The organism is Lichenicola cladoniae (assembly GCF_013201075.1).
GTDB lineage: Bacteria > Pseudomonadota > Alphaproteobacteria > Acetobacterales > Acetobacteraceae > Lichenicola > Lichenicola cladoniae.
In genome coordinates, this window is record NZ_CP053708.1 from 2410515 (window position 1) to 2468185 (window position 57671).

General features: G+C 65.1%; 42 protein-coding genes and 1 tRNA gene (2 of these 43 cut by a window edge). 14 read left to right on the forward strand and 29 right to left on the reverse strand.

Annotation, left to right across the window (positions count from 1 at the left end):
• From lon to HN018_RS11215, 6 genes are all read right to left on the reverse strand, one after another.
• Positions 1–40, reverse strand: the beginning of a protein-coding gene (gene lon / locus HN018_RS11190) for an endopeptidase La (protein ID WP_171835473.1). The gene continues 2519 nt to the left of window position 1, outside the view; only the first 40 of its 2559 coding nucleotides appear in the window; the start codon lies at positions 38–40; the stop codon falls past the left edge of the window.
• A 159-nt stretch (positions 41–199) separates the two neighbouring features.
• A complete protein-coding gene (gene clpX, locus HN018_RS11195; RefSeq protein ID WP_171835474.1) occupies positions 200–1456 on the reverse strand; it encodes an ATP-dependent Clp protease ATP-binding subunit ClpX in 1257 nt (418 codons plus the stop codon).
• 270 nt (positions 1457–1726) lie between these two features.
• The gene (clpP, locus tag HN018_RS11200) at positions 1727–2374 is read right to left on the reverse strand and encodes an ATP-dependent Clp endopeptidase proteolytic subunit ClpP (protein WP_171835475.1); all 648 of its coding nucleotides are present in this window, start codon (positions 2372–2374) and stop codon (positions 1727–1729) included.
• A 204-nt stretch (positions 2375–2578) separates the two neighbouring features.
• Positions 2579–3916, reverse strand: a complete 1338-nt coding sequence (tig, locus tag HN018_RS11205) for a trigger factor (protein WP_171835476.1) — start codon at positions 3914–3916, stop codon at positions 2579–2581.
• Positions 3917–4015: 99 nt separating this feature from the next.
• Positions 4016–4100, reverse strand: a tRNA-Leu gene (locus HN018_RS11210).
• Between the two features lie 98 nt (positions 4101–4198).
• Positions 4199–5638 carry an NAD(P)H-hydrate dehydratase gene (locus HN018_RS11215; protein ID WP_171835477.1) on the reverse strand — a complete coding sequence of 480 codons (1440 nt, stop codon included), beginning with the start codon at positions 5636–5638 and terminating at the stop codon, positions 4199–4201.
• 116 nt (positions 5639–5754) lie between these two features.
• Between HN018_RS11215 and HN018_RS11220 the strand changes: the two genes are divergently transcribed.
• Positions 5755–6258: a CopD family protein gene (locus HN018_RS11220; RefSeq protein ID WP_239478600.1), complete on the forward strand. Its 504-nt coding sequence runs from the start codon at positions 5755–5757 to the stop codon at positions 6256–6258.
• Positions 6259–6287: 29 nt separating this feature from the next.
• On the opposite strand, the gene HN018_RS11225 is transcribed toward HN018_RS11220, so the two are convergent.
• On the reverse strand, positions 6288–8096 hold the full coding sequence (locus HN018_RS11225; RefSeq protein WP_204259511.1) for a glycoside hydrolase family 15 protein: 1809 nt from the start codon (positions 8094–8096) through the stop codon (positions 6288–6290).
• 917 nt (positions 8097–9013) lie between these two features.
• On the opposite strand from HN018_RS11225, the gene HN018_RS11230 reads away from it, so the two are divergent.
• Together HN018_RS11230 and HN018_RS11235 are read left to right on the forward strand one after the other, a co-directional pair.
• Positions 9014–10555 (forward strand): DEAD/DEAH box helicase, encoded by a 1542-nt coding sequence (locus HN018_RS11230; RefSeq protein ID WP_408886796.1) that lies wholly within the window; start codon positions 9014–9016, stop codon positions 10553–10555.
• A 16-nt stretch (positions 10556–10571) separates the two neighbouring features.
• Positions 10572–11897, forward strand: a complete 1326-nt coding sequence (locus HN018_RS11235; protein ID WP_239478603.1) for a class I SAM-dependent RNA methyltransferase — start codon at positions 10572–10574, stop codon at positions 11895–11897.
• Positions 11898–11950: 53 nt separating this feature from the next.
• On the opposite strand, the gene HN018_RS11240 is transcribed toward HN018_RS11235, so the two are convergent.
• From HN018_RS11240 to HN018_RS11285, 10 genes are all read right to left on the reverse strand, one after another.
• Positions 11951–13045, reverse strand: coding sequence for a winged helix-turn-helix domain-containing protein (locus HN018_RS11240; RefSeq protein ID WP_239479285.1), 1095 nt, complete (start codon positions 13043–13045; stop codon positions 11951–11953).
• A 147-nt stretch (positions 13046–13192) separates the two neighbouring features.
• The gene (locus HN018_RS11245) at positions 13193–13576 is read right to left on the reverse strand and encodes a HesB/IscA family protein (RefSeq protein ID WP_171835478.1); all 384 of its coding nucleotides are present in this window, start codon (positions 13574–13576) and stop codon (positions 13193–13195) included.
• 18 nt (positions 13577–13594) lie between these two features.
• Positions 13595–14047, reverse strand: a complete 453-nt coding sequence (locus HN018_RS11250; protein ID WP_408886712.1) for an SUF system Fe-S cluster assembly protein — start codon at positions 14045–14047, stop codon at positions 13595–13597.
• Positions 14044–14514, reverse strand: coding sequence for a Fe-S cluster assembly sulfur transfer protein SufU (sufU, locus tag HN018_RS11255; protein WP_171835479.1), 471 nt, complete (start codon positions 14512–14514; stop codon positions 14044–14046). The genes HN018_RS11250 and sufU overlap by 4 nt, the downstream gene beginning before the upstream one ends.
• A complete protein-coding gene (locus HN018_RS11260) occupies positions 14507–15766 on the reverse strand; it encodes a cysteine desulfurase (RefSeq protein ID WP_171835480.1) in 1260 nt (419 codons plus the stop codon). Before HN018_RS11260 ends, sufU begins: the two co-directional genes overlap by 8 nt.
• Positions 15763–17049, reverse strand: a complete 1287-nt coding sequence (gene sufD, locus HN018_RS11265) for a Fe-S cluster assembly protein SufD (protein WP_171835481.1) — start codon at positions 17047–17049, stop codon at positions 15763–15765. The genes HN018_RS11260 and sufD overlap by 4 nt, the downstream gene beginning before the upstream one ends.
• Positions 17046–17816, reverse strand: a complete 771-nt coding sequence (gene sufC, locus HN018_RS11270) for a Fe-S cluster assembly ATPase SufC (protein WP_171835482.1) — start codon at positions 17814–17816, stop codon at positions 17046–17048. The genes sufD and sufC overlap by 4 nt, the downstream gene beginning before the upstream one ends.
• Positions 17813–19306: a Fe-S cluster assembly protein SufB gene (sufB, locus tag HN018_RS11275; protein WP_171835483.1), complete on the reverse strand. Its 1494-nt coding sequence runs from the start codon at positions 19304–19306 to the stop codon at positions 17813–17815. The genes sufC and sufB overlap by 4 nt, the downstream gene beginning before the upstream one ends.
• Positions 19307–19313: 7 nt before the next feature.
• A complete protein-coding gene (locus HN018_RS11280) occupies positions 19314–19793 on the reverse strand; it encodes an SUF system Fe-S cluster assembly regulator (protein ID WP_171835484.1) in 480 nt (159 codons plus the stop codon).
• A 100-nt stretch (positions 19794–19893) separates the two neighbouring features.
• Positions 19894–21204 carry a DUF445 domain-containing protein gene (locus HN018_RS11285; RefSeq protein WP_171835485.1) on the reverse strand — a complete coding sequence of 437 codons (1311 nt, stop codon included), beginning with the start codon at positions 21202–21204 and terminating at the stop codon, positions 19894–19896.
• A 192-nt stretch (positions 21205–21396) separates the two neighbouring features.
• Between HN018_RS11285 and HN018_RS11290 the strand changes: the two genes are divergently transcribed.
• The 3 genes from HN018_RS11290 to HN018_RS11300 are packed head-to-tail and all read left to right on the forward strand — an operon-like array spanning position 21397 to position 26771.
• Positions 21397–24219: a phosphoenolpyruvate carboxylase gene (locus HN018_RS11290; protein ID WP_171835486.1), complete on the forward strand. Its 2823-nt coding sequence runs from the start codon at positions 21397–21399 to the stop codon at positions 24217–24219.
• Between the two features lie 14 nt (positions 24220–24233).
• Positions 24234–25073, forward strand: coding sequence for an MBL fold metallo-hydrolase (locus HN018_RS11295; RefSeq protein ID WP_171835487.1), 840 nt, complete (start codon positions 24234–24236; stop codon positions 25071–25073).
• Between the two features lie 30 nt (positions 25074–25103).
• Complete coding sequence (locus HN018_RS11300) at positions 25104–26771, forward strand: S10 family peptidase (protein ID WP_408886713.1); 1668 nt, start codon at positions 25104–25106, stop codon at positions 26769–26771.
• 88 nt (positions 26772–26859) lie between these two features.
• On the opposite strand, the gene fusA is transcribed toward HN018_RS11300, so the two are convergent.
• The 4 genes from fusA to HN018_RS11320 form a co-directional block, all read right to left on the reverse strand.
• On the reverse strand, positions 26860–28941 hold the full coding sequence (fusA, locus tag HN018_RS11305) for an elongation factor G (RefSeq protein ID WP_171835488.1): 2082 nt from the start codon (positions 28939–28941) through the stop codon (positions 26860–26862).
• Positions 28942–29123: 182 nt separating this feature from the next.
• Positions 29124–29429 carry a 50S ribosomal protein L28 gene (gene rpmB / locus HN018_RS11310; protein ID WP_171835489.1) on the reverse strand — a complete coding sequence of 102 codons (306 nt, stop codon included), beginning with the start codon at positions 29427–29429 and terminating at the stop codon, positions 29124–29126.
• A 159-nt stretch (positions 29430–29588) separates the two neighbouring features.
• The gene (locus tag HN018_RS11315) at positions 29589–29897 is read right to left on the reverse strand and encodes a hypothetical protein (protein WP_171835490.1); all 309 of its coding nucleotides are present in this window, start codon (positions 29895–29897) and stop codon (positions 29589–29591) included.
• 79 nt (positions 29898–29976) lie between these two features.
• A complete protein-coding gene (locus tag HN018_RS11320) occupies positions 29977–31869 on the reverse strand; it encodes an ABCB family ABC transporter ATP-binding protein/permease (RefSeq protein ID WP_171835491.1) in 1893 nt (630 codons plus the stop codon).
• Between the two features lie 80 nt (positions 31870–31949).
• On the opposite strand from HN018_RS11320, the gene HN018_RS11325 reads away from it, so the two are divergent.
• Entirely contained in the window at positions 31950–32795 is an 846-nt protein-coding gene (locus HN018_RS11325) for an NUDIX hydrolase (protein ID WP_171835492.1), read from the forward strand.
• 21 nt (positions 32796–32816) lie between these two features.
• Here HN018_RS11325 and HN018_RS11330 read toward each other — a convergent pair whose 3' ends face one another.
• Positions 32817–33713, reverse strand: a complete 897-nt coding sequence (locus HN018_RS11330) for an AraC family transcriptional regulator (protein ID WP_239479288.1) — start codon at positions 33711–33713, stop codon at positions 32817–32819.
• A 109-nt stretch (positions 33714–33822) separates the two neighbouring features.
• Here HN018_RS11330 and melA point away from each other — a divergent pair, with 109 nt between their 5' ends.
• The 4 genes from melA to HN018_RS11350 all read left to right on the forward strand — a co-directional run bounded on the left by melA (position 33823) and on the right by HN018_RS11350 (position 38470).
• Positions 33823–35310, forward strand: coding sequence for an alpha-glucosidase/alpha-galactosidase (melA, locus tag HN018_RS11335; protein ID WP_171835494.1), 1488 nt, complete (start codon positions 33823–33825; stop codon positions 35308–35310).
• 62 nt (positions 35311–35372) lie between these two features.
• Positions 35373–36629, forward strand: coding sequence for an ABC transporter substrate-binding protein (locus tag HN018_RS11340; RefSeq protein ID WP_171835495.1), 1257 nt, complete (start codon positions 35373–35375; stop codon positions 36627–36629).
• A gap of 18 nt (positions 36630–36647) precedes the next feature.
• Entirely contained in the window at positions 36648–37625 is a 978-nt protein-coding gene (locus HN018_RS11345; protein WP_171835496.1) for a carbohydrate ABC transporter permease, read from the forward strand.
• The gene (locus HN018_RS11350) at positions 37625–38470 is read left to right on the forward strand and encodes a carbohydrate ABC transporter permease (protein WP_171835497.1); all 846 of its coding nucleotides are present in this window, start codon (positions 37625–37627) and stop codon (positions 38468–38470) included. The genes HN018_RS11345 and HN018_RS11350 overlap by 1 nt, the downstream gene beginning before the upstream one ends.
• A gap of 185 nt (positions 38471–38655) precedes the next feature.
• Here HN018_RS11350 and HN018_RS11355 read toward each other — a convergent pair whose 3' ends face one another.
• The 3 genes from HN018_RS11355 to HN018_RS11365 all read right to left on the reverse strand — a co-directional run bounded on the left by HN018_RS11355 (position 38656) and on the right by HN018_RS11365 (position 44764).
• Positions 38656–39360: an aspartate/glutamate racemase family protein gene (locus tag HN018_RS11355; protein WP_239478604.1), complete on the reverse strand. Its 705-nt coding sequence runs from the start codon at positions 39358–39360 to the stop codon at positions 38656–38658.
• Positions 39361–39782: 422 nt separating this feature from the next.
• Entirely contained in the window at positions 39783–42878 is a 3096-nt protein-coding gene (locus HN018_RS11360) for a TonB-dependent receptor plug domain-containing protein (protein ID WP_171835499.1), read from the reverse strand.
• Between the two features lie 653 nt (positions 42879–43531).
• Positions 43532–44764 (reverse strand): MFS transporter, encoded by a 1233-nt coding sequence (locus HN018_RS11365; RefSeq protein ID WP_171835500.1) that lies wholly within the window; start codon positions 44762–44764, stop codon positions 43532–43534.
• Positions 44765–44924: 160 nt separating this feature from the next.
• On the opposite strand from HN018_RS11365, the gene HN018_RS11370 reads away from it, so the two are divergent.
• Together HN018_RS11370 and HN018_RS11375 are read left to right on the forward strand one after the other, a co-directional pair.
• Positions 44925–45440 carry a DUF488 domain-containing protein gene (locus HN018_RS11370; protein ID WP_171835501.1) on the forward strand — a complete coding sequence of 172 codons (516 nt, stop codon included), beginning with the start codon at positions 44925–44927 and terminating at the stop codon, positions 45438–45440.
• Complete coding sequence (locus tag HN018_RS11375; RefSeq protein ID WP_171835502.1) at positions 45437–47563, forward strand: S9 family peptidase; 2127 nt, start codon at positions 45437–45439, stop codon at positions 47561–47563. The genes HN018_RS11370 and HN018_RS11375 overlap by 4 nt, the downstream gene beginning before the upstream one ends.
• On the opposite strand, the gene HN018_RS11380 is transcribed toward HN018_RS11375, so the two are convergent.
• The 4 genes from HN018_RS11380 to HN018_RS11395 all read right to left on the reverse strand — a co-directional run bounded on the left by HN018_RS11380 (position 47556) and on the right by HN018_RS11395 (position 55593).
• A complete protein-coding gene (locus tag HN018_RS11380) occupies positions 47556–49886 on the reverse strand; it encodes an AsmA family protein (protein ID WP_171835503.1) in 2331 nt (776 codons plus the stop codon). The genes HN018_RS11375 and HN018_RS11380 overlap by 8 nt on opposite strands.
• 415 nt (positions 49887–50301) lie before the next feature.
• A complete protein-coding gene (locus HN018_RS11385) occupies positions 50302–52944 on the reverse strand; it encodes a M1 family metallopeptidase (RefSeq protein ID WP_171835504.1) in 2643 nt (880 codons plus the stop codon).
• A 316-nt stretch (positions 52945–53260) separates the two neighbouring features.
• A complete protein-coding gene (locus tag HN018_RS11390) occupies positions 53261–54217 on the reverse strand; it encodes an acetamidase/formamidase family protein (protein ID WP_171835505.1) in 957 nt (318 codons plus the stop codon).
• Complete coding sequence (locus HN018_RS11395) at positions 54214–55593, reverse strand: FAD-binding oxidoreductase (RefSeq protein ID WP_171835506.1); 1380 nt, start codon at positions 55591–55593, stop codon at positions 54214–54216. Before HN018_RS11395 ends, HN018_RS11390 begins: the two co-directional genes overlap by 4 nt.
• Positions 55594–56701: 1108 nt before the next feature.
• On the opposite strand from HN018_RS11395, the gene HN018_RS11400 reads away from it, so the two are divergent.
• A protein-coding gene (locus HN018_RS11400; RefSeq protein WP_171835507.1) for an AI-2E family transporter crosses the window boundary here: on the forward strand, positions 56702–57671 show its 5' portion. 137 nt of this gene lie beyond the right edge of the window; the window shows 970 of its 1107 coding nt (coding positions 1–970); it begins with the start codon at positions 56702–56704; its stop codon lies off the right edge, out of view.

Consider the following 57671-nt stretch of genomic DNA (forward strand, 5'->3'; position numbering starts at 1 on the left):
TATCGAAGCCTTCCGGCTTGCCGTCGGTGTCTTTCACCATCTTGACCTCCTGAAGGACAGTCCGTGGCATGACGCCCGAAACGGCGCGTCAGGCCACTGAAGAACCATGATGTTGCATCATGGCATTTCCATGAAGCATGTCGTCATGGCCACCCGACCCGACAAGAGGTGGCCATGATCGTGACAGCCGGCCTGCAGATCAGGCCGACTGCTCGGCTGGACGCTCCTGTCCATAGACGAACACCGGGTTCGCCTTGCTCTCGGCAACGTCCCGGTTGATCACCACCTCGTCGACGTTCTCCAGTCCAGGCAGGTCGAACATGGTGGTGAGCAGGATCGCCTCCATGATCGAACGGAGCCCTCGCGCGCCGGTTTTTCGGGCGATCGCCCGGATTGCGATGTGCTTGAGCGCGTCCTCGGTGAAGCTGAGTTTCACTCCCTCCATCTGGAACAGGCGGGCATACTGCTTGACCAGGGCGTTCTTCGGCTTGGTCAGGATCTCGATCAGCGCCTGCTCGTCCAGGTCCTCGAGTGTCGCCACCACCGGCAGACGGCCGATGAACTCAGGGATCAGCCCGAACTTCAGCAGATCCTCGGGCTCGACCTCGCGCAGGATCTGTCCTGTACGGCGCTCCTCGGGAGCCTGCACGTGCGCGCCGAAACCGACCCCGGCACCTCGGCCGCGTGCCCCGATGATCTTTTCCAGGCCGGCGAATGCGCCGCCGCAGATGAACAGCATGTTGGTCGTATCGACCTGCAGGAACTCCTGCTGCGGATGCTTGCGCCCGCCCTGCGGCGGTACGGACGCCACGGTGCCTTCCATGATCTTCAGCAAGGCCTGCTGCACGCCCTCGCCACTCACGTCGCGGGTGATCGACGGATTGTCAGACTTGCGGCTGATCTTGTCGATCTCGTCGATATAGACGATGCCACGCTGGGCCCGCTCGACGTTGTAGTCAGCCGACTGCAGCAGCTTCAGGATGATGTTCTCGACATCCTCGCCGACATAGCCGGCCTCGGTGAGCGTCGTCGCATCCGCCATGGTGAATGGCACGTCGAGGATGCGGGCAAGGGTCTGCGCGAGCAGGGTCTTGCCCGAGCCGGTCGGACCGACCAGCAGGATGTTCGACTTGGCGATCTCGACGTCGTTGTTTTTGGCGCCATGAGCCAAGCGCTTGTAATGGTTATGAACCGCGACCGAGAGCACCTTCTTGGCGTGGAACTGGCCGATCACGTAGTCGTCCAGGACCTTGCAGATCTCCTTCGGCGTCGGAACCCCGTCCCTCGACTTCACGAGGTGGGTCTTATGCTCCTCGCGAATGATATCCATGCAGAGCTCGACGCACTCGTCGCAGATAAAGACGGTCGGCCCGGCGATGAGCTTTCGGACCTCGTGCTGCGACTTGCCGCAGAACGAGCAGTATAACGTATTCTTCGAGTCGCTCGACTTGCTCATGGCCACTCCTACCCCGGGCGGCGGTCGGTTGCCGCTTCGCCCTTGGGTCCAGCTGGGAAGACTAGACCTGCCCCAGAAAATTCATCAAGTACGGAGGATCAGCCGGATCATCCGATCGTGCAACCACAGGGTGCGTAGCGCTATCGGAGCGCAGCCAGATCCGCAGTGCCCGACCCGATGGACCAGCTTATCTACCGCGTCTTTGAGATGGGATGCGGGTGGCCATCCTGCCACCTTCATCCCAACCCGATCGCGTTAACCCCGGCTTCGTCAGCTGCGGGTCATATCCTCGGCCACCGGCACCGGGCGATTCTGCAGGACCTCGTCGACGATGCCGAACTGGCGCGCCTCGTCGGCCGACATGTAGCTGTCGCGCTCGAGCTTGCGCTCGATCTCCTCCAGCGTCTGGCCGGTATGGACCTCGTAGATCTCGTTCAGCCGCTGGCGGAGATAGAGGATCTCCTTGGCCTGGATCTCGATGTCGCTGGCCTGGCCCTGGGCGCCGCCGGACGGCTGATGCACCATGACCCTGGCATTCGGAAGCGCGAGGCGCTTGCCCTTGGCACCGGCCGCGAGCAGCAACGATCCCATCGACGCCGCCTGGCCGATGCAGAGGGTGTTCACCGGGCTGCGGATGTATTGCATCGTGTCGTAGATCGCGAGCCCGGCCGACACGACGCCGCCTGGGCTGTTGATGTAGAAGGAGATTTCCTTCGTCGGGTTGACGCTTTCCAGGTGAAGCAGCTGGGCGCAGATCACCGCGGCAACCTGGTCGTAGACCGGCCCGGTCAGGAAGATGATCCGGTCCTGCAGCAGCCGCGAATAGATATCGAAGGCCCGCTCGCCGCGTGAGGTCTGCTCGACCACCATCGGCACCAGGCCGCTATTGTAGATTTCGAGGGGAGAACGGTCCCACATCTGCTCGTATCCTGACCTGAGGTCGCCGACGCCAGGGGCGTAACACCCCGGACGATCCGGCTTCGATTGCTGACGCCTATGGGCTCCCGCCTGCCCGGTCGACGCCAATCTCCATTCAGAACAAGATAGAGATTAAACGCGCCTGTGCCAGCCCGGGAGCCTCCGCACCGTCTAGATGGTGCGGAGGCATGACCGTTGGAAGCCTCAGAGTTCCGCGGGCGGGACTTCGGCGAGTTCTTCAGGCGTCACGATCTTCTCTTCGACCTTGGCGAGCTCGAGCACGTAGTCGACGACCTTGTTCTCGAAGATCGGCCCACGCAGCGTCTCGGCTGCCTGCGGGTTCTGGCGGAAGAAGTCGATCACCTGCGCTTCCTGGCCCGGATAGCGGCCGGCTTCGGCCCGCATCGCCCGCACCATCTCGTCCGACGTCACCGTCACGCCGTTGGCACGGCCGATCTCGGCCAGCAACAGCCCCAGCTTCACCCGACGCTCGGCGATCTTGCGATAGTCCGAGCGAAGCGTGGCTTCGTCCTTGTCCTTGTCCTCGTCGTCCAGCCGCCCTGCCTTGAGGTCCTGCTCGACGCGCGACCAGATCGACGCGAACTCGCCCTCGACCATGCCCTCGGGCGCCTCGAAGTCGGTCTGCGTGGCAAGCTGGTCCAGCAGGTCGCGCTTGATGCGCATCCGCGACATCTGCTCGTATTCCTGCCTCACCTGGCCGGACAGCGCCTCGCGGACCTGCTCCAGCCCCTCGAAACCGATCTGCTTTGCGAGATCGTCGTCGAGCGCCGGCTCGATCGGGCGCTTCAGCGCCTTGGCGGTCACGTCGAAGGTCGCGGCCTTCCCGGCCAGCTCGGTCGCCTGGTAATCCTCGGGGAAGGTCACCTCGATCGTGCGGCTCTCACCGGGCACCAGCCCGTCGAGCTGCTCGGCGAAACCGGGAATGAAGCCCTGGCCGCCGATCTCGACATTCACGTCCTCGGCGGTGCCGCCATCGAAGGCGACGCCGTCCACCTTGCCGAGGAAGTCGACCGTCAGCATCTCGCCCACTGCGGCGGCGCGCACTTCATCGATCGTCTCGAAGCTGCGCTGGCGCTTGGCGATGTCGGCCAGCGCCTTGTCCACGGTTGCCTGGTCCGGCTCGGCCTTCAGGCGGGTGAGCGTCAGCTGCGTCAGGTCGGGCTGCGTGATCTCGGGCAGCAGTTCCAGCTCGACCGTGAATTCGAGATCGACGACGCCGGCTTGCTCGAGGTTGCTCACCAGCTCGACCTTCGGCTGCGAGGCCTGGCGCAGGCCGCGCTCGGTCATCAGGTCGCGCGTGGCGTCGTTGACCGTCTGCTCGAGCAGTTCGCCGGTCACGGCTGTTCCGTAGCGCTGCTTGACGATCGCCATCGGCACCTTGCCCGGCCGGAAACCGGCCAGCTTCATGGTGCGACCGAGCTCGGTCAGCTTCGCATGACGCTTGATCTCCAGCTCGCTTGCCGGCACCACCACGGTGAAGCCGCGCTTCAGACCCTGGTTAAGGGTTTCAGTGACCTGCATGAGCCAGGCAATCCTCTCGTGTTCAGACGAAGTGCCCGACGAGACCCTGCTGGGGCTGGTCGCCGGACGTTGGGCAGGGGCGGAGGCCAAGGCAGGGTCTGGTGCGGGCGGAGGGACTTGAACCCCCATGACTTGCGCCACCAGAACCTAAATCTGGCGTGTCTACCAATTTCACCACGCCCGCTCTGGATCCCAGACCCGCTTCCGCGAGCGCGGGCCTTTAGCTTACGCCTCGAAACGAGGCAAGTCCGCAGCGCTACGCGTTCCTGTGTGCAGGCCCGATCAAGCCAGCCCGCGCACTGCTTCCCGTGCCAGTCGGCAGGCTTGCGGCAGATGTCGTGGAAGATCCTCCGCAAGCAGCCCTTCCCCCGCCAGCGTCCCGGCCTGCCCATGCAGCCATACCGCCGCGGACGCCGCCTCGAACGGCGCCATCCCCGAGGCGAGGCAGGCTGCCGTGATCCCGGACAGCACATCGCCCGACCCCGCCGTTCCCAGCCAGGCGGTCGCATTGTCGTTGACCGAGATCCGGCCATCCGGGGCCGCCACGATGGTATCCGGGCCCTTCAGCACCAGAACTCCGCCGAACAGCGCAGCTGCCCGTCTCGCCGCGCCGGCCCGGTCCTGTCCCGGATCGCCGAACACCAGCCGGAACTCGCCGGCATGCGGCGTCGCGATGCTCACACCACGAAGCCGATCCTGCTCACCGGCCGCCCCGGTCAGTGCCCCTGCATCGGCCACCACCTGCCTGCCCGCGGCCAGCAAAGCCGGCAGGGCATTGCGCACCTCGTCCATCCCGAGGCCAGGACCGCAGACCCAAACCTTCCTTCGCTGATCCTCGAGCAGCCGCTCCAGCTTCTCCTCGTCCACGATCAGCCCCGGTTCGCCGACGCGATAGATGTCTGCGCCATGTTCGGCGGCGATCCGCACCAGCCCGGCCCCGGCCCCACGTGCTCCGGCCGCGGACAGCCGTGCGGCACCGGTCATCTGTGCACCGCCGCACACGCTCACCACGCCGCGCGTGTATTTATGGGCTTCCACCCCAAGCTCCGGCAGCCGCCACAGCCCAGGTGCATTGAGCCAGGCATTCACCTCGACACCGGCGTGCGGCCCCCGGATGCCGATGTCGCAGATCTCGAGCCGGCCCATCCGTTCGCGTCCGGGCAGCAGGAAATGTCCCGGCTTGGCCCGGTGGAACGTTACCGTCAGCCACGCCGCCGGTGCAAAGCCGAGGACGGCCCCGGTCTCGCCATCGACTCCGCTCGGCATATCCACTGCGAGGACGCGCCGGGCCGCCGCCAGGGTTTCGGCAACGACGCCCTCGACCGGTCGCGTCAGGCCGGCGCCGAACACTGCATCGATCACCAGGCCGGCCCGCGCCGCCTCCAGCGGCTCGAACGGCACCAACGGACCTTGCCAGAGGCTTGCGGCCCGCTCGGCGGCGCTACCGGCCCGTGGCGATGCCAGGCTGGCGACAGCGACGGGCCATCCTTCCTGCGCCAGCAACCGCGCGGCCACATAGCCGTCGCCGCCATTATTCCCCGGCCCGCACAGCACCAGCGTGCGACAGCGAGGACCCGCCCGCATCGCCGCCCGTGCGACCGCCCGGCCTGCATTCTCCATCAGACGGTAGAGTCCGTCCGGCGACGCGGCGGCCGCGGCGCGGTCCACCAGGGCCATCTGGCCTGGCGTCAGCAGCTCCAGCCGATCCGGAATCACGTACATGAACCATCTCCCTGGTGCCTGTCCGATCTCGTACAGGCCTCGCGTCCCGGCTTGCATCAACGCGTCGGAAACGCGATCAGCACGCGACGCATTGCAAAGCAACGAGGCCGACCGGCATGACCCCGACCGTGAACACCGAGATGATGACCGACGGTTCCGTCTCTTCAGGAGGCACGGCTCTATGGGGCCTCGTGCTCGCCATCCATCTGCTCGGCATGGCGATCTGGCTAGGCGGCTCCGCCTACACCCTGCTGGTGCTGCGCCCCAGCCTCAGCCTGCTCGACCAGAACCAGCGGAACTCGGTCAGCCTGCAGACCCTCAAGCGCTTCTTTCTCATGGTCTGGCACGCCATGCCGCTGATGCTGATTACCGGCTGGGCCATGTACGTCGGCCGGCTCGGCGGCTTCGCCAATCCGGACTGGCACATCCAGGCGATGCAGGGCATCGGCGTCGTGATGGCGCTGATCTTTGTCTACACGTTCTTCGGGCCGTTCCGGAAAGCGCGTCGGGCACTCCGTCCCCAGCCTGCAACCTTCGACAAGATCAGGTCCATGGTCAGCATGAACCTGCTGCTCGGCATCGTGGTCGTCGTGATCGCATCGCTGGGACACAACTTCTAGGTACTGCCCCCGGGGGGAGCCGCCGTCCGTCAGGCGGCCTCCTCCATTTCTCCACGGACTGGCACCTTGCGGTTGCGTAGATGCACGGCGGCACTGACCAGGGCCACGTGCGAGAATGCCTGCGGGAAGTTGCCGACCTGGCGTCGCAGATGCGGATCGTATTCCTCGGCCAGCAGGCCGAGGTCGTTCGACAACCCGACCAGGCGGTCGAACAGTGCCTCCGCCTCGGCATAGCGTCCGAGCACGACGTAGCTGTCCACCAGCCAGAAGCTGCAGGCGAGGAACGCGCCTTCGCCCCCGCTGAGCCCGTCCGCTGTCTCGTCGGTGCGGTAGCGCAGCACAAACCCGTCGACCAGCAGCTCGCGCTCCACCGCCTCGACCGTGCCCAGAATACGTGGGTCGTCGCCCGGGAGGAACCCGATCACCGGTAGCAGCAGCAGCCCTGCATCGAGCGCATCGGTGCCGAACGACTGGGTGAAGCTGTTCTTCTCCTTGTTGAACCCCTCGCTGCAGATCATCGCGTGGATCTCGTCGCGAACCGCGCGCCATCGCTCGACCGGCCCGGGCAGGTCGTAGTCCTCGATGTCCTTGATCGAGCGATCGAACGCCATCCAGCAGAACGCCTTGGACACGGTGAACTGCTTGCGTCCGCCGCGGACCTCCCACATCCCCTCGTCCGGCTCCTTCCAGATCGTCTCCAGGTGCTCCAGCAACCCGAGCTGCAACGACCAGCCATAATTTGCCTGGCGGAGATTCTCGCGCCGCGCCAGATGCAGCGCGCTGATGACTTCTCCATACACGTCGAGCTGCAGCTGGCCTGCCGCCGCGTTACCGACCCGGACCGGAACCGAGCCCTCGTAGCCGACAAGCCACGGCACTTCCCACTCCATGAGCTGCCGCTCGCCGGCGATGCCGTACATGATCTGCAGCTGTTCCGGACTGCCGGCGACGCTGCGGTGCAGCCAATCACGCCAGCGTCGCGCCTCGTCGTAGTAACCACCGGCCATCATCGCGACCAGGGTCAGGGTCGCGTCGCGAAGCCAGCAGAACCGGTAGTCCCAGTTCCGGCCGCCACCGATCTGCTCCGGCAGCGAGGTCGTGGGAGCGGCGACGATGCCCCCGGTCTCCGCGAAGGTCAGGGCCTTGAGCGTCACCAGGGACCGCTTCACCGCATGGCTATGCGGACCGTCATAGGCACACCGGCCGGCCCATTCCTCCCAGTACGTCAGCGTGTGGCTCAGTGCCTGGTCGACATCGATCGCCGCCGGTGCCGGCAAATGCGACGGACCGTAGCTCATGACGAAGGTGAAACGCTCGCCCTCCTTGACGGTGAAGTTCGAGACCGTCCGCATATCCTCGCCCTCGAGCGGCACCTCGGTCCGCAGTACCACGAGCGCCGGACCGGCGATGGCGGTGATCCCCGCCTCATCCGGCAGGCGCGTTACCCAAGGTATGGATGTCCCGTAGTCGAACCGCAGCTTGAGCTTGTTGGTCATCTCGACCTGGCCGCCACGGCCCTCAACGATCCGGACGATCGTAGGCGCCGCCGCGTCGATCGGCATGAAGTCGATCAGGGCGACGCGCCCGGTCCGGGTCTCGAAGATCGTCTCCAGGACCATTCCGCTATCGCGATAGGCCCGCTTGCTGGTGACGAACTCGACCGGCGCCACGAGCCAGCGACCGTTCTCTTCGGTTCCGACCAGGGCGGCGATGCACGCCGCGCTGTCGAAGCGCGGCCAGCACAGCCAGTCGATCGACCCGTTGCGGCCTACCAGGGCACAACTGGCACAGTCGCCGATGAGGCCATAATCCTCGATCGGAAGTGGGGAATACGGCAAATTCAACCCCTTGGTCTAATAGGCGTCCGTTGAACGGAACCCATAATCAGGGGTTCCCACGGGGACGCCAATGAGCACCGGATCGAAACGACCCGGCTGTTGTGGCGACGGCTGGAAGCTTGACTTTACGAGGCCATATAGGGATACGCAGCACGGCCCAACCTGCAGACGAGCGAGTCTTCGGGTTCATGATGCTGGCGGTCGTTGTAACAACGGCAACTCAGCCGGGCCGTCAAGAGACCCGCCGACCTGTCCGCCGCATCCGCGGCCGGCTCCAAGCGGCAACATCCCTTGTTCCGCAAACTGACAGGTTCGAGAAAGTTTTGAGCGACACCATAACCGGCACGACTGAAGGTCAGACCGCTGACCCGACCCTGGACGACGCTGCTCCCAAGCGGAAGGCACCGCGGAAGCGGGCTCCTTCCAAGCGCGTGAAAGCGGCAGATCGTCCTGTCGAGACCTCGCCAGAGCTCGTGACGGAGGCAATCCCGGACGCGCCGGAGGTCCCGTCGCCAGTCCTCGGCGACACGCCGGCCGCCGAGCCGGAACAGCTGGCTATACCCGAGCTGACCGAAGCCCCTGCAGCACCGACTACGGACACTCCCGTCGAAGCCGAGTCGCTCGACCTCACGTCCGCACCGCTGCACGTCGCCGGCGCAGGTTTTGTCGCGCCGCCGGCTGACGTTGCTGACGAGGCGCCCGCTGTCGTTCCGGAAGATGCCGCCACGGTTCCTCCGGGCGATGCCGGTGACCACCGCGCCCCCGATGCGATCATCGTCGTTCCTCCGGTGACCGAAGCCGAGGCACTGCCGTTGTTCTCTTCGCTCGGCCTGTCTGAGCCGATCCAGCGTGCGATCGAGGAGATGGGGTACCGCCACCCGACCCCGATCCAGGCACAGGCGATCCCCTACGTGCTGATGGGTCGCGACGTCCTCGGCGTTGCCCAGACCGGAACCGGCAAGACCGCCAGCTTCACCTTGCCACTGCTCGACATCCTGTCCGGGTCCCGCGCCCGCGCCCGGATGCCGCGCTCGCTGATCCTCGAGCCGACCCGCGAACTCGCGCTGCAGGTTGCCGAGAACTTCGTGATGTACGGCAAGTATACCAAGCTCACCCACGCCCTCCTGATCGGCGGCGAGAGCATGCAGGACCAGAAGGCCGCCCTCAACGCCGGCGTCGATGTCCTGATCGCCACCCCCGGACGGCTGCTCGACCTGTTCGAGCGCGGCGGCCTGCTGATGACCCAGACCAAGACGCTGGTCATCGACGAGGCCGACCGCATGCTGGACATGGGCTTCATTCCCGACGTCGAGCGCATCGTCACGCTGCTGTCGCCGAACCGCCAGACGCTGTTCTTCTCGGCAACGATGGCGCCGGAGATTCGTCGCCTCGCCGATGCCTTCCTGCAGAATCCCAAGGAAATCACCGTCAGCCGGCCCTCCACGGTCGCCGCCCTGATCGTTGCCGGCCTGGCCATCGTCGAGGACGTCGACAAGCGCAAGGCGCTCCGCAAGCTGATCCGCGCCGAGAACGTCTCGAACGCGCTGATCTTCTGCAACCGCAAGCGCGACGTCGACATCCTCTACAAATCGCTCGTCAAGCACGGCTTCTCCGCCGGCGCGCTGCACGGCGACCTGCCGCAAAGCGTCCGCACTTCCACGCTCGAGAAGTTTAAGCTCGGCGAGATCAAGCTGCTGGTCTGCAGCGATGTGGCGGCCCGTGGCATCGACATCGGCGGGTTGAGCCACGTCTTCAACTTCGACGTGCCGATCCATGCCGAGGATTATGTCCATCGCACCGGCCGCACCGGCCGCGCCGGCCGGTCCGGGCATGCCTACACTCTGGCAACCCCGCACGACCGCGGTTTCGTCGCCGCGATCGAGAAGCTGACCGGCCAGTCGATCCCGCCTCTCGAGGTCGAGGGGATCAACACCGCCGCATGGTCGGAGGACGATGGCCGCCGTGGCGGTCGCGGGGGCAGAGGCCGTACGCCGGAGAGGCGCCCGGACAATCGCCATACCGAGAAACGCGCCGAAGACCAGCCGAAGGTCGCCCCCGAGGCAAAAGAGCATCGCCGCGAACCCGACCGCGCGCGCACGCGTCCCGCCGAGACCGATCGTCCGGTCGAGCGCCAGCCCGCCCGTCAGGCGCAGCCGCAGGCGGCCGAAGCCCGCAGCGACCGCCGGCCCCAAAACGATCGGCCCCAGAACGAGCGGCAAGCCAGCGATCGGCCGTCCAACGACCGGCAGTCGGCAGAACGTCGTCCCGATCGTGGCCACGATGCCAAGCCGCAGGACGGCCGTCGCGATCAGCGTCATCGTCCGGACGATCTCGGCCCGGCCGTGACCGGCTTCGGAGACGAAGTCCCCGCCTTCATGCTGCTGCCGACCCGGGCCCGCAGACCCGATCCGGTGGACATGGAGCAGGATTACCCAGCACCGGCGCTTGGCCGGGACTGATCACGTGCCGGACGCCATGAGGTCGCCCCCCGATCCCATGGCGAACCCGTCCTTCACCGCCCGGATCGACAGCCTCGGCATCGAAGGTGACGGCGTCTCCCGCGAGCGCGGCGCACCCGTCCATGTCCGCTACGCGCTCGGCGGCGAGACGGTGTCCGCACGCACCATCGGCCGCGGTCGCGCGACCGCAACCGAGATCCTGTCGCCAAGCCCCGACCGTGTGGTGCCTCCCTGCAGCCTGTTCTTCGAATGCGGCGGCTGCGTGCTGCAGCACCTCGACCGGGCCGCATTGCTATCCTGGAAGACCGGCCTGGTCGGCGACGCACTGCGCAATGCAGGCTTCACCGTCCCCGCCGGTATCAAGGCCACGCAGAGCCCGCCGCGCACCCGGCGCCGGATGGATATGGCTGTGCGTCGTGGTCCGGACGGCGTCATTGTCGGCCTGCACGTGCGAGGCAGCGACGAGGTCATCGCACTGACCGAGTGCCACGTCCTGATCCCGCAACTGTTTACGCTGATCGCCCCGCTCCAGGCCGTGCTCACCCGCCTGCAGGGGCTCCGCCGCATCGGATCGGCCAGTGTGAACCTGCTCGATAGCGGCCCGGACATCCTGCTGTCGTCCGATGCGCCGCTGGTGCCGCGCGACCGCACCATCCTGGCCGAGTTCGCGTTGACGAACGGCGTGCCGCGTATCGCCTGGCAACTCGAAGGCGGCCGCGCCGTCCCCGAAACGATCTGCAGCATCGCTCCGGCAACCCACAGCTTCAGCGGCGCCACCCTCTCCCCACCGACCGGTACATTTCTGCAGGCGACCATCGAAGGGGAGCATGCGATCACCGATGCGGTGCTGGCTGCACTCCCCGCACGCCTCCCACGCAGCGCGCGCGTGGTCGAACTCTATGCCGGCTGCGGCACCATCAGCTTCCCGCTATCGGAAAGGGCCCGGGTAATCGCCTACGAGGGCAATCCCCTGTCGGTCGGTTGCCTTCGTACCGCCGGAGCCGGGCGGCGGGTCGAGGTGCATCTGCGCGATCTCAACCGCCAGCCGGTTATGGCGCGCGACTTCGCCGGTGCCACCGCAATCGTACTCGACCCACCGCATTCAGGCGCCGGCGCCCAGGCGCGCGAACTTGCGACCTCCGGCGTGCCGAACATCATTTACGTGAGCTGCAACCCGACCGCCCTCGCGCAGGACGCCAAGCTCCTCGCCGACGCCGGATACAAGCTGCAGCAGGTTACGGTGATCGATCAGTTTCTATGGTCGGCCCGGGCGGAGAGCGTCAGCCTGTTCACCAAGACCATCGCGACCCGACGTGGGCCGCTGGTGAGACCGCCGCGGTAAGGTCAGGGCGCTGCCCTGGACCCGTTGGAGCCGTAGGCCCCAAACCCCGAATTCTATAAGATCAGCACATTACGGAGCGATTTGCAGAGGTCGCCTGAGCCGATGATCGCGACGTGATCTAGTCCAAGCCACCGTGCCGCCAGCACCAGTTCGGCCATCAGACGCTCGGCCACGCCGGCAGGACCATCCGGTTCTGCATGCGCGCTCTGGACCAGCAGCACCCGGTTCTGCCGGTCCGCCTTCAGATCCACACGCGCCACGATCCGCCCGTCCATCAGGAACGGCAGCACGTAGTAGCCGTGAACGCGCTTCGCCGCGGGCGTGTAGATCTCAATCCGGTAACGAACCCCGAACAGCCGTTCCGCCCGCGATCGTTCCCAGATCAGCGGATCGAATGGTGCCAGCAACGCCTGCCCAACGATGCTGCGGGGCATGCGTGCGTCGGCATGAAGATAGGCCTGCTGCGCCCACCCCTGCACCCGAACCGGCAACAGCCGGCCCGCATCGACCAGTTCGCGAATACGGGGATACGCGTCGTCGGGCTTGAGCCGGAAGTAATCCCGCAGATCGCTCGCCGTCGCGACGCCGAGCGCCCGGGCAGACCGCTCCATCAGCATGCGCTGCGCATCCACCTCGTCCGGTGTCGGCGCGTCGACAACGGCACGTGGCAGTGCCCTCTCGGTCAGGTCGTACACACGCTCGAAACTGCCGCGCCGCATGGTCGTGGTGATCCGACCGGCCCAGAACAGCCACTCGAGCGCATGCTTGGCATCGCTCCACTCCCACCAGCCGCTCTTGGCCCGAGTTTCCGCGACATCCGAGGCAGCGACCGGGCCGTCGGCCGCGATCCGCGCCAGCAGCACGTCAGCCTCGCCACGACGCTCGCCGGCAAAGGGCATGAGCCGCCCCCACATGCCCTGCCCACGCTCGGCACGTACCATACGCCACCGCAGCAGCGGCTGCAGATTGAGCGGCAACAGCGACGCTTCGTGCGCCCAGTATTCAAATAATCTGGGTGTCCGGCCCCAGGCAGCCGTGTCGAGCAGCTCGCGTGGATAATCGCCGAGTCGCGAGAACAGCGGCAGGTAGTGCGCCCGCACCACCACGTTGACGCTGTCGATCTGGTGCAGTCCCAGCCGCTCGATCACGCGTCGCAAATGGCCCTGGTCGACCGGACCGGCCGGCCGGGGTTGGGCGAACCCCTGCGCTGCCAGAGCAATCCGCCTCGCCTCCGACGAGGAGAGCGTGTCCTTCAGGAAGCGCCCGCCATATCGGCCGAATTCACCGGAAAAGGATCAGATGTGGAAGCTCTCGCCGCAGCCGCAGCGGCCCTTCTCGTTCGGATTGACGAACACGAACCCGGCGGAAAGGTCCTTGACCTCGTAATCCATGATCGTGCCGATCAGGAACAGCGATGCCTTGCGATCGACCAGCACAGTCTGGCCACGGTCGGTCACCACCTCGTCGCTTGGTCCGGCGGCCGGGACCCAGTTCATGTCATAGGACAGGCCCGAGCAACCCTTGGTCCCGACGCTGATGCGCAGAAGCTCCCCGGCATGCCCGGTTTCATAAAGGTTCTGCAGCCGCTCCGCGGCGCGATCCGACAGGGACATCAATGGCGGCAATGCGCGCCGCTTCGGCGCGGCGGTTGCGGCCTGGTCGATCTGGATGCTGTTCATGGCTCTAACCTTTTCCGCTCAGAACATGTTCAGCGACAGGCGAGCGTCGTCGCTCATCCGGCTCGGATCCCACGGCGGATCCCACACGGTCTCGACATCACATGCCGTCACGCCGGGAATGGTCATGACCGCTTCGCGAACCTGCACCGGGAGTTCCTGCGCGCTCGGACATCCCGGCGCGGTCAGGGTCATCTCGACCTTGATGCGCCCGTCCTCGTGCAGGTCGATCGCATAGATCAGGCCGAGCTCGTAGATGTTCACCGGGATTTCCGGATCATAGACCGTCGCGATTGCGCTGATCACGTCATCCTCGCTCACCGCCCCGGCGACTTCGCCATCCGGCGTCCAGGCCGAGACGACACTCTTCGTCTCGACATCGTCCGCCGGACGCGACGCCAGATTGAAGTTCGGCAGCTTCCGTTCGACCGACTCGTCCCCGTCAGGGTTCTGGTTGACCATCATGTCCATCATGGTTCCTCCGCCGACTTGAACGCCGCGCGTAGCGCGGACCACGGCAACGTCGCGCACTTCCTGCGTGACCTGTAGTCATGTAGGTCGGAGAACGCGAGAAGCAAACCAAGCTGCTCCCGCCCGTCCGCTCCGACCGCATCCGCGCCCTGCTGCATGAGATGATCGAGCCGTCCGTACAGTGCTTCGACCCGAAGCTCGTCCAGGCCCACGACGCTATCCGCCATCAGGTCCGCCGAAGCCGCGCAGATCGCGCAACCCCTCGTTCGATGCGCGATCTCGGCAACCTGGCGATGGGCGTCGAGCCGCACCGACACGCGCACCTTGTCGCCGCAGAGCGGGTTGCTGCCGTCACCGGCGCCGTCGGCCGGGTCGAGGTCGCCCGCATGCAGCGGCCGCCTTGCCCGCTCGACGACGAGCTCCTGGTAAAGCGATGCTGCCGTCCGGAACGAGGTCGCTGCCTCAGACAAGGAAGCGCCTCACCCGGTCCAGCGTGTCCGCCAGGACGTCGATCTCGCCCATGGTGGTGTAGATCCCGAAGCTTGCCCGCGCGGTGCTGCTGACGCCCATCCGGCGCATCAGCGGCTCCGCGCAATGATTTCCGGCCCGCACCGCGATGCCGTTCTGGTCCAGCAACGTCGCAATGTCATGCGCATGCGCACCCTGCATGGTGAACGAGATAACCCCGCCGCGCTCGGGCGCCTGCCCGATCACCCGGAGACCCTCGATCCCCGCCAGCCGTGCCAGCGCATGCCGGGTCAGTGCCGCCTCGTGCGCCTGCATGACATCGAGCCCGATCGCTTCGACATAGTCGATCGCCGCACCGAGCCCGATCCCCTCGATAATCGCCGGGGTGCCGGCCTCGAACTTGTGCGGCACCTCCGCCCAGGTGGTGTGCTCGAAACTGACCGAGCCGATCATGTCGCCGCCACCCAGGAATGGCGGCATCGCCTCCAGCAACTCGCGCCGGGCCCAAAGCACGCCGATCCCGGTCGGGCCATACAGCTTGTGGCCGGTGAACAAATAGAAATCGGCGCCGAGTGCCTGCACGTCGACCGGGCGATGAACCACCGCCTGCGATCCATCCAGCAACAGCTTCGCGCCGGCCGCATGGGTCATCTCGGCGATCCGTGCCGCCGGCGTGACCGTGCCAAGCACGTTCGACATGTGCGTGACGGCAACCAGCCCGACCTTGCGGTCCGCCAGCAACGCCTCGAACGCCACGAGATCGAGTTCGCCCGCATCGGTCACCGGGATCACCCGCAGCTCGATCCCGGACCGGTCACGCAGCATCTGCCAGGGCACGATGTTGGCATGGTGTTCCATTTCCGAAATCACCACCGCCTGCCCCGGCCGCAATAGCGATCCGTAGCTGTGCGCGACCAGGTTGATCGCGTTGGTGGAGCTTCCGGTGAACACGATCTCTTCGCGGGACGCGGCGTTCAGCAGCCGTGCCACCTTGTCGCGCGTGCCCTCGTAGGCGTCCGTCGTACGCTCGCTCATCCAGTGCAGGCCACGATGCACGTTCGCATACTGGGTCCGCATGGCATGCGACATCGCATCGATGACCACGTTCGGCTTCTGTGCCGATGCAGCGCTGTCGAGGAACACGAACGGCTTCCCCCGGATCGTCTCGGACAGGATCGGGAAATCCGCACGCAGATAGGAGAGGTCCGGCCCCTCGGCGTGCAAGATCGGGATCGTGCGCGACAGCTCGTTCATGTAATCCTCCCGACCCACCAGTGCTCGACCGCACGGTCCAGCACGCCACGAACCAGCTCGTCCTCGACCAGTGCCAGCGCATCGTCGAGGAATGCACGCACCAGGATCGACCGCGCTTCCGTTTCCGGAACGCCACGGCTGCGCATGTAGAAAAGCTGCTCCTCGTCGAGCGCGCCGGCGGTGGCGCCGTGGCTGCACTTCACGTCGTCGGCGTAGATCTCGAGTTCAGGCTTGCAGTCGATCTCGGCATTCTCCGAGAGCAGCAGCGCCTGGTTCATCTGGTAGCCATCGGTCTTCTGGGCGATCCGGGCGACGAAGATCTTGCCCTGGAACACGCCGCGCGAGCGCTCGGTCAGGACGTTCTTGACGGTCTGGCGCGAGATGCAGTCCGGCGCCTCGTGGGAAATGACGCTGGTCAGGTCGGCCACCTGCTGCCCACCCAGCAGCTGCGCGCCATTCACATGAACCGCACCGTGCGGACCGCTCAGCGTCGCATGCACTTCATGCCGCGCCAGCGAAGCGCCCAGGGCCAGGTTGAACCCGTCATAGGCGCCCCGTTCGGCCACGGCCGCACGAATGGTCGAGAATGAGAATGCATCCGGTGCATCCTGCTGCAGTCGGACATGTCGCGCATGGGCGCCGAGCGCCACGCTGAAATCGGAAACGGTCTCGTGCAGGTAAGTGCCTTCGCCCGATGCGATCTCGAACAATGAAAGCGATGCGCCCTGCTCGAGCACAATGCGGTGCCGCAGATGGAAGGCGGCCGCTCCGCCCGTGCCGAGTCCGAGCGTCACGATCAGCAGGCGCCCGCCATCGACCCCGGCAGGGACATGGATCGTCGCCCCGTCCGTGGCCAGCATCGTGTTCAGGGCCACCATCGGATGCCGCAGCGGCTCACCAAGCTCGGGACCCGTGAACAGCGCGCGCGATGCCGTTGTCAATGCAGTCGACAGGACGCCATTGACGAACACCAGGCGCTTCAAGGCCGCCTCGCCATCGACGTCGAGCCCGGCGTTCGTCATCACCGCGCGGAACAACCGCTCGGCCGCCGCGCCGTCGACGGACTGCTGCTCGAATGCAGTGTCCCAGACCGGACGCAGGCTGGTGTAGCGCCACGCCTCTTCACGCCGGCTGGGGAAGCCATGACGGCGCAGCCAGTTCGCCGCCTCGTCCCGCGCCGAGACATCACCGGCAAGCCGGTCGCGTGTTGCTTCGTAATGCGCCAGGAACCCGACCGCATTGGCAGCCGGCTCGGCTGACCCCAGGGGCAGGATCGCGTTCATGCGGCCTCTGCGAGGAAGCCGGCGTAACCCTGCGCCTCGAGCTGATGGGCGAGCTCGGGTCCGCCGCTGCGGATGATGCGGCCGTTCGCCATCACGTGCACACGATCCGGCACCAGATAGTCCAGCAGGCGCTGGTGATGCGTGATGACCAGTGCCGAGAAATCCGGCGCGCGCAGCGCCTTCACGCCCTCGGCCACGATCCGCAACGCATCGATGTCGAGGCCGCTATCGGTCTCGTCGAGGATCGCGAAGCTGGGCTTCAGCATCGCCATCTGCAGCACCTCGTTGCGCTTCTTCTCGCCGCCGGAAAATCCGACATTGACGTTCCGCTTGAGCAGGTCCTCGGGCATCGACAGCAGCTTCGCCTGTGCCCGTGCCGCCTTCAGGAACTGCATCGAGTCCAGCTCGGGCTCGCCACGTGCGCGCCTGACCGCATTGACCGCGGTACGCAGGAAGTTGGCGTTGTTGACGCCCGGGAGCTCGACCGGCGCCTGGAACGCCAGGAACACACCGGCCGCCGCACGCTCCTCCGGCTCCATCGCCAGCAGATCCTGCCCGCGAAAGGAGACCGAACCGCCGGTCACGGTGTAATCCTCGCGGCCGGCCAGCACGTACGACAGCGTCGACTTGCCCGAGCCGTTCGGCCCCATGATCGCGTGGATCTCGCCGGTCGGGATCTCGAGATCGAGGCCGTTCAGGATATGCTTCGGCGTACCCTGGTCGTCGATGGTCGCGGACAGGCCTTCGATCTTGACGAACGCACTCATCCGACGCTTCCCTCGAGGCTGATCTGCAGCAGCTTCTGTGCTTCCACGGCAAATTCCATGGGCAACTCCTTCAACACGTCCTTGCAGAAGCCGTTCACGATCAGGCCCACCGCATCCTCTTCCGCCAGGCCGCGACTGCGGCAATAGAACAGCTGGTCCTCAGAGATCTTCGAGGTCGTAGCCTCATGTTCGATCTTCGCGGTCATGTTGCGATTCTCGATGTAGGGCACCGTGTGCGCCCCGCAGCGATCGCCGATCAGCAGGCTGTCGCACTGGGTGAAATTGCGAGCGCCCGACGCTTTCGGCATCACCTTGACCAGGCCGCGATACGTGCTGTCGGACTGGCCCGCGCTGATCGTCTTGGCGACGATGGTCGAACGCGTGTTCTTGCCGATATGGATCATCTTGGTGCCGGTGTCGGCCTGCTGGTGATTGTTGGTCACCGCGACCGAATAGAACTCGCCGACCGAACCCTCGCCCTGCAGGATGCAGGACGGATACTTCCAGGTGATCGCCGAACCGGTCTCGACCTGGGTCCAGGAAATCTTGGAACGCGCACCGCGGCACGCGCCACGCTTGGTGACGAAGTTATAGATGCCACCCAGGCCTTCCGAGTTTCCCGGATACCAGTTCTGCACCGTCGAGTACTTGATCGACGCGTCGTCGAACGCGACCAGCTCGACGACCGCAGCATGCAGCTGGTTCTCGTCGCGCATCGGCGCGGTGCAGCCTTCGAGATACGAGACGGACGCACCTTCCTCGGCGATGATCAGTGTGCGCTCGAACTGACCGGTATTGCGCGCATTGATCCGGAAATAGGTCGACAGCTCCATGGGGCAGCGCACACCCTTCGGGATGTAGACGAACGAGCCATCGGTGAAGACCGCCGAGTTCAATGCCGCATAGAAGTTATCCGCTGCCGGCACGACGCTGCCCAGATACTGGCGCACCAGCTCGGGATGCTCGCGCACCGCCTCGCTGATCGGACAGAAGATCACCCCCACCTTGGCCAGCGCCGTACGGAACGTGGTCGCCACGGAAACGCTGTCGAACACCGCGTCGACCGCAACCTGCGGACGCTCGGCATCCTCGCCCTCGGCCGGCTCGACGCCGGCCAGGATGGCACGCTCCTTAAGCGGGATTCCGAGCTTCTCGTAGACGGCAAGCAATTCCGGATCGACCTCGTCGAGCGACTTGGGTCCCGGCTTCTTCTTCGGTGCCGCGTAGTAGTGGGCATCCTGGTAGTCGATCGGCGGATGCACCGGCTTCGCCCAGGTCGGCTCCTGCATGGTGTTCCATGCGGCGAAAGCCTTCAGGCGCCACTCCAGCAGCCACTCGGGCTCCTGCTTGCGGGCGGAGATCAACCGGATGGTATCCTCGTTCAGCCCCTTGGGCGCGAAGTCCATCTCGATCGCGGACTCGAATCCCCATTTGTAGCTGGACTGGGTAAGAGCCTCGACGGCAGTCAGTGTATCGGCAACAGCAGGCATCAGGGCCTCACTCGGCAGCATTCATGGCAGGACCGGATGCAACATCCGGATAGCGTCTCGAAAAATCAGGCATGGACTTGGCGCAGCAGGACACGTCCATCTGTGCCAGCGTAATATTGGTCAGAGCCGATCGTATGGCGTCGTTGACCGGGTCCCATCGACCTTGGATCGGACAGGTTCCCTGCGCCTCGCACCCACCGGTCGCGCCATCAACGCATGCGGTCAGCGAGATCGGGCCATCTATCGCGGTGATGACAGACGCGACCGGGATCGACGCCAGCGGTTTCGCAAGGCGGTATCCGCCACGCGCCCCTCGCTGCGATGCGACCAGCCCGGAGGCGCAGAGCGCTTTCAGCACCTTCGCCACCGTCGGCTCGGGAACACCGGTCGAGAGCGCCAACGCAGGTGATGTGGCGACCCCGTCATGATGCGACAGGCGCACCAATACGACGACCGCGTAATCCGTCAGCTTTGACAACCTCAACATGGCACCATGACCCGAATTCAACTCATCCAGGACCGGTGTTGTCCTGTATCGAGGAGATGAGCCCGATCCATCTCATCGTCAAGGAGCAACTGCCTGTTATTTAACCTGTCTGGCCGCCGAACAGTGCATGCAGCAAGACATACAGCAGCCCTCCGACAAGCGATCCGACCAGCGTGCCGTTGATCCGGACGAATTGGAGATCCGGCCCGACCCGCAGCTCCAGCTTCTCGGTGATCGACCGCGTATCCCAGTTTCCGACCACCTGCGCGATAAAACCGGACATCCGGTCACGCACCGTCGGCAGCATCTGCGTCGTGATCGCCAGCACGGCCCGGTCGATCCCGGCCCGCACCGCCTGGTCCGTCTCGAGCGCCTGCCCGAGCCGGGCCACGGCGTCCGACACCAGGCGTCGGACCCAGCTCTCGTCCTGGTCGAGATCGCCCTCGATCACGCCGCGGGTCCGCGCCCATACATCGAGCACCCACAGGCGGATGCTCTCATGCGTCACCAGGCCGCGCAGCATCTCGCCGAGATCCCGGCCCCGCTGCGGATCGGTCTCGATCAGGTCGATCTCGTCGCGGATCCAGGCCGTCACCGCCTCGCGCAGCTCTGAGTCCCGTGGATCGGTTCGCTCCAGTTCGGTGTTGATGGCGGACAGCACCCGGCTGGCGATCGAGCCGCCGATCGCCCAGCCCATCAGCCGGCCACCCTGTTCGCGCACCCTGTCCTCGATCAGCTGGTGCAGGTGCGCCTCGCGGCTCTTCAGCAGCAGCCTGATCTGGTCGAGCAGGAACGACAGCACCTCCTGATGGCGGTCACCGTCCACCAGTGCCCGCAGCGCACGCGCCACCACCGGCGCCAGCGCGCCGCCGCTCAGCAGTCTCGGCACCAGGCGCGCGATCAGTTCCTGGGCGCGCCCAGCCTCGAGCCCATCCAGCAGATGCGGCAGGATCTTGGTGGACGCTCCCGAAATGAGGCTCGCCGTGCGCGGGTCCATCAGCATCCCACGCAGCAGCAGCGGCATGTCCAGCCGGCCCAAGGCGCGCTCGATTTCCGCTTCGGTGAAGACGTGGCTGGCGATGAAGCTCCCGAGCGCCCGCCCCAACCGTTCCTTCTGGGCCGGCACGATGGCGGTGTGCGGGATCGGCAGCCCGAGCGGATGGCGGAACAAGGCGGTCACCGCGAACCAGTCGGCCAGACCGCCGACCAGCCCGGCCTTGGCGCTCGCCTGGAGCAGGCCGATCCAGTAGCCATGCCCGAACGCGTAGCTGCCCAGGGTGAAACCCGCCATGACCACGAGCAGCCCGGTCGCATGCCGCTTCTGCCGGGCAAGCCCGCGCCTTGCCGCAATATCGGCGTCGCCGGTGATGTTCGGGGAGATTTCCGGAACCGTGTCCGGCCGTGCAGTCATGACGTTTCGATATCACCAACCTGCCGTCGTACCCAACCAGGACCTCGTAACACACTTGCCACGACCGCGACCAAGCCGTGCCGATATTGCCGTTCCGTGTCAGACATGGAACGGTGGAACGGGTCGTCTCACACGGCTATCGCCCTCCCACCCCCCTTCATCAGGCCTGCCGCACGGAGCGTGACACGCATCATGAACGATCTGCAGCCGCCTCCGGCCGATCCCGTCCACATCCGGCCGCCCGACCAGCGGCTGGACCAGTTGATCGCTCTCGCCGGGCAACTCGTGGAGCGCCAGGAGGAAGACCCGTTCGGTAATCCGGTGCTGGCGATCGCGCTGCAGCTGTCGCGCCGCCTGGACGAAGGCAGCCTGAGCATCGAGGACATCACCAACCTGGTCTGCCGGCTGCGCGACGATGCCTTCGAGGAGCGCGCTGCCCGCCTCGCCCGCTATGTCGGCCTGGGCGAAGAGCAGGACATGGCCAACCGCCTTCGCCAGATCGCCGCCCGCCTGATCCGCCCGGACCCGAACGACAGCCCGATCCCGCTCGCCCAGTTCCGGGCCGCGATCCACCGGACCCGGTTTTCGGCGGTGTTCACCGCACATCCCACATTCGCACTGGCAACCCCGGTCTATGCAGCGTTGGCCGAGACCGCGAGTGGTACCCGCACCCTGCCGGAGGTGGCTTCTCAGCGCCCCACCACGCCGACCCTGACCGACGAGTTCGATCTTGCCGTCGAGGCGATCCTGCGTGGCCGCAATGCCATCGACAAGCTGAACGCCGCCCTGCTCGAGGAAGCCGCCGGCTATTGGCCGCAAGCCTGGACCAGCTTGGTGCCACGCCCGCTGACCCTGGCCAGCTGGGTCGGCTACGACACCGACGGCCGCACCGATATCGGCTGGTGGGACACGCTGCGGCTGCGGCTGCGCATGAAGCTGCTCCAGCTGCAGCGCCTGCACGATCAGCTCGGACAGGCCGATCAGCCGCCGGCTCCGATACTCGACCGGGTCGCCGCTGCGATGGTCGCCGTCGAAGCCCAGATCGAGGCAGCGCCCGACCGCGCCGATCCCGAACAGGTCGCGGCGTTTTCCCGGGTCCTGATCGACCGTCGCGACGAGGCGATCCTGAGCCCGTCCGAACTGGACGATGCCTTCGGCGCTGCGATCGGCAGTGCTTCCGAACCCGACCGGCTCACCCTGGCGGTTGCCCGCGCCGGCTTCGTCTCGCATGGCATGGGTGCTGCCCATACCCATGTCCGGTTGAACGCCACCCAGATCCACAATGTCGCCCGCCAGCGGCTCGGCATCGAAGATAGCCCCGAGAATCCGGCCCAGCGGCGCGCCCTGCTCACCCAGATCAACGACGTCCTGTCCGAGGTTCAGCGCATCCCGGTCGATTTCGGCGCCTTGCTGACCGAGCAGGCATCGGCGGCCCGCCTGATGATGACCGTCACCCAGATCATCAAGCACATCGACAGCTCGAGCCCGATCCGCTTCCTGATCGCCGAGACCGAGAGCGGCTACACACTGCTGGTGGCGCTCTGGCTCGCACGCCTGTTCGGCATCGAGGACAAGATCGAGATCTCGCCGCTGTTCGAGACCCGCGATGCTCTCATGCAGGGCTCGCGCATCATCGAGGAGGCGCTGCATTCGCGGCACTATCGTGACTATCTCCGCCGCACCGGCAAGCTGTCGCTGCAGTTCGGCTACTCGGATTCCGGCCGCTATGTCGGCCAGCTGGCGGCCACCTACCTGGTCGAGCGCCTCCGCCTGAAGATCGCCGACCTGCTCGCCAAGCGCGGCATGACCGACGTCGAGATCATCCTGTTCGACACGCACGGCGAAAGCATCGGCCGCGGCGCGCATCCGTTCGCCCTTGCCGACCGGCTGGATTATCTGTCGCCATCGCACTCCCGGCAGGCCTTCGGCGAGGCCGGCATCGCCTACCGCGAGGAAGCGGCGTTTCAGGGCGGCGACGGCTACTTGCTGTTCGGCACCCAGAAGCTGGCGGACGCGGTCATCAGCACCATCGCCACCCATGCGTTCGCGGTGGTGAAGCCCGAGCGCGATCCGATCTACGACGAGCCCGACTTCTCCGCCGACTTCTTCGCAGCCATCGGCCTCGGCATGACCGAGCTGGTCGAGGACCCGGGCTATGCGGGCCTGCTCGGCGCCTTCGGTCCCGCGTTGATCGACCGTACCGGCTCGCGCCCGGCCGCACGCCAGAGCGACTCCGCCGGCGGACCGGCACGGATACGCCATCCGCGCGAACTGCGCGCGATCCCCAACAACGCGATCCTGCAGCAGCTCGGCTGGTGCGCCAACACGCTGCAGGGCCTGGGCCTGGCCGCCGCCCGGCACCCCGAGACGTTCGAGGAGTTCCTGCTGAAGAGCCCGCGTTTCCGCCGGGCACTCGACTTCGCGTCGCACGCCCTTGCCCATTCCGACCGCGACGTCCTGCGCGCCATCGTGCTGACGCTCGATCCCGGGGTTTGGCTCGATCGCGCCGCGCACGAGAATGATCCGGCTCGCCGCAATGCCCTGGTCACCCTGTCAGAAGGGCTGGAACGCCTCGATCTCTGGGCGATCACCCAGTCGATGTTCCGTCGCATCCAGGCGGATCATCTGGCCCTTCGCGCCGCTTGGCCCGACGCGCCCCGGATGCGCCTGCCGGAGGTGCTGCTGCACGCGATCCGCCTGACCCTGATCGAGCGGATCTGGCTTCTCTCGACCCGGATTCCCTACTTTTCGCCACGCAACGGCTTCACCAGGGAAGCGCTCGACGACCAAGTGCTCCGGCTCGAGATCCCGAACGTGCTGAAGCAGCTCGCCGAGATCTTTCCGCAGGCCTCGGACCAGTCGGTGTTGCTGGACTTCCGCGAGCAGCCTGGACCACGGTCCGAAAACGCCTACACGCGGGAGAACGCGGAAATTTTCCAGCCGATGCGCCGGCTGTTCGAGCTTGTCCGCGAGGTGAGCGTCGGCGTCATGCACAATGTCGGTGCATTCGGATAACGCGTTCGCCGCCCATGGCCAGACGACGCGCATGGCGCCTGACCGAACCGCCCCCACCCACGGCGACGCCCCTGGTCATACGCCCCGGGATCAGGCGGATCGTCGCCGCGAACCCGGGGCCGATGACCTATCACGGCACCAACACCTGGCTGGTGGACTGGGACGGCGGCGTCGCGGTGATCGATCCGGGCAGTGACGACGAGAGCCATCTCGACGCCATCATTGCCGAGGCCGGGCCCAGGCTGTCGCATATCCTGCTGACCCATACCCACCGCGACCATCTCACCGGCGCCGACACGCTCAGCCGGCGCAGCGGCGCGCCGATCGCTGGCTTCACCCTCAGCGCTGACCCCAATTTCGCGCCTGCCGTTGCGCTTGCGGACAACACCCGTATCGCCGGGCTGACCGCGCTGCATACGCCCGGGCACGCCATGGATCATCTCTGTTTCGCGCGCGATGACGGGGTGCTGTTCAGCGGCGACCATGTCATGCCCTGGTCGACCTCGGTGGTGCCGCCGCCGCCGCATGGCGACCTGATCCGCTTCATCGGCAACCTGGAACGGGTCCGCGATCGCGACGACCGGCTGATGCTGTCCGCGCACGGTCCGGCGATCGAGAATCCGCGTGACCTGGTACAGAGCTTGCTGGATCATCGCACCGCGCGCGAGGCATCGATCGAAGCCGTGCTTTCGCCGGTGCCGATGCCGTTCGAGGCGGTACTGGCGCGATCCTACATCAACCTGCGCCCCGAACTGCTCTCGCCCGCCCGTGCGAACCTGCTTTCACATCTCGGAAAGCTCGAGATCGAGGGGCGCGCCGCACTGACCCCGGACGGCTGGCGGGCGACAGGCTGATACCAATTCCGTTTTGCAGGAGCCTTCACGTTGAAACGAGCTTCCCTATTTCTCACGGCAGCGCTGCTTGCGTCGCCGATCGGCCTCGCTCGCCCACACCTTGCCCGCGCGGACGACGCAACCATCAAGATCACCAGGTCCGACAAGGACAAGGCGCGGCCGCATCTGACCGCCGACGAGAAAACCAGTGACGGCAGCGTCGATGCCGGTGGCCAGCACGTCGACTACGAGGCCGTTGCCGGCACGCTGATCGTCCACCCGAAAGGCTGGGACGATGCCGCCAAACTGGACGGCGATTCCGACAAGGCTGGCGACAAGGCTGCGGACGACACCAACCCGACTGCGGAAGCGGCGATGTTCTACGTCGCCTACTTCAAGAAGGGAGCCCGCGCCGAGAATCGTCCGATCACCTTCCTCTATAATGGCGGTCCCGGCTCGGCGACGGTGTGGCTGCACATGGGGGCGTTCGGCCCGCGCCGCGTGGTGACGCTCGATGACAGCCACGGCCCGGCAGCGCCCTACCGGTTCATCAACAACGACCAGAGCCTGCTCGACGTGAGCGACCTGGTGTTCATCGACGCGCCGGGCACGGGATTCTCCCGCATCGCCGGCAAGGACAAGGAAAAGGACTTCTACGGCATCGACCAGGACGGCCATGCCTTCGCCGACTTCATCGCCTCGTTCCTGTCCAAGTACGGGCGCTGGAACTCGCCGAAGTACCTGTTCGGCGAGAGCTACGGCACTACCCGATCCGCGGTGCTGATCAACCAGCTGGAACAGGACAAGTCAGTCGATTTCAACGGCGTCATCCTGCTGTCGCAGATCCTGAGCTTCGATGCGAGCGTGGATGGCCCGGAGATGAACCCCGGCGTCGATCTGCCTTACATCGTGGCGTTGCCGACCTATGCCGCCACTGCCTGGTATCACCACAAGCTGCCCGGCACGCCAGGCGACCTGCATGCGCTGCTGACCCAGGTCGAGACCTTCGCCAGCACCGACTACGCCGCTGCCTTGCAGCAGGGCTCGATGCTCGATCCCGCGAAGCGCGACGCGATCGCCGAGAAGCTGCACGACTATACCGGCCTGCCGGTCGACTACATCAAGAAGGCCAACCTGCGGGTCGACGGCGGCGAGTTCGAGAAGACCCTGCAGGGCGACGAGACCACCACCGGCCGACTGGACACGCGCTTCTCCGGCCCGACCATGGATCCGCTCAGCAAGGAGAGCGATTACGATCCGCAATCGGCCGCGATCGGGTCGGCCTACGTCTCGGTCTTCAACGACTATGTTCGCAAGGTTCTCGGGTATGGCGACAACAAATACTACAAGCCGGAAATCGAGATCGACAACTGGGACATGAAGCACCAGCCGCCGGGTGCGACGTCGCCGGTCTCCGGATCGGCCAACGTGATGCCCGACCTCGCGACGGCGATGAAGTACAACCCGAACCTCAAGATCCAGCTCAACGCCGGCTATTTCGACCTGGCAACGCCCTACTACGAGGGTATCTACGAGATGCACCACCTGCCGATACCGCAGGCGCTGCAGGCCAACATCGAATATCACCAGTACGAGTCAGGCCACATGGTCTACGCGCACCAGGCGGCACTGCAGCAGCTGCACGACAACGTCGCGGACTTCATCCGCCGCACCGACGCCCAGGGTCCGGGATCGGCGCCGCCCGCAGCCAAGCACTAAGGCTTACCGGCGCACCATTGCGGCGCGTAACGAAAAAGGGCCGGCCCGTTTCCGGGCCGGCCCTTTCATCGTTGATCCTGAACTCGGTTCAGGCGGACTTCGCCATGATCTCGTCGGCGATGTTGCGTGGCACCGGATCGTAGTGATGGAACTGCATGGTGAACGAGGCGCGACCCTTGGTCATCGAACGCAGGTGCGAGATGTAGCCGAACATCTCCTTCAGCGGCACCTGGGCCCGGACCGTGACCGTCGAACCGGCACTCTCCTGGTTCTGGATCTGGCCACGGCGACGATTGAGATCGCCCACCACGTCGCCGACGTGATCCTGCGGCGTCGTGCACTCGACATCCATGATCGGCTCGAGAATGACCGGAGCCGCCTGCTTCATACCCTCGCGGAAGCACGCCTTGGCCGCGATCTCGAATGCCAGCGCCGAGGAGTCGACGTCATGGTACTTGCCGTCGAGCAGCGTGTACTTGAAGTCGACAGTCGGGAAGCCAGCCAGCACGCCGGTCGTGGACTGAACGCGGATGCCCTTCTCGACCGCCGGGATGTATTCCTTCGGCACGGTGCCGCCGACCACCTTGTTCTCGAACAGGATGCCGGCGTTCCGCTCCTGCGGTGAGAACTCGATCTTCACCTCTGCATACTGACCCGAACCGCCCGACTGCTTCTTGTGGGTGTAGGTCTCGATATGCGACTTGCTGATGGTCTCGCGATACGCCACCTGCGGCGCGCCGATGTCCGCCTCGACGCCATACTCGCGGCGAAGACGGTCGATGATGATCTCGAGATGCAACTCGCCCATGCCGGAGAGGATGGTCTGGCCGGTTTCCTGGTCGGTCTTGAGGCGCAGGCTCGGATCTTCGCCGGCCAGCTTCTGCAGCGCCAGCGTCATCTTCTCGACCGCTTCCTTGGTCTTCGGCTCGACCGAGATGTCGATGACCGGAACCGGGAATGCCATGCGCTCGAGGATGACCGGGTCATCAGCGGACGCCAGCGTGTCCCCGGTGCTGGTATCCTTCAGCCCCACGAACGCCGCGATGTCGCCAGCCTGCACTTCCTTGATTTCCGCACGCTTGTCGGCGTGCATCTGGAACATGCGGCCGATCCGCTCCTTGTGGTCCTTGGTCGTGTTCATGACCTGGTCGCCGGACTTCAGCGAACCCGAATACACGCGGACGAAGGTCAGGGTGCCGTACTTGTCGTTGATAATCTTGAAGGCAAGGCCCGAAAAGTTGCCCTTCGGGTCGACCTTGATCAGGCGACGCAGCTTGGGGTCCTCGTCCTCGTGGCCTTCTTCGGCCGCAACGCGGATGCCTTCGCGATCGTCAGGCGCCGGCAGGTAGTCGAGCACCGCATCGAGCAGCGGCTGGACGCCCTTATTCTTGAACGCCGTGCCGCACAGCACCGGACGGAATACGCCGGAGATGGCGCCCGCCTTGATGCAGCGCTTCAGGGTGTCGACGTCGACGTCGCCCTTCTCGAAATACTCTTCCATCGCCTCGTTATCGACCGAGAGCGCGGTATCGAGCAGCAGCTGGCGAGCCTCGGTGGCGCGCTCGAGCAGATCGGCGGGGATTTCCTCGTCATGGAACTTCGCGCCGAGCTCGCCGCCTTCCCAGATGATCGCCTTCATCTCGACCAGATCGACGACGCCGATGAAGGTGTCCTCGATGCCGATCGGCAGCTGCAGCGGCAGCGCCACGATGTCGAGCTTCTCCTTCAGCGTGTCGAACGCGCGGTAGAAGTCGGCGCCGGTACGATCAAGCTTGTTGATGAAGATGATGCGCGGGACATTGTAGCGGTCGGCGAGACGCCAATTGGTCTCGGACTGCGGCTGCACGCCGGCCACGCCCTCGATGATGAATATCGCGCCATCCAGCACGCGAAGCGAACGGTTCACTTCGATGTTGAAATCGATATGGCCGGGCGTGTCGATGATGTTGATGCGGTGTTCCTTCCACTCGCACGTCACCGCCGCGGAGGTGATGGTGATCCCCCGCTCGCGCTCCTGCTCCATGTAGTCGGTCGTGGTGTTGCCCTCATGGACCTCACCGATCCGATGCGACACGCCGGTATAGTAGAGAATCCGCTCGGTGGTGGTCGTCTTGCCGGCATCGATGTGCGCGGTAATGCCGATATTGCGGATCTTCGAGAGCTCGGACACGCTGGATTCTCCTCAAACCAAGAAGGCGCGACGAGAGCAAGGCTCCGCGCGCCTTCCAGGGCCGCGGCTGAGCCTGGCGGCCGAAAGACTGATGGGCCCTCACATGCGCGAGATGCCCTTGATTTGCAAGGCCGAAGACCGGTTTCGCAGGCGCTAGGCCCCCGATCCGGCCGGATCGGGCCTCAGGCCGAGAGAGCGGCCTGCTTCTTCGCCTGGGCGCGCAGGATGCGGCGCTTCAGGGACTGCGCCTCTTCCGGCAGGCGACGGTTCGGGGTCGTCAGCAGGAACGCGTCGAGGCCGCCATTATGCTCGATCGTGCGGATACCGTGCGTGGTCACGCGCATGCGGATCGAGGTGCCCAGCACGTCGGACAAAAGCGACGTCTCCTGCAGGTTGGGCAGGTAGCGGCGGCGGGACTTGTTGTTGGCGTGGCTGACGTTGTTACCTGTCAGCACACCCTTGCCGGTTATCTCGCAGCGGCGCGACATCGTCTCATCCTTAACTAACGAACGCTCCGGCCCGGGGCCGGAGACGAAACACCGAACGACCGGCACAGCGAGGCCCGGCGTCATCTGATCGTGGAGGCGCGGCTTATCGCCAAGTGGCAGGGATTCGTCAAGCTCTTCCTTGACCCATCAGCCGGCAGGTCAGCCGCGCCCAGGATCGCGTCCCGTCTCACGGTCGTTCGCCGGATGCAGCTCGCCCGCCTGCACGCTTGCGATCGCGTTCTCCAGCATGCGGGTCATCACGGTCTGATCCATGGTCCGGGCCAGCAGTCCCAGCGACCCGCCGAGCAGCGCAGATGCGACCGCCAGCGGTGGCAGCCCCTCGCCCAGCATGTACTCGATCGCCTTGTCGACGACCGCTCCCGCATGGCTCAGCTCGGCCGGAACCGAGCCATCCTGCCCCAGCTTCTGCTCGCCCCGCTGGCCTTCCTGACCCGGATCGAAGCTCATGTCGTTCTCCCTGTACCGCCATGCGGCCATCGTGAAATGTGGAACGCGGTCCCGGCCGGGCCAAGGGCACGCAGCGCTGTCACTGCGCCTTTATCAGCTCGGCCCGCCCTGCCGACGCCAGGGATCTCGGACCCTCGGCCGCCTCGACATGACCCTGGGCCGCTTCCTCCTCGGACTGCGCCGCCCACATCCGCGCATACACGCCGCCGGTTGCCAGCAGGTCGCGATGCGTGCCGCGTTCGGCGACCAGCCCATCCACCAGCACCAGGATCTCGTCCGCATCCACCACCGTCGAGAGGCGATGCGCGATCACCAGCGTGGTCCGGTCGGTCGCCACGGTCCGCAGCGCCGACTGGATCTCCTGTTCGGTATGGGTATCGAGCGCGCTGGTCGCCTCGTCCAGGATCAGCACCCGCGGGTTCTTCAGGATCGTACGGGCGATCGCCACCCGCTGCTTCTCGCCGCCGGACAGCTTCAGGCCGCGCTCCCCGACCCGGGTGTCGTATCCCTCCGGCAGTCGCATGACGAAGTCGTGCACCTGCGCCAGCTGGGCCGCATGCTCGACCTCCGCCTGGGTGGCGCCGATCCGGCCATAGGCGATGTTGTAGCGAATGGTGTCGTTGAACAGCACCGTATCCTGCGGCACCACCCCGATCGCCGCCCGCAGGCTTTCCTGGCTGTAGTCGCGCACGTCCCTGCCATCGAGCAGCACGCGGCCGTCATTCACGTCATAGAAGCGGAACAGCAGCCGGCTGATGGTCGACTTGCCGGCCCCGGTCGGCCCGACGATCGCCGTGCGCCCACCGGGCTGCACCGAGAAGCTGACCCCATGCAGGATCTCGCGGTTCGACTGATAGCCGAACTTCACGCCGTCGAACCTGACCTCCGCCGGCGGCGCGTCCTCGAGCCGTGCGGGCAGCAGGATGGGGATCGCCGGGTCTTCGACCTCCTCGGCCTCGCCCAGCAAGCGGAACATCTGCTCCAGGTCGACCAGCGACTGCCGGAGCGACGAGTAGACGAAGCCCAGCAGGTTCAGCGGCTGGTACAGCTGCATCAGGTAGGTGTTCACCAGCACGAACTTGCCGACCGACAGCTTGCCCGACGCCACCCCCTGGGCCGCCATCAGCATGATCGCCGCCAGGGCCACCGCGATGATGGTCGACTGGCCGATATTGAGCATGTTGAGCGATACCTGGGTGCGCACCGCCGCCCGCTCGTAGCGCGCCTGGGTCTCGTCGTAGCGCCTGGCCTCGTGGCCCTCGTTGCCGAAATACTTGACCGTCTCGTAGTTCAGCAGGCTGTCGAGCGCCTTGGTGCTGGCCTCGCTCTCCACCTCGTTCATCTTGCGCCGGATGCCGATCCGCCAGCCGGTGAAGGCGATGGTGAAGCCGACATACACCACCACCGTGGTCAGCGTGGCTGCGGCGAAGCGCCAGTCGAACAGCGTCCAGATCACCGCGGTGACCATCAGCGTCTCGATCAGGGTCGGCACGATGTTGAAGATGCCGAGCCGCAGGATCAGCTCGATCGCCTGGGTGCCGCGCTCCACCGCGCGCGTGACCCCGCCGGTCTGCCGGTCGAGATGAAACCGCAGCGACAGGCGGTGCAGATGGCGGAAGGTCTGCATCGCCGCGACCCGGATCACCCTCTGCTTCACCGGCGAGAACACCGCGTCGCGCAGCTCGCCGAACGCACCGGTGGCGATCCGCAACAGTCCGTAGCCGACGATCAGACCGACCGGCACCGCCAGCATATGGGTCGGATCGTTATGCGACAGCCGGTCGACCGCCCGTGCGTACACCAAGGGCACGCAGATGGTGGCCACCTTGGCGGCGATCAGCAGCAGGATGGCGCCGACCACATGCAGGCGGGTGCGGATGTCGCCCCGCGGCCAGAGATAGGGCAGCAGGCCACTGACCGTCTCCAGCGCCGTACGCCGGGAGGTGGAACCGGGTGAGTTGGGAGGAATCATTTCCCGGATGTGGCATTCCACCCCCCTGATTGCAAAGGAGTTCCGTTGCAATCGCCACGTCCGCTGCGGCAGGCTGCGGCATGACCAGCCCGATCGCGCCGTTCCTCCGCCACCTCGATGCCTGCAACAATGCCCGCCTGCCCGGCGGCCGGTTCCCGTTCCTGCTGGGAGGAATCCAGGTCGGCTGGATACCGCCGCATATGGCGCAGGAGCTCGAGCGCCGTGACGTTCGCAACGAGGCGGGCCGGCTGATCCTGGACGATCCGTTGCTGCTGGAACCGCTGGGCCGGGAGCTATCCCAGGCCGGCCTGTTCCGGTTCCGCGCCGAACCGTTCGATGTGCGCGGCGAACCGGACGGTCCGGTGCTGGCACGGCTCGACCGCGGCGCCCTGCCGAGTTTCGGGGTGCTCGCCAACGGCGTTCACCTGAACGGGCTGGTCGAGCGTGCGGACGGCACGCATCTGTGGGTCGGACGGCGGGCGGCGAACAAGCAGCTGGATCCGAACAAGCTCGACCATCTGGTCGCCGGCGGCGTGTCCGCTGGCTACGACATCTGGACCACCCTGGCCAAGGAAGGCGAGGAGGAGTGCAGCCTGCCGCCCGAGCTGGCCCGGGAAGCGGTTTCGGTCGGCACCATCGATTACGCCATGGCGCGGCCAGAGGGGCTGCGACGCGACCGGCTGCACTGCTTCGACCTAATCCTGCCGGACAGCTTCCGGCCGGTGCCGAATGACGACGAGGTTGCGGAGTTCATGCTGATCCCGATCGAGGAAGCCTTCCGCCTGGTCCGCGACACCGACGAGTTCAAGTTCAACGTCACCCTGGTGCTGATCGACCTGTTCCTGCGTCGCGGACTGATCGACCCCGCGACTGCGGATGGAAAGCTCCTCCGAAACTACCTGAATGGGTCCGCACCATCGGCGTAAACCGCCACCACGGCCCGCCGATCATCCGGGGGACGTCGGCGGTGCCCCGTTGAACATGCCGCTGCGTCGGAAGTCTCTCGGTGTGATGCCGAAGAAACGCCGGAACACCTTGGTGAAATAGTTGGCGTCCACGAAGCCGCAGCGCTGGGCGACTGCCTTGATCGACCCTTCCTCGAGGCGAAGCAGTCTCGACGCCTCCTCCATGCGCAAGCGCAACAGGAACCGCGCCGGCGAGATCCCCTCATGCTGCTCGAACAACCGCGAGAAATGATAGCGGCTATAGCCGGACGCGCGTGCAAGCCGTTCGACATCGAGGAACTCGGCCGGATTGCCGTGGATCAGCGAGATCGCGCGTTCGATCGCCGCCGGCCGCTTGGAAGCCGTCCGTACCGCACCCCAGGCGAGCAGATCGTCGGCCAGTTGCATCGCCATCGAATAGGCTAGCACGGACGCCTGCGCCGGCGTCGTAACAGTTCCGTCCAGCACCGCCAGGCATGTTTCGACCAACCGGTGGAGACTGGTTTCCGGCAGCTCCACCACCGGCCCCACTGCCTTCAGTTCCTGCCACATTCGCAGGACTTCCCGACCATTCAGGCAGATCCAGAGAAATTCCCAGCTTTTATTCCGCTCCAGCCAGTAGCGGTTGTCATGCGGAAAGTTCAGCAACATGGTCTGGCCGGGCCGCAGCGTGAATTGACGGTTCTCGTAACGAAGCCGGCCAGTCCCGGCAATCGTGTGCTGCAACAGCACGAACGGCACCTCGCCCCGCTTCAATCCGTCCCAATCGTAGGAACGGCCGGAACACTCGTCATAGCCGGCGCTGGTCACCATTGCATGCAAACGGTAGCGGCCCTTCGGGTAAGCGAGCGACACTGCGCCGGGACCACGCTCGGACAGGGCTTGCAGCACGGAAGTCACCGACAAAGCACGAATTTCCTCTTTTTGGCTCTCTGGCCGGCGTTCATGATAGCACGAACTTGCTTGCTGGATGAAAAGCTCCAGCGCCCGGATAATCCCAGGAGATAAAATGAAGGTCGCCGTTATCGGAGCCGGCAGCGTTGGCTTCACCCGCAAGCTGGTCCGCGACATCCTCAAGGTGCCGGCGCTGGCGGAAACCGAATTTGCCCTGCACGATATCAATGCCGAGAATCTCGACATGGTGGCGCAACTCGTCACCAAGGATATTTCGGTAAACGAACTGCCCGCGCGTGTCACCACGTCCACCGATCGACGCCGCGCCCTGGAAGGTGCACGCTACATCATCTGTTGCGTACGGATCGGCGGTCTCGAAGCCTTCCACCACGATATCGAGGTGCCATTGCGCTTCGGCGTCGACCAGTGCGTCGGCGACACGATCTGTGCAGGCGGCCTGATGTACGGCATGCGCACGGTGCCCGAGATCCTGGCCTTCTGCAAAGACATCCGCGACGTCGCCGAGCCCGGTGCCTGGTTCCTGAACTACGCCAACCCGATGGCGATGAACACCTGGGCGGCTATCGAGCATGGCGGGATCGCCAACACGATCGGCCTGTGCCATGGCGTACAGCATGGCTGGCGACAGATCGCCGAGGTGCTCGGAGCCAAGGATGCGAACGAGATCGAGTATGTCTGCTCCGGCATCAACCACCAGACCTGGTACGTCGACCTTCGCTGGAAAGGGCGCCGCATCGGTCGCGACGAGCTGCTGTCCGCGTTCGAGCGCCATCCGGTCATTTCGCAGGAAGAAAAAGTCAGGATCGACGTGCTGCGTCGCTTCGGCGTCTACTCGACCGAAAGCAACGGCCACCTGAGCGAATACCTGCCCTGGTACCGCAAGCGTCCGGACGAGATCATCGACTGGATCGACATGTCGAACTGGATCAATGGCGAGACCGGCGGCTACCTGCGCTACTGCACCGAGCAGCGCAACTGGTTCGAGACCGACTTCCCGCGCTGGCTCGCGGAGGCCGGTTCACCGCTTTCGCAGTATGAGCGATCCGACGAGCATTGCTCGCACATCATCGAGGCGATGGAGACCGGAAGCGTCTATCGCGGGCACTTCAACGTGCGCAACGACGGGCTCATCACCAATCTCGCACCGGACTGCATCGTCGAGACCCCGGGCTTTGTCGACCGGTTCGGGCTGAACATGGTGGCCGGCATCGAATTGCCGATGGGCTGCGCCGCCACATGCTCCGTCTCGGTCAACGTGCAGCGGATGGCGCTGAAGGCGGCGGTCGAGGGCGATCTCGACCTGCTTCGGCTGGCGATGCTGCACGATCCGCTGGTGGGCGCAGTCTGCAATCCGGAAGAAGTCTGGCAGATGGTGGACCAGCTGCTGGTGGCGGAAGCACAGTGGCTCCCGCAGTTCGCCTGGGCGATCGACGGGGCGAAGCAGCGGATCGGCAAGGCGGGGCCGAACATGTCCCGGGCATCGAGCGGCGCCGCCCGGCTGTCGGTGCGCAGCGTCGAGGAGCTCCGGGCCGCGCAACCTGCCCACAATGCCGCGGAATCACCGTCGGCACTGACGTCCTGACATCGCACGAGCAGGACCATCGTGCGCCGATCATAATCAAGAAACAAACGGGAAACCCCATCATGAAGCTATCCGGACTGGCGCTCGGGGTCGGGCTGCTGCTCGGCGGAACTGGACTGGCGCAAGCCGCGGACCCGGTCACGCTGCATTTCTGGGTCGCGTGGGATCCGGCGCTGCCGGACGCGAAGATCGCACAGGACGGTATCGCCAGGTTCGAGAAGCTGCATCCCGACATCAAGATCGATGTGCAGGACATGAGCTTCGGCGCGATGCACGACAAGCTCATCACCGCGATCGCCGGCGGGCAGCCCCCCGACGTGAGCTGGGGCCTGTCCGAGTGGCTCGGCGAGATGGACCGCATGGGCGCACTCGCCGACCTCACCGACGCCGCCAGTACGTGGCCCGACCGGAGCGCCATCTATCCGAGCGTACTTGCCGGCCTCACCATCAACGGTCGCCTCAAGGCGTTGCCGCATTATCTCGGCATCCGTGGCCTGCTGTATCATGCGGACATGCTGGCGAAAGCCGGCATCACGACACCGCCGACCACCTGGCAGGAGCTGGTGGACGACGCACCGAAAATACACGCCGCCACCGGCAAGTATGCCTTCGGCGTCGCGAACGACAGCGTCCGGGCGCCGCAGGAACTGTTCACCCTCATGGCCCAGAACGACGTGACGCTTGCCGAGCCACGCACCGGCGGGCGCTTCCGCAACAACTGGGACACCGACACGGCGCAGCTGCAGCGGATGACCGAGGTGTTGACGCTCTACCAGACCATGCTGGCCAAGGGCGTGATCGCTCCCAATGCGACAAGCTGGGGATGGGAAGAAGAGGACAATAATTTCGCGCTTGGCCAATATGCGATGGTCATGGATGGCTCGTGGATGCACCTGCACGAGGCGCAGTATCCGGACAGCATGCGCGACGTGCAGATCGCACCGCCGCCGAAATTGGCACATGCCGCGACCTACTTCGAGATCAACCCGATCTATGTGTTCAAGGCCAGCCCACACCCCAAGGAAGCGTTCGAGTTCGCATCCTATCTCGACAGCAAGGAATACCAGAGCCTTGCCCGGCCCACCGACTCTCCGCGAGAGGATGTGAGAGGCACGGATAAATGGGCCACCGGATTCGCCAAGCTGACGCCGATCGGAAAAACCTTTCCGCCGATTGCGCTGGGGCAGGTTTCACGTGACATGCAGGAGGCCATCGGCCGGGTGCTGCTGCGACATCAGGATCCCGCCACCGTCGCCGCCTGGCTCGGCCGTGCGATCAACAAGGATCTCCGCAAATCCGGCGAACTGGCTGCAAGCTGACATGAGAAGCCGTCTCTCATGAAGCAGTCGCGGGCCTATCCGGGAACCTGCGCCGACAAGGGAACGCGTGCGAAGGTTCGCACGCCTCCCCGGCAGCTGACGCGGGCCGCCCAGACACGGCGCACAGCGCTTTGGTTCGTGTTGCCGGCCGTCCTGTTCTTCCTGCTGCTGTCGGCGTACCCGTTGCTGCGGGTCCTGTGGCAGAGCGTCCGCTACGCAAATCTCGTCAACCCATCGATCAGCGGTTTCGCCGGCCTCGATAATTTCCGGACCGTGCTGGACGATGACGATTTCCTCCCGGCACTCGGCAACACCGCGCTCTGGACTGCCTTGTCGGTGACCGGTGAATACGCCCTGGGCCTGATCTCGGCGCTGGCGTTGAACGCCAACGTGCGCGGCCGGGCGTTCTTCAGGGCGGCGATCATCGTGCCCTGGGTCATTCCGATCGTGGTGGCCGGCCTGACCTGGACCTGGATGCTCACGCCCGAATATGGCGTGCTCAATCTCTGGTTGGTCCAGGCGGGCCTGATCCACGCGCCGATCGCCTGGCTGGGCCAGACCGGCACCGCCCTGCTTGCAGTCACCCTGGTCAATATCTGGCGCTCGTTCCCCTTCTACACGATCAGCCTCCTGGCCGCTCTGCAGGCGATCCCGGCCGACCTGCATGAGGCCGCGGTCATCGATGGCGCCGGATCCTGGATGCGCTTCCGGGTCATCACCCTGCCACATCTGCGCGTCGTTTCGATGACCCTGATCGTCATCCACATCGTCTGGACCGCGGTCAATTTCGACTTCATCTGGGTGATGACACAGGGCGGCCCGCTGAACAGCTCGGAAACGCTGCCGATCATGATCTATCGCTACGCACTGCAGAACTTCGATGTCGGGGCCGGATGCGCACTGGCCACCATGATGATGGGCTTCATGGCGAGCGTGTTCTTCATGCAATATTACGGCATGCGCCGTATCGCATCGAGCCAGGCGGGGACAGCCTGATGGTTATCGGAAAAAGCGCGCAACGCATCAACAGCGTGGTCGCCTATACCGTACTCGTCGGCTTCACGATCTTCTGCCTGTTTCCCTTTGTCTGGATGCTCGACACCGCGCTCAAGCCGCTGCATGAGGTGCAGAGCCTGCATCCGAGCCTGTTGATCCTGCGTCCGACACTGGATAATTTCCGGCGCGTCCTGTTCGAGACCAGCTTCCCGATCTACTTCCGGAACAGCCTGATCGTCGCGGGCAGTGCCACGATACTGACCCTGATGATCGCGGTGTTCTGCGGCTACGTGCTGAGCCGCTGGCCGCATACCGGGATCGCGCGCACAGTGGGCTCGGCGCTGCTGCTGTCGCAGATGATCCCGGGCGTGCTGCTGCTGGTGCCGCTCTACATGCTGATGCGTCAGTTCGGGCTGCTCAGCAGCTACACCGGCCTCATCATCGTCTACTGCACCTTCACGGTGCCGCTCTGCGTCTTCATGCTGAAAAGCTTCTTCGACGCGGTTCCGGGCGAGATCGAGCAGGCAGCCGAGATGGATGGCTGCTCCCGGACCGGTTTCATCTACCGGATCCTGCTGCCACTCTCCGCCCCGGGGATCCTGGCCGCCGGAGCCTTCGCCTTCATCAATGCCTGGAACGAGTTCATGTTCGGCTACGTGTTCATCAATGATGACGCGCACAGGACGCTGACCCCCGGCATCATGATGTTCAAGAGCGCGCACGTCACCGACTGGGGGGGACTGATGGCAGCCTCCGTACTGACCGTGGTCCCCGTTGCGGCCTGCTTCCTCTATCTGCAGCGCTTCCTGATCGAAGGGCTGGCATCCGGGGCAGTCAAGGGATGATGCTACGGCGCTGGATTGTTCACGTCGGCGATACGCGCAAACGCTCCTGCCACCACGGGTTGAGCAGCTTCTGACGATCTGCAACGACTTACCGAGGGACCTCATGGGACGTTCGCCCACTGTCAAGCAGCCTGAAGGACGGCGCAGAGCGTGTTGAAATTACAGCACTCCTGTTAAAGAGTGCGTCAGGTTCCGACAATGGCAAGATCGACCGCCGCCTCGGCATGGAGAGCAGTCGTGTCGAAAAGTGGCACTGTGCTATCTTCGGGCCGCACCAGCAGCATGATCTCGGTGCAGCCCAGAATGACGGCCTCCGCTCCATGTTCCACCAGTCGGGCGATCACCTCGCGAAAAGCCTGGCGCGAGGACGGTTCTACCCGGCCCTGTACCAACTCCTCGTAGATCACCCTGTGCACCCGGGCGCGGTCCTCGTCGCCCGGCACCAGCACTTCCAGTCCATGCCGATGCATGAGCCGTCCCTTGTAGAAATCGTGCTCCATGGTGAAGGCGGTCCCCAGCAAGCCGACCTTTCTCAGTCCGGCACTCCTGATCCGCTTCGCAGTCGGATCGGCGATATGCAGAAGCGGCAGGCCTATGGCTGCCTGAACCTGGTCGGCCATCCGATGCATCGTGTTGGTGCAGATCACTATGAAGTCCGCACCACCGCGTTCCAGACGTTGTGCAGCCGCAACCATCTCGGCTGTGGCTTCGTCCCAGCGACCGGCATGCTGGAGCGCTTCGATTTCTCCGAAGTCGAACGACCACATCAAGCATCGGGCCGAGCGTAAGCCCCCAAGACGAGCCCTGACAGTCTGGTTTATGATCCGGTAATATTCGGCAGAGCTTTCCCAGCTCAATCCGCCGATCAAGCCGATGACCTTCTGGGACACGCCACTCTCCATTCCGCAACGGGCATGAAGAACAAGTCATGGCGGGGAGGCAAGGCCCCTATGTCAACGACAGCCATGCCGGTCGATCTGCAGTAGCGGCCAGGAAAAGGCTACAGGCGCGCCACCTTGCGAAAGCGTCGTTCCAGATACAGCGAGACGTCCTGCTCGAATGCCAGGCTGCAAACGCTCCGAATGCTACCCCGCCCGACGAAGGGGCCGAACAAGGTCACAGCCTGGAAGGCATCGGTATAGGCTCCAGTTGGTCTCCATTCCGAATCTCGTCAACAACGCGCTGGTCTGACTCTACCGCCGATCCTCGTGGCCTTCCTGCTCGCGCATACGCCAGTGAGCAGTCATCGCGTTGGTGCCGTCTCCCGGCTGACCGCGATAAAGCGCGATCAGCCGAATCTCCACCACGAAGATCAGAACGTCCCGTGCACGCCGAACTGGAAGTTGCGCTGCACGATGCCGTTTTGTGACCAGGCCGGGTTGTAGAGATAGCCACCGTAGGTTCCGAAATCGTACGGGGAGCGGAAGCCCAGCACGTTGTAGACGTTGAGGTAGGCAGTCAGTCGCGGGGTGACGTCGTAGCTCAGGGTCAGGTCCACGTCCCAAAATGCCTTCACGTGGCACTGTGCGGGAGAGAACGAGTTCCCCGACAGTGCATTGGCGCAATCGCCGCCTGTGCCAGGACCAGTCTGATCCTCCGCGGTCGTGCGATACCCGCTAATGTAATAGACCGTCGGCGTGACCGAGAGTTTCTTGTAGATGATCGTGTTCGACCAGTTGGCACGCCAGCGCGGCGTGCCGGACGCGGAGACCGCGCCATACGGCCCGAGCGTCCCGGCGAAATGCTCGGTGCCGCCGCCATCCGGTAGAGTCAGGTTGAGGCTGCGCACATAGGTGGCACGACCTTGGCTGATCCACATCACATCATGGAAAATGCCCGGAAGGTGTGTGTGCGACTGCAGCGCCAGGTCGAAACCATCCGTGGTTTCCTTGTTGGCGTTCACGTAGCCGACGTCGATCTCCGCAGGACGAAGCAATGCGCCGGGTGCCGCCGCCGTATCCGGAATATCGGGACGAACGCTGATCGGCAGGCCCGTCGCGGGATACGCGGCGTGGTTGGCGATCCACGCACCTGCGACGTCGGAGACCGAAACCGGGTTCGGCGTGATATAGTTGTTCTTGCGGATATAGTAATATTCTGCGGTCAGGCTAAGCCAATTGGTCGGACGGAATACCGGGCCGCCCGTGAAGTTGGTCGAGGTCTCCGGCTTAAGGCTGGGATTGCCGATGCTGCGATTGCCGATCGAGTATGCCTGCGCGTAGGTGTCGGGTTGCCCGCTCGGCGCCGTATGCTGGGCGAGGAAGGCCGGATCTGTCGGTTGGTAAGTCGTGTAGCCGACCGTAGTGCCGCCCGTCTCAGCAAAGCTCGGTACGCGAAAGCCCTCCGAGAACGTGCCGCGGAGCCATAGTTTCTCGAACGGCTTGAAGGTCAGGCCGACCTTCGGCGAAAAGTGGCTGAATCCCTCGGAGTAGTGGTCGAACCGACCAGAACCGTCGATATCCACCATCTTGATGACAGGCAAATCGACTTCGAAGAAGCCGGACTCGACCCAGCGATGGCCGACCGCGCTGACAGGATTGATCAGGCCGGTGTACTGGTCCGGGTCGCCGAGCTCGAAGCTGTTCGCGCTCGGATCGTTGAGCGCCTCGTAACGGATATTGCTACCGATCGCGAGCTTGGCCGTTCCACCAGGCAGTTGGAACAGGCCTTTGCTCAACGTTGCCTGGAGCGAATACTCCTGGGACGTCGCACGGATATGGTTCCGCGGCGCAATCGAGTTCAGCTCAGCTTGTGAATTCTGCGACGGGTTGACGAAGTTGTAGGAACCGCTGTTGATCGCGTTTTCGATGCCGGCAATGGTCGGTACGCCAGTGATCGTCTGGTCAAGAACGCTGTTCATGCCAACGAAATTGGCGTCGTAGTTCCATTCCGAGCCCCACTTCGATGGGACGTAGCCGCTATAGTCGACCGAACCGCGATAATTTTGCGACAACTCGCGAGTTGTTGGAATCAGATTGCCGAATTGGTAGTCGATCTCCGCTGGCAAACCCTGGGCGGCGAATGGATTGTTTGGATTAAGCTGTCCGTTGGGCAAAGTGACCGGGAGCGGAGTACTTTGCGTATTGATCGAGCGATCCTGGCTCTGCACGCGAGCGAAGCTGGGATTAATTCCCTGGGAGACCGACTGCACCTGGCCATAGTTGAACATGGCGACCAGCTGAGATTCGTCCGTGACGTTCGCCGTGAAGTGTGCTGTCGCGTTGATCCGGCGGAGCGACGGGGCAATCTGCTTGTATTGCTGGCTGTTCTGCTCGCATGTCTGGGTGCGACCGTTGTCTCCAGTCACTGCGGCGCCAGTCACCACACCGCCGATACCGCTGCCGCCACAACCTGCCTGCGGATTAAGCAGTTGCCACGCCCCCACACCACTCGTCGAGCCATCGCTCGGACGCACGACAGGTACGGTGGTCGAGGCGAAGTTATTGATCCCACCATTGCCGTCCGAAACGTTCGTGTTGCCGTTTATTCCTCCAACACTGGTCTCGTCGCCGGTGTTGTATGGCCGGCCGGCCTGGCGATAGTAGTAGGGATCGTCCTGCTGATACTCGCCGTTGACGTAGAAATTGTAGCCATCGTGGCGGAGGTCGCCATGGCCATAGGTGAGATAGAGACGCTGGTGGCCGGAATCTCCGTTCTGTGCAACACCGCCCTCGGCAAGACCTTCCCACCCCTTGATCTCCTTGCGCGTGATCAGGTTGACCACGCCCGCCACGGCGTCGGCGCCGTAGGTCGCGGAACCGCCATCTTCCTGGACGTCGACATTCTGCATGATCGACATCGGGATCCAGTTGGTATCGACGAAATTGCGTTCGCCATCGTCGGCCAGTGGGTAGTAGGAGAGCCGCTGCCCATCCATCAGGACCAGCGTCGAGTCGGTGCTCAGGCCACGAAGCGATGGCGCAGACGCGCCCGCCGCGAAACCGCCGCCGGCGGACCAGGCGTTCGTCAGGGTGCCGGCGCCATTGGACGACAGCGTCTGCAGCGCGTCGCTGACCGACTTGATGCCTCGACGCTGCAGATCCTGCCTTGTCAGATGCGTGATCGGCGTCGCACTGGTCAGGTTCGGGTCACGAAATAGCGTACCGGTGACGACCACGCTCTCGGTGTTGTTCTGCGCAACAGGTGCCGACGCGGGAAGGATGCCAGGCGCAGTCACTGCGGCGGCACCGCCACCGGCAGCTATGGGTGCTGCGGGTGGGGTTGCCGCGACTGCTGCGTGACGCGCAACGTGAGCATGCTTTGTCGTGATGCAGGTGCCTTTGTGGTTGTGTACCTTTCCAACCGGGCATGGAGCCGCATGGGCTCCGCCGATCGATAATATCAGGTAGCCTGCCAACGTGGTCGAGGAGACCAGATACCTTCGGGACATGGAAACGCGGCGCATCATGTTCTGAACTCCTCCTCGCAGCGCGACGACGGGGCGACGACGATGCCAACCATCCACTTAAAGAAAACGTAACGCCACGGTCATAACGTCGCAATGATCCACGGGCTTTTCTAAGTCGTTCCCTCACTGCGTTGCCGTTTTGCAACAGAGGCTGGATTGCCGGCACTGCAGTTGCAGCCTCCTCGAGTTTTCAACTATTCGTAACTACGTGTCTGGACATGATGAATATCAGCCTGGGGTCGATGACGCGCCGCCGCCATGGGAGCCGGATTTACGTGAGTTCCGAGCACTGCACACGATCTTTGCTCACGGAGAAGTGGGTGACGAATACGGCATGTCAGATCCTCGTTGCCCATGGACGCGGCGTTCGCCGAGGCGATCAAAGCTTCGGATGCAGGCGGCAACGGCACGAAGGCTCACACAATTCCAGATTGAGAAGATCGCCTCGTTTTGGCGAGGAAGGCCAACCCGGTCGCCATGACGCCGACCAACAGTTGACAAAGCCAGGACGGGAGCCCGTCCGCATGGTCGGCCCGCCAATTGGATTAGGGTGGAAACTCTCGGCGGTTGCAATTTCCGCGGTGGCTCGAGCAGGCCGCAGGAAATTGAAGAGCGTTTATCTGCTCCCACACGCATAGCAATCACCGGCGCCATCAGGTGACGCGTGATGCGCTCACTGCGAGCAGCAACGCCGTCAACAGCCCTGCTCCAAGCAGCACCGCCGCGAACCCCGCCACCCCGTTCCACCCACCGACGCTCCAGACCCAGCCGCCCGCCGATCCCATGAAGCTCGAGCCCAGGTAGTACGCGAGCAGATACAGCGACGCCGCATGACCCTTGTCGACAGCAGCGCGATGGCCGACCCAGCCGCTGGCGATCGAGTGCGAGACAAAGAACCCGATCGTGATCAGGGCGAGCCCGCACAAGGTCGCCCCGAGCAAGCCGGACACCGTGAGCGCCAGACCGGCCAGTCCCATGACCGGCCCGGCGATCAGCACGGGCCCACGTCCGAACCGAGCCGAGAGCCGGCCCGCCAAAGGCGAGGCAACGATACCGAACAAATAGACCATGAACACCGCGCCGGACTCGCCCTGGGTCAGCGAGAATGGCGGCTGCAGCAGTCGGAAGCCGAGATAATTATAGACCGTGACGAACGCGCTCATCGCCAGGAAGCCGGTCAGGAACAGGCCGCCCATGCCCGGGTCGCGCAGATGCAGCCCCCACGCACGCAGATTGCCATGCAGCGTCGACGCAGTGGCTGCACCAGGCCGTTGTGGCGTCGAGCGCACGGCGGGTAGCAGCACCAGGAACAACACCCCTGCGAGCAGGCAAGACATTCCCGCCGCCAGCATGCCGGATCGCCAGCCGACATGCTCGGTGACGAAAGCTGTCCCGACCCGCCCGGCCATGCCGCCGAACGCCGTGCCGCCGACATACAGTCCCATCGTGGCACCCAGGTCGGAGGGATGGATCTCGTCGGCCAGGTGAGCCATCGCCACGGCCGGCACGCCGCCGAGCAGCAGCCCCTCGACCGCCCGCAGGACCAGCAGCGTGTGCCAGCCGGGCGCGAACGTCACCGCGATGTTGCACAATGCCGCCAGGATCATCGACGCACCCATGATCCGCTTCCGTCCCAGCCACGTCGCCAGCGGCGTAGTGCACAGGATCGAGATTGCGAGGAAGCCGGTGCTCAGCGACAGGGCCAGCGACGCGCCGGCCGGGCTGACGTGGAAATCGTTCCCGAACACGGTCAGCAGCGGCTGCACGCAATAGAGCAGCGAGAACGTCGCGAACCCTGCCAGGAAGAGTGCAATGCGCAGCCGCCGGTAGTCAGGGGTTCCGCGCGTTATCTTGTCAGTGCCGTCCCGGGTGGATGAATCCGCCATGCCTCTGCAATGGCAGCAAGCACCGGCGGAGCCAATGGACCGGCACGTATGCGCGCCGGTGAAACCCCGAAACCATACGCCTTGTACGGACCTTACGTCAGGCGATACCGATCCTGCCGTTCATCGCCCGCCCTGCCATTCCAACCGATTGGGGATCGCCATGACCGACCTGCCAGCACACCCGACTCCCCTCCTGACCATCGGATACGAGAGCGCCCGCTTCGAACAGGTCCGCGACGCACTGACCGGAGCCGGCACCCGCCTGCTGGTCGACGTCCGCGCCATCGCCTCGTCGCGCCGGGCCGGCTTCTCGAAACGTATCCTGGCCGGGGGCCTGGCCGAGGCCGGGATCGAGTATGTCCATCTGCAGCCGCTGGGAACGCCCAAGGATGGCCGCGACGCCGTGCGACGCGGCGATGTCGGCACCATGGTACGCATCTTCCAGGCCCACATGGAGGGCGACCGCTCGCAGGCGGCACTGCAGGAGGCACGGGCCCTGGCGACCGAGCGCCGGGCCTGCCTGCTCTGCTTCGAACGCGACCACACCCATTGCCATCGCAGCCTGGTGGCCGACATGATCGTCGGCCAGACCGGACAACCGGTCCATCACCTGCTCGCCTCGATCGACACCCCCGAGCCGGTTCGAACCAAGCGCATCCGAAAGACCCTGACATGACCGACCAGCCGACCCCGCCCGTTGCGCGCAAAGAACCACGATCGATCGACCAGCTCGGCCGCGTGCGGGTCGACCCTTATGCCTGGATGAAGGACGAGAACTGGCAGGCGGTGCTGCGCGATCCGTCGGCGCTGCGGGGCGATATCGCCACCCATCTCCGCCAGGAGAACCTCTATGCCGAGACGCTGCTGGCCCCCACGAAACCCCTGCAGGCAACCATCCTGGAGGAAATGAAGGGCCGGCTGAAGCAGGATGAGACGTCGCTGGCGGTGCCGGACGGCGCCTGGTCCTACTACGCCCGCTACGAACCCGGTGCGCAGCACGCGATCCGTGCCCGACGGCCACGCGACGCCGAAACCGGTCCAGCCTCACACGAGGAAATCCTGCTCGACGTGCAGGCCCTGTCGCTCGGCCACGACTATTATGTCGTGGCTGCCGCCCATCATTCTCCCGATCACCGGCTCTATGCCTACGCCGAGGATGCACAGGGCTCGGAAGTCTACCGCATCCAGGTCAAGGACCTGTCGACCGGCGAGACCCTGACCGGTCCGGTCGAGAGCTCGACCGGCGATTTCACCTTCTCGCCCGATAGCGCCTGGCTGTTCTGGACCTATCGCGACGAGCATGGCCGTCCGACCCGCATCTATCGCCGTCCGTCCCGCGGCGGCGAGGATGTGCTGGTCTACGAGGAGACCGATCCGGGCTTCTTCATCGGCGTACAAGTGAGCGAGTCGCGCGCCTGGATCATGATCACCTGCGGCGACCAGGAAACCACCGAAACGCTGCTGATCCCCGGCGACGACCCGACCGCCACCCCACGGGTCGCTGCACCGCGCCGCAAAGGCGAACGCTATAGCCTCACCCACTGGCACGACCGCTTCATCGTCCATACCAATGCCGGCGACGCGATCGACTTCAAGCTCATGCAGACACCGGTGAATGATCCTGGCCGCGAGGCATGGCGTGACTGGGTTCCGCAACGGCCCGGTCACTTCATCATCGGCGCCAGTGCGTTCGCCGGGCACCTAGCCTGGATCGAGCGCAGGGACGTCAACAACCGCATCCTGATCGTGCCGATCACGCACGCGTCCGACCCCGACATCCGGTCCGTGGCCACCGAGATCAAGGTCGACGAGGATGCCTACCTGCTGGCGCTGGACGGCTCCTACGAGTTCGATACCAAGACGCTGCGCACCAGCTACCAGTCGCCGACCACTCCGCGCCACTGGTACGATAACGACATGGAAACCGGCACGCGCACGCTTCGCAAGGTGCAGGAAATTCCCTCCGGCCATGACAGCCAGCTCTATGTCACCAGGCGTCTGCAGGCGATCGCTCCGGACGGCGCCAGCGTGCCGATCACCGTGCTGATGCGGCGCGACACCCCGGTCGACGGCACCGCCCCGCTGCTGCTCTACGGCTACGGCTCGTACGGCCATGCGATCGAGGCCGGGTTCTCCACCCGCACCCTGAGCCTAGTCGACCGTGGCTGGATCTACGCCATCGCCCATGTGCGCGGCGGGTCCGAGAAAGGCTGGGGCTGGTTCCTGGACGGACGCGGCCGGACCAAGCCGAACAGCTTCACCGATTTCGTCGCGGTCGCGCGCCACCTCGCCGCCGAGGGCTACGGGTCGGAAGGCGGCATCGTCGCGCACGGCGCCTCCGCCGGCGGCTTGCTGATGGGCGCGGTCGCCAACCTGGCGCCGGAGTTGTTCGCCGGGATCGTCGCCCAGGTCCCGTTCGTCGACATGCTGAACACGATGTCCGACACCAGCCTGCCTCTGACCCCGCCCGAATGGCCGGAATGGGGCAACCCGATCGAGGACGAGGCTGCATACGACCTGATCGCCAGCTACTCGCCATACGACAATCTCCATGCCGTCGCCTACCCGACGATCCTGGCGATGGGCGGCCTGTCCGACCCGCGCGTGACCTACTGGGAGCCGGCCAAGTGGGCCGCCGCCCTGCGCGACGCCAGCACCGGCACCAACCCGATCCTGTGCCGTATCAACATGGAATCCGGCCATGGCGGTGCCTCCGGCCGCTTCGACAGCCTCAAGGAAGCGGCCCTGGTCCAGGCGTTCGCGATCTGGGCCTGGGAGCGGCGCGGCGCATCTACCTGACCGGCACCAGTCCGGCGGCCAGGCAGGTTTTCGGCTTGTCGCCGCCGAACAACGCGTCGATCAACAGTCCCACCTTATCGAACCCGTTGGCATCCAGCCCGCTCTGGATGTTCCGGAACGGCCCGGTGACCAGCACAGGCACCACCACCTTCGAACCGGCCAGCCGGGCGAGCGGGTGCAGCTTCAGCGCTACCGTCTCCGCTCCGAGATCCACCTGTCCGCTGCCGGAGAGTTGCAGGTAGCCTGTGTCGACGGCGATGGTGTCGAACCGGCCGACACCCTTGCTGAACGAGCCGACCAGGCCGAAACACCGGACCGCGGTGTCGCCCTGCGCCGGCACCTTGATGCTCAACGCCTTCAGCGAGGCGCCCGCCAGCTCAGTCAAGGCGGAGTTGCTCATCCGCCCACCGATCATCGTTACCGCCAAGGGCCCGTCCAGGGACGCTGCCATGCCGTGCAGCGAGCTGCCCGTCGCGTGCAGGTCGGTGGTGATGCTCAGCGATCCCTCCGCCGGCCCGGGCAGCCCCGCCTCACGCTCGACCAGCGCGAGCGGAATGCCGGTCGCATGCAGAGCCAGGCTGACCGGACCATGATTGGTCGATCCATCCACCGTCAGCGACCCGTCCACCTGCCCGGCCGGTAGCCGGGCCTGCATCTTCCCGACCACCAGCTTGCCGCCCTTCAGGGTCAGCGCCAGGCTGGCATCCTGCCATGCCTGCCGGCGCAGGGTCAGAACGTCGACGGCGACCGCCATGTCGATCGTCGGGCCGCGCAGGCTGGCCAGGGGTAGCGGCACGTCCGGAATGACCGACCCGGTCGCGGCACTCCCGGCACCTGCCTGCGCGGCCTTGCCGGGCGCCGCGCCCGTGGCCGCCGGCAACAACGCGTCGAGATCGAGCCGCGCGCCATGCAGGCGCGCCGTCACCGAGCGGGCCGTGCCCAGGCCCACCGTCGCGTCGCCGGCGAGCTGGGCCTCGGTTGCGGCCAGGTTGGCGCCGGTCACGCTGAACGACCCGATGCTTGCCGGTATCGCCAGCCGCCCGGTCACCGAGACCTTGGTCAGCGCCGGCAGCATGGGCGTCATGAGAGACCGCAACCCGGAGAGCGCCGGAGTATGCGCGATGAACGCCGCATCCAGCCCGGCGAATGCAAGCGCATCGAGCGCCGTCTTTCCCTTGATTCCGATATCCTGCCCGGCAACGCCGGGCGTCCGCAGCACGAGATCCAGCGGCACCTCGACTTTTCGGTCCGGATATTTCGGCACGCCGACCGAGCCATCCACGGCGAAACCCAGCTTTGCGAGCTTTCCCACGCCCGAAACCTTGGCCAGGCCGCCGGCCTCGGCAAGCGAGACGTCGAAGGTGCCGAGCGTCAGGCCGGACGACAGCGCCTGCAGATCGGCACTGCCGACATGCAGCTTCGTCTGCCCGACGACCGGCAGGTCGCCATGCGCCGGACCGTTCATGAGATGCGTCGCGACCGTCATCCGGTGCAGCGGCGGCAGGTTCATCTGCGGCAACAGCGCATTCAGCTTTTCGAGCGCCGGCACATTGGCGGAGATCTGCAGGTCGTATGCCCCGGCGAGATCCATCGTGCCCTTCGCCGACGCCGTCGTGTCATAGGCCGCGAAGTCCAGCCGGGTCTTCCACGGATCGCGCAGGCCGCCGGTCGGCAATGCCGCCACCTTCAGGCTGAACGGCTGGTAGTCCGAGTAGACCAGCACGCTCGAGAACGACAGCGGCCCGTTATTGGTCGGCTTGCGGAAATTCAGGGTGCGTATGCCGACAACCTTGGTCCGCGCCGGAAATCGGAACGTGATCATCCCGTTCTGGACAATGACATGTCGGAATCGCAACGTCGGTCCCGGATCGGATGTGGGGGGCACCGTTGGAGCGGCTGGGTTTCCGGACGTCGCTTTCGGGGCCGCGCTGGACTGAAATATCCAGTTCGGCTGATCTCCCACCTGCTCGAACAGGATATTAGGACCGACCAGCGTGAGCTTCACGACCTCCAGCTGATGCCTCAGCAATGCGGGCAGCGAGATCTGCGCCTCGATCCGTTCCGCCCGCGCCATGTCCGGGCGTGACCCGCCCGGCAGGTTGGCCAGCGTCACGTCGTTGACCTGGAGGGTCGGCCAGAACGACCAGCCGATGCGAAGTGGTCCATTCAGGCTCAATGTCCGCCCGGTCTGGCGAAGCACGATCGCAGCGAGCCGGAGCTTGATCGCATCGGGGTCGAGCATCGCCAAACCGACGCCCAGACCAGCCAGGGGGAGTACGATGAGCGCCGCCGCCACGGCTAGCCACCAGCCCCTCACCCTCATCCTGCCTCCTTCCCTAAGCTCAGATGAGCATCACCGGGACAACGCATATCGCCCTGACCCTGTTACCGGAAGTTATAAAACCCTGGCGATGACCGATCCGTGCGGACTTTATCGCTCATCAAGGCCGAGGATCCGGGCCTCGCGGGTGTGGTTCGTTTCCCCCTGCGATTGCTTGGCTCGCGCCTGCATGACTGCGCGACGCCAAGCGAAACGTATCCTGACGACCTGAAGCTGCGCTCGTCGAGGATCTCGTTCGCTGCCGCAAGCACCAGCGAACCGCTGTCCGCGGCGCATTCATCCCCTGTCGGCGGCATGGCGGGTCAGGCGACCATAACCGGCTGGCCGCCCAAGATCCGAAACTCCGCCCCAATCCGCGTCCGGACGAGGAGAACTGCCGGTCTAAGGCCCGGCCTGCTTATCCCCGGCCGTTGCGTTGTACAGCCAGCCAGGCGCTGATCGCGGGCTGCGTGCGATCGCGCAGCACGATATCACCGGCGATCGCGTCGGACGCTTTCGCAGCCTCGATTTTCGCGCCGCTGGACGCGCTGCTGGCGGGATCGGCCAGCAATGCCCGGGCGACCGCCGGGTTTGTGGTGGAGCGGGAAGCAGCCGGCAGCAACTGGGTCTGCGGCCCGGGCGCCAGGCGTGCGCGGATCGGCGCCTGGTTCGGCAGCACCGCCGCCCACACCGCGTCCGGATTGTCGCTGTCCGTCGCAACGAGCCCGATCGCCTGCACGACGCGTCCGTTCGGGATCACGCCCGAGTAGGCGAGGCGCACCGTGTTCGCGATCCGGGCCGGATCCCGCGAACCGGCGAGTGCCGTGAAGTAGCGGATCTTCTCTTCGGTATCCGGTGCCGAGCGGAGCCGGTGCTCCAGGATTTTCGTGGTGGCATCGTCGGCATGCATTCCGACCAGCAGCATGACCGGGTCGAGCAGGCTCGGCGGCAGCGAGGACGCATCCTTGAGGTAAGCGCTGAAACGATGCTGTGCTTCCATGACGACCGCCGGATCGTCGAGCCGCCCGAGGGCGGCGATCAGGGTGGGGCGAAGCAGCGTGTCGAGGAAGCTTTCGCCTGCACGCGGCTCCCAGCCGAGCCGGGCAAATTGCGGCGCGAGCAGGCTGCGGGCGAACGCGCGGAAGGTGGGCCGCGACGGGCTGCCGCGCATCAGCACATCGAGACGCTGCAGATGCGCGATCGTGTCCTGCCAGACGGCGACGCTCTGGTCCTTGCCGTCGGACAGGGTCGCGGCAATGTCGAGATACGCGGCGAGCGGGCTGGTGCCGGTCTCGAACAACGCGAACTGGTCGCCCAGCAGGTTGACCCGGTCGGTGGCAGACAAGGTGGGAAACGCACCCTTCAAAGCCGACAACGACGCATCGTCGTAATGGGTGCGGTAGTAACCCGCTTCGCCAAGGTTGGCTTTCAGCGCCGCGCCGCAGCCGGCGAAATGCAACGTGACCGGAGCGGTGGTCAGCAGCACCGTCTGCGTGACAACGCCCGGTCCGCCCACAGTGACCGGGATCTGCCAGGTAAGCGGTTTGGGATCGGGATCGTGGATGGTGAAGCGCGACTGGCTCAGCGTGAGCGTGGTCGCGCCGCCGGTGCAACTCCGGGCAACACTGACCAGGGGAATGCCCGGCTGTTCCGTAAAGCTGGTCGCGACCGGCGCCACGTCCTTGTGCGAGACCTGGGACAGGGCGGCCCAGAGATCGGCGCTCGTGGTATTTCCATAGGCGTGCGCCTTCATATATACGCGCATGCCGTCGCGGAAAACGTCCGGGCCGAGCCAGTCCTCGACCATCCGGATGACCTGCTCGCCCTTCTGGTAGCTGATCAGGTCGAAGGCGGCGTTGGCGGCGCTGACATCGGCAATCGTCTGCTGGATCGGGTGGGTGGTCGGCAGTGCGTCCACCGCCATCGCCAGTTCCCGGTCGGCGTGCGCGCGCGGCCACATCTGCCAGGTCGGATTGAAATGGTCGGTGGCCTTGGTTTCCATCCAGGTGGCGAAACCTTCATTCAGCCAGATGTTGTCCCACCAGCCCATGGTGACGAGGTCACCCGACCACTGGTGCGCCATCTCGTGCGCGACATCGAGATAGATAGTTTCGCGCGTACGCGGCCCGCTGGTTTTCGCATCGAACAGCAAGGCGTTGTCGATGAAGGTGATATCGCCCCAGTTCTCCATAGCGCCGGCTTCGTAATTACCGGGAATGGCGACCAGATCAAGCTTAGGCAGCGGGTAGGGCACGCCGAAATACTCGTTGTAGAACGGCAGGATCTCGGTCGCGGCGTGCAGTGCGTAGGCGCCGTTGGCCTGCTCGCCGGTCGGGGCATAGGCGTTGATCGGGATGCCGCCGCCGGTGCCGTGCAGAGCCGACATGTCGCCCGCCACCAGCGCCAGCAGATAGGTCGACATGCGTGGCGTGGCTGCAAACACCACACGCTTGGCATTCGCGCCGGCCGGGGTGGTGGACACGACCGGCATGTTGCCGACGGGCACATAATCCTTCGGCAGGGTGACGCCGAGCCGGAATGTCGCCTTGAACGCAGGCTCGTCCCAGCCAGGGAACATGCGTCTTGCGTCGGCGACTTCGAACTGCGTCACCAGCATGCGTTTCCTGGCACCGGACCGGCTGCGATAATCGTCGTAATAGATGCCGTTCGGCGTGGCCGGAATGGGACCGCGGTAATCGATGACCAGCGTGTGAGGGCCGTCCGCGATCGGATGACGCAGTCGCAGCGTCGCGGTCTCGGCCTTGTCGTCCTGCGTGATCGTGGCGGCGACTCCGTCGATTGTCGCGCGCACGAGCTTTAGTCCGGCCTGGTTGAGGGTGATGCTGCCGCCCGCGCCGGCGGCGACGACCGCGATGCTCTCATGCCCGGTCAGCGCCAGCTTCGTCATGTCGGTGACGATGTCGATGGTGTAGGCGGAGGGCACCACCGTCTTCGGCAGTTGCCCCGGCGCGCGGGCGAAATCGAACGGCGCCTCGGCTACAGCTGGCCGGCAATTCCCAACCAAGGTAAGCGCGGTCGCGAGAAGCAAGGCATGACGCATGGACAAGATCCGCAGCAAGGGCGCGGCGTCAGCCACGATCGCACATAGTATGTAATGATGTTTGGGATGCCGCCAGATGTGGCTGATCGAAACGTCGCCCGCGTGATCTGTTTGACCGGACCTCCGACGGTGTCACCTCGATCCGGATAGCCTGCCCGGCACCAATCGTGACGGCAAGGTATAGGTGCTCCTGCAAACGCGCTGGCCAGCATATTAATGCAGAGGACGATGGGGGACGCTCGATCCGTGATTGCGCATCGTGACGCCGCCCCCACGCCCTCGTGATCAGTCTCCTGCCGCCGGTTAGGCGATAATGCTAGAACAGCAATCCCTTGCGCAGCATCCCGTGTATTCCCTTTTCACCGTTTACCGTCTGCGTGACCCGGAAATCCACGGCCAGCGAACAGGTCTGGTACGCCTGCTCCCGCGACAGGCTCGTACGCACGCAGATAAACGCGATCATCTCGCGCAGGGCTTGCTTCATCGCCTGGTCCAGATCCTCGTTCATGCCCATGCTGATCCAGTGCGTCGGCGTTTCCGCACGCGGATAGCGCAGCAGCGGCGCCGCGGCACCACCGCCCTTGTGCAGCACCAAAGTAAACTGCCCATTCAGCGACATCTCGAGCGCATTGACGCACACCTCGCCGTCGCCCTGCAGCCCGTGACCGTCGCCGGCACAGAAATTCGCCCCCTCGACCAGCACCGGCAGGTAAAGCGTTGTGCCTGCAACCAACTCCTTGTTGTCGAGGTTGCCGCCGAACTCGCGCGGCTCCTTGCTGGACAGCCGGCCGTAGCCGGCGGGCGGCGCCACGCCCATGATCCCGAAGAACGGCGACAAGGCGAGCTCAGGTCCCCATGGCAAACGGCATGTGCGGCGCTCGCGATCGACCGGGATATGGCTGATGAACCGGCTCGGGAAATCCTCCGGAATGGTCCCGGAAAGAGGACGGAAACCGCAATATCCCCAGTCCGACCCTGGTTCGACCGCCTCGATCCTGATTTCCAGCATGTCGCCCGGCATCGCACCGCGCACCGCCACCGGTCCGGTGATCATGTGCGTGCCCAGGCGGGCGAGCCCGGCTTCGTGGATTGCCTGCAACGCCGGTGCGATCGGAAACCTGTCCATATCGAGCGGCATCACCTCCAACCCACCCGACAGGCACTGCATCGTGACAGTATCGCCGGATTCTATCGTCAACACCGGCGCGATGGCCGCGTCGAAGATACCGAACTGGATCGTCTGCGGGTTTGCCGCAACATGATGTATGGTCATTCCGCATTCTCCGCCGGCGCACGTACAGGGACAAAGTCCCGCATCTTGCCGGGATTCAGAATACCAAGCGGATCCACCTCGTGCTTGAACCCCATTTGATTAACCGGCAGCCGCTTGTGTCCACTGCCATTCTCGATCGTATAGACATGCGGGTTTGAGATCGACACGCCGTTCTGCTCATGGATGCTGATGATCTCGGCGAGACGGTCCTCGGTGGTGAACCGCACTATCTGCAAACCTGCGCAGGTCAGTGCACCGCCAACCCGCAGGAATTCCAGGTGCATCGGCAACTCGTCGCCGAACAAGGTCCGCATCCGTTCTACCAGAGCGAGCGGATCCGCAGCCGGGAACAGGCTCCGTAGATACGTCACCGTCCGATCCTGCGTCAGCATCTGCAGCGTCGTGTGGTTCCAGGTAAATTCGTAGAGCGGCACCGATCCCGATGTGATCTCCGATTTCAGGGTATCCGCATCCAGCACGATCTGGCCGCCATGCGCACTGACCAGTTCCGCCAACGTGGTCATCCCGGACGGCGCCACCATCAGCAGCGCCAGGCTTTCGCCAACTGCCACCAGTTCTCGAAGTACCTCAAGGGATGGCACGATGGTGCTGTCGATCGTGGTGACGAGCTTGAGGTCGATACCCGGACAGGCTGCCAGCACCAGGCAGAAACGGGCTGCCTGCATGAAATCCGGAAACGCCACGACGATATCCCGCCACTGCATCGCCGGCGCCAGGGGCAATTCCAGCTCGGTGACGATTCCTGTGGTGCCGTAGGCATGGTTTATGAGATCGGTTTCGCTGCCCCGCAGTTCCAGCACCCGTGGCGGCGCTTCCGCAGTAACGACTTGCGCCGCAATCACGTTGCCCGCGTCGCGTAATCCGCCCCATGTGATCGAGCCGATCCCATCTGACCCGCCCGCCACGAACCCGCCGATCGTCGCGGTCCGCTTGGTCGACGGAAACATGCGTAACTCCCAGCCACGTTCGCGTAGGATTTTGTCCAGGTCGATCAACTTCGCGCCCGCCTCGACCCGCATCATGCCATCCCGCACCCACACGATCCGGTCAAGACGGGAGAGATCGAGCACTGCACCGCCTCGCAGGGGGACCGCCTGCCCATGATTTCCGGTACCGCCTCCGCGCGGCGTGACGTTGATGCCGCACCGCCACGCGGCCGCCATTGTATGCGTGACCTCGTCGCGCGTACGCGGGCAGACCACCAATTCGGCGGTCATGTCGTTCAACTGACGTTTCAGTACGGGACTGAACCAGAAAAAGTCCTGGCTCCGCTGCTTGACGAGGGCCGGGTCGAGCAGCACCGGAATATCTCCCAACGCTTCGACAAAGGCGGCGAGCGCGTCTGGATCGGTCATGGGGGGTCCCGGGAAGATGTAACCGACGCGTTGCAACAGCCATGCCATCGCCACCGCGAAAGCCCCGACCTTAACCGCCGCCGGCATCTGGCCAGTTACTGGAACAACCTGGGTGCCTGCCGACCGATTGGTTCCAGCCGCCCGCGACGCCAACCGGCGGACGGCACGACGGCGATATCAATCTCGTGCGCCTGCGTGACACTCGGTTGGCTCGGGCCCGTGTATGTAACGCAGACCTTTGGCGGGGCATGTGAATGTAGCAGCTCGTTGCCGCGGTCACGCGCCCAGAGCCCTGTCTGGTCAGGAACGGTGCGAATGGCCGTTACCCTCCAGCCGATACCCATCCGCCGAGCCGAACGCTGTCGGCACCCCTGCGCGGATTGAATGTCCCGATCAGGGCGTTGCCGGCGTTGGATGGGCCAGAGGATCGGACCGCTCCTGCATCGCCGCCTTCAGGAGCGCGTGCACCACGTTCGGGCTGTTCTGTTCCCAGCCATCATCATCGTCGTCCTGCGACGCCTACGCTGCCCGTATCCCATAGGATAAGTCGCGCCTTGAACGGCTCGGACGCCTTCAGGACCACGTGGCGACGTTACGATCCAGGAAGATCGGCCGCAGATTGGCGTCACAGAGCGCAGCCTGACCCGAGGTCAGACCCTAAGAGCACCGCCGCTTGGTCCAGCCCCTTGCGCAGCCGTGCCTGGGCAATCGCGATGCGGGCCAGATCTTTCAAGCCCCCATGCGCCATTACCCCGATCGGGCGCCGACCCGTTGGTCGGGAAGCGTATCGTTCCACCGTCAGCTGCTACCCCGCCGGTGTGAGAGCGACCATCCTCACCAAGGCAGCATTCGACTGGCCAATCGCACGGACCCTGCCCCGGACATGCGCGTCCCGCCGTGCATGACCCGCAACCGAGCCGATCATGGCCACCAGGCCGGCAGCCAAGGTATGTGACGCCACCGAGAAATCCGGGGCCGTTGCCGAGCCGGACCGTATCAGGCCATTGCTGCCCCACATGGAGCATGCGCAAATCCCCGCGCCCTGCTCGGGCGTTAGATGTATCCCGACATCCGGATTTCCGGAGTCTCGGCCAGGAGATGCTGCTCGATGCCCGAGGCAATCAGCCAGGACGCGCCACTGGATTGCCAGGATGTGCGGCGTACCCGGTCCCAGCAGATCGCCCGCGGCGTGCTCGGTGGGGTCCTGGTGCTGCTGGGCATCTTCACCCTGCACGATTTCCTGCCGGCCCTGGTCTGGGCGGTCATATTCGCCATCGCATCCTGGCCGCTCTACCGCCGCGCGACGCGTCGCTGGCCGCCCGGCCGGCACAACCTGGCACTGCCGTTGCTGTTCACCGCGGGTATCGCCCTGGTGTTCCTGGTGCCGCTTTCGCTGATCGCATTCGAGGCTGCCAATGAGGCGCAAGGCGTCCTCGTCTGGATGGAGCATGCCCGTCACACGGGCGTGCCGGTTCCTGCCTGGGTGCATCGGCTACCCGCCGGATCGGCAGCTGCCTCCACATGGTGGACCCAGCATCTGAGCAATCCGGACGATGCGACCGACCTGTTCGCGAACATTAGATCGGGCCGTGGCCTGCGCATGACCCGCCAGCTTGGCAGCCAGGTGGCCCACCGCAGCACGCTGTTTGCCTTCAGCATCATCACGCTGTTCTTCCTGTTTCGCGAGGGCGCGACAGTTACCGCGCAGATGCTGACCGTCAGCCGCCGGGCATTCGGCACACGCGGGGAGCGGATCGGTCGCCAGATGGTCGCCTCGGTGCACGGCACGGTCGACGGGCTGGTGCTGGTCGGCCTTGGCGAGGGCGTGATCCTTGGTATTGCCTACGCGATCGCCGGCGCACCCCACCCGACCCTGTTCGGCGTAGTCACGGCGGTGGCGGCGATGATCCCGTTCTGCGCCGTGATCGCGATCGGACTGGCATCCCTGCTGGTGCTCGCCCAGGGCTCGACGATCGCCGGTATCATCCTGTTCGTGTTCGGCATGATCGTAGTGTTCTGCTCGGACCATTTCATCCGCCCGATCCTGATCGGCGGCGCCACCAAGCTGCCATTCCTAT

What these genes read in the sequence shown, in the direction of transcription:
- clpX (WP_171835474.1), bottom strand. Translation starts at nt 1,456, where the DNA reads ATGAGCAAGTCGAGCGACTCGAAGAATACGTTATACTGCTCGTTCTGC.
- clpP (WP_171835475.1), bottom strand. Translation starts at nt 2,374, where the DNA reads ATGTGGGACCGTTCTCCCCTCGAAATCTACAATAGCGGCCTGGTGCCG.
- tig (WP_171835476.1), bottom strand. Translation starts at nt 3,916, where the DNA reads ATGCAGGTCACTGAAACCCTTAACCAGGGTCTGAAGCGCGGCTTCACC.
- HN018_RS11215 (WP_171835477.1), bottom strand. Translation starts at nt 5,638, where the DNA reads ATGTACGTGATTCCGGATCGGCTGGAGCTGCTGACGCCAGGCCAGATG.
- HN018_RS11220 (WP_239478600.1), top strand. Translation starts at nt 5,755, where the DNA reads ATGACCCCGACCGTGAACACCGAGATGATGACCGACGGTTCCGTCTCT.
- HN018_RS11230 (WP_408886796.1), top strand. Translation starts at nt 9,014, where the DNA reads ATGGGTCGCGACGTCCTCGGCGTTGCCCAGACCGGAACCGGCAAGACC.
- HN018_RS11235 (WP_239478603.1), top strand. Translation starts at nt 10,572, where the DNA reads ATGAGGTCGCCCCCCGATCCCATGGCGAACCCGTCCTTCACCGCCCGG.
- HN018_RS11245 (WP_171835478.1), bottom strand. Translation starts at nt 13,576, where the DNA reads ATGAACAGCATCCAGATCGACCAGGCCGCAACCGCCGCGCCGAAGCGG.
- HN018_RS11250 (WP_408886712.1), bottom strand. Translation starts at nt 14,047, where the DNA reads ATGATGGACATGATGGTCAACCAGAACCCTGACGGGGACGAGTCGGTC.
- HN018_RS11260 (WP_171835480.1), bottom strand. Translation starts at nt 15,766, where the DNA reads ATGAACGAGCTGTCGCGCACGATCCCGATCTTGCACGCCGAGGGGCCG.
- sufD (WP_171835481.1), bottom strand. Translation starts at nt 17,049, where the DNA reads ATGAACGCGATCCTGCCCCTGGGGTCAGCCGAGCCGGCTGCCAATGCG.
- sufC (WP_171835482.1), bottom strand. Translation starts at nt 17,816, where the DNA reads ATGAGTGCGTTCGTCAAGATCGAAGGCCTGTCCGCGACCATCGACGAC.
- sufB (WP_171835483.1), bottom strand. Translation starts at nt 19,306, where the DNA reads ATGCCTGCTGTTGCCGATACACTGACTGCCGTCGAGGCTCTTACCCAG.
- HN018_RS11280 (WP_171835484.1), bottom strand. Translation starts at nt 19,793, where the DNA reads ATGTTGAGGTTGTCAAAGCTGACGGATTACGCGGTCGTCGTATTGGTG.
- HN018_RS11285 (WP_171835485.1), bottom strand. Translation starts at nt 21,204, where the DNA reads ATGACTGCACGGCCGGACACGGTTCCGGAAATCTCCCCGAACATCACC.
- HN018_RS11290 (WP_171835486.1), top strand. Translation starts at nt 21,397, where the DNA reads ATGAACGATCTGCAGCCGCCTCCGGCCGATCCCGTCCACATCCGGCCG.
- HN018_RS11295 (WP_171835487.1), top strand. Translation starts at nt 24,234, where the DNA reads ATGGCCAGACGACGCGCATGGCGCCTGACCGAACCGCCCCCACCCACG.
- rpmB (WP_171835489.1), bottom strand. Translation starts at nt 29,429, where the DNA reads ATGTCGCGCCGCTGCGAGATAACCGGCAAGGGTGTGCTGACAGGTAAC.
- HN018_RS11315 (WP_171835490.1), bottom strand. Translation starts at nt 29,897, where the DNA reads ATGAGCTTCGATCCGGGTCAGGAAGGCCAGCGGGGCGAGCAGAAGCTG.
- HN018_RS11320 (WP_171835491.1), bottom strand. Translation starts at nt 31,869, where the DNA reads ATGATTCCTCCCAACTCACCCGGTTCCACCTCCCGGCGTACGGCGCTG.
- HN018_RS11325 (WP_171835492.1), top strand. Translation starts at nt 31,950, where the DNA reads ATGACCAGCCCGATCGCGCCGTTCCTCCGCCACCTCGATGCCTGCAAC.
- melA (WP_171835494.1), top strand. Translation starts at nt 33,823, where the DNA reads ATGAAGGTCGCCGTTATCGGAGCCGGCAGCGTTGGCTTCACCCGCAAG.
- HN018_RS11340 (WP_171835495.1), top strand. Translation starts at nt 35,373, where the DNA reads ATGAAGCTATCCGGACTGGCGCTCGGGGTCGGGCTGCTGCTCGGCGGA.
- HN018_RS11345 (WP_171835496.1), top strand. Translation starts at nt 36,648, where the DNA reads ATGAAGCAGTCGCGGGCCTATCCGGGAACCTGCGCCGACAAGGGAACG.
- HN018_RS11350 (WP_171835497.1), top strand. Translation starts at nt 37,625, where the DNA reads ATGGTTATCGGAAAAAGCGCGCAACGCATCAACAGCGTGGTCGCCTAT.
- HN018_RS11360 (WP_171835499.1), bottom strand. Translation starts at nt 42,878, where the DNA reads ATGATGCGCCGCGTTTCCATGTCCCGAAGGTATCTGGTCTCCTCGACC.
- HN018_RS11365 (WP_171835500.1), bottom strand. Translation starts at nt 44,764, where the DNA reads ATGGCGGATTCATCCACCCGGGACGGCACTGACAAGATAACGCGCGGA.
- HN018_RS11370 (WP_171835501.1), top strand. Translation starts at nt 44,925, where the DNA reads ATGACCGACCTGCCAGCACACCCGACTCCCCTCCTGACCATCGGATAC.
- HN018_RS11375 (WP_171835502.1), top strand. Translation starts at nt 45,437, where the DNA reads ATGACCGACCAGCCGACCCCGCCCGTTGCGCGCAAAGAACCACGATCG.
- HN018_RS11380 (WP_171835503.1), bottom strand. Translation starts at nt 49,886, where the DNA reads ATGAGGGTGAGGGGCTGGTGGCTAGCCGTGGCGGCGGCGCTCATCGTA.
- HN018_RS11385 (WP_171835504.1), bottom strand. Translation starts at nt 52,944, where the DNA reads ATGCGTCATGCCTTGCTTCTCGCGACCGCGCTTACCTTGGTTGGGAAT.
- HN018_RS11390 (WP_171835505.1), bottom strand. Translation starts at nt 54,217, where the DNA reads ATGACCATACATCATGTTGCGGCAAACCCGCAGACGATCCAGTTCGGT.
- HN018_RS11395 (WP_171835506.1), bottom strand. Translation starts at nt 55,593, where the DNA reads ATGACCGATCCAGACGCGCTCGCCGCCTTTGTCGAAGCGTTGGGAGAT.